This is a genomic window from Ruegeria sp. BJ5, from assembly GCF_056537865.1.
Genome location: NZ_JBQFSH010000005.1, coordinates 110,437 through 165,800 on the forward strand (window position 1 = coordinate 110,437; position 55,364 = coordinate 165,800).

56 protein-coding genes, 1 tRNA gene and 1 riboswitch (2 of these 58 only partly in view) are annotated in these 55,364 nt (G+C 61.5%); of the genes, 31 read left to right on the forward strand and 26 right to left on the reverse strand.

The features are described from left to right. The 6 genes from ACR0NY_RS16005 to ACR0NY_RS16030 form a co-directional block, all read right to left on the reverse strand. Positions 1 to 111 carry the 5' portion of an alpha/beta hydrolase gene (locus ACR0NY_RS16005; RefSeq protein ID WP_170369908.1) on the reverse strand. The gene continues 717 nt to the left of window position 1, outside the view, so the window shows 111 of its 828 coding nt (coding positions 1-111); the start codon lies at positions 109 to 111; the stop codon falls past the left edge of the window. Positions 112 to 114: 3 nt separating this feature from the next. Then, positions 115 to 1,002 (reverse strand): tryptophan 2,3-dioxygenase, encoded by an 888-nt coding sequence (locus ACR0NY_RS16010; protein ID WP_170369906.1) that lies wholly within the window; start codon positions 1,000 to 1,002, stop codon positions 115 to 117. A 64-nt stretch (positions 1,003 to 1,066) separates the two neighbouring features. Next, a complete protein-coding gene (gene tdh / locus ACR0NY_RS16015) occupies positions 1,067 to 2,095 on the reverse strand; it encodes an L-threonine 3-dehydrogenase (RefSeq protein ID WP_170370018.1) in 1,029 nt (342 codons plus the stop codon). A gap of 20 nt (positions 2,096 to 2,115) precedes the next feature. Further along, entirely contained in the window at positions 2,116 to 3,066 is a 951-nt protein-coding gene (locus ACR0NY_RS16020; protein WP_170342413.1) for a PLP-dependent cysteine synthase family protein, read from the reverse strand. Then, positions 3,066 to 4,250, reverse strand: coding sequence for a glycine C-acetyltransferase (locus ACR0NY_RS16025; protein ID WP_170342411.1), 1,185 nt, complete (start codon positions 4,248 to 4,250; stop codon positions 3,066 to 3,068). The genes ACR0NY_RS16020 and ACR0NY_RS16025 overlap by 1 nt, the downstream gene beginning before the upstream one ends. Positions 4,251 to 4,367: 117 nt before the next feature. Then, the gene (locus ACR0NY_RS16030; protein ID WP_170342409.1) at positions 4,368 to 4,934 is read right to left on the reverse strand and encodes a helix-turn-helix domain-containing protein; all 567 of its coding nucleotides are present in this window, start codon (positions 4,932 to 4,934) and stop codon (positions 4,368 to 4,370) included. Between the two features lie 117 nt (positions 4,935 to 5,051). On the opposite strand from ACR0NY_RS16030, the gene ACR0NY_RS16035 reads away from it, so the two are divergent. Then, positions 5,052 to 6,227: an acetyl-CoA C-acyltransferase family protein gene (locus ACR0NY_RS16035; protein ID WP_170342407.1), complete on the forward strand. Its 1,176-nt coding sequence runs from the start codon at positions 5,052 to 5,054 to the stop codon at positions 6,225 to 6,227. Between the two features lie 96 nt (positions 6,228 to 6,323). Here ACR0NY_RS16035 and ubiB read toward each other — a convergent pair whose 3' ends face one another. Together ubiB and ubiE are read right to left on the reverse strand one after the other, a co-directional pair. Next, on the reverse strand, positions 6,324 to 7,853 hold the full coding sequence (ubiB, locus tag ACR0NY_RS16040) for a 2-polyprenylphenol 6-hydroxylase (RefSeq protein WP_170342406.1): 1,530 nt from the start codon (positions 7,851 to 7,853) through the stop codon (positions 6,324 to 6,326). A gap of 3 nt (positions 7,854 to 7,856) precedes the next feature. Beyond that, positions 7,857 to 8,609, reverse strand: coding sequence for a bifunctional demethylmenaquinone methyltransferase/2-methoxy-6-polyprenyl-1,4-benzoquinol methylase UbiE (ubiE, locus tag ACR0NY_RS16045; protein WP_093963615.1), 753 nt, complete (start codon positions 8,607 to 8,609; stop codon positions 7,857 to 7,859). 86 nt (positions 8,610 to 8,695) lie between these two features. On the opposite strand from ubiE, the gene mutM reads away from it, so the two are divergent. The 7 genes from mutM to recF all read left to right on the forward strand — a co-directional run bounded on the left by mutM (position 8,696) and on the right by recF (position 15,321). Further along, a complete protein-coding gene (gene mutM, locus ACR0NY_RS16050) occupies positions 8,696 to 9,547 on the forward strand; it encodes a bifunctional DNA-formamidopyrimidine glycosylase/DNA-(apurinic or apyrimidinic site) lyase (RefSeq protein WP_170369904.1) in 852 nt (283 codons plus the stop codon). A 66-nt stretch (positions 9,548 to 9,613) separates the two neighbouring features. Further along, positions 9,614 to 10,390, forward strand: coding sequence for an enoyl-CoA hydratase (locus ACR0NY_RS16055; protein ID WP_093963613.1), 777 nt, complete (start codon positions 9,614 to 9,616; stop codon positions 10,388 to 10,390). A 230-nt stretch (positions 10,391 to 10,620) separates the two neighbouring features. Further along, positions 10,621 to 10,884, forward strand: coding sequence for a 30S ribosomal protein S20 (gene rpsT / locus ACR0NY_RS16060; RefSeq protein WP_093963612.1), 264 nt, complete (start codon positions 10,621 to 10,623; stop codon positions 10,882 to 10,884). 238 nt (positions 10,885 to 11,122) lie between these two features. Continuing rightward, positions 11,123 to 11,332 carry a hypothetical protein gene (locus ACR0NY_RS16065; protein WP_170369902.1) on the forward strand — a complete coding sequence of 70 codons (210 nt, stop codon included), beginning with the start codon at positions 11,123 to 11,125 and terminating at the stop codon, positions 11,330 to 11,332. A 94-nt stretch (positions 11,333 to 11,426) separates the two neighbouring features. After that, positions 11,427 to 12,818: a chromosomal replication initiator protein DnaA gene (dnaA, locus tag ACR0NY_RS16070; RefSeq protein WP_170342394.1), complete on the forward strand. Its 1,392-nt coding sequence runs from the start codon at positions 11,427 to 11,429 to the stop codon at positions 12,816 to 12,818. Positions 12,819 to 13,039: 221 nt separating this feature from the next. Beyond that, the gene (gene dnaN / locus ACR0NY_RS16075; protein ID WP_170342392.1) at positions 13,040 to 14,161 is read left to right on the forward strand and encodes a DNA polymerase III subunit beta; all 1,122 of its coding nucleotides are present in this window, start codon (positions 13,040 to 13,042) and stop codon (positions 14,159 to 14,161) included. Positions 14,162 to 14,220: 59 nt separating this feature from the next. Beyond that, entirely contained in the window at positions 14,221 to 15,321 is a 1,101-nt protein-coding gene (recF, locus tag ACR0NY_RS16080) for a DNA replication/repair protein RecF (RefSeq protein WP_170369900.1), read from the forward strand. 5 nt (positions 15,322 to 15,326) lie between these two features. Here the strand turns inward: recF and ACR0NY_RS16085 are convergent, their stop codons facing one another. Next, positions 15,327 to 15,893 (reverse strand): carboxymuconolactone decarboxylase family protein, encoded by a 567-nt coding sequence (locus ACR0NY_RS16085; protein ID WP_170369898.1) that lies wholly within the window; start codon positions 15,891 to 15,893, stop codon positions 15,327 to 15,329. Between the two features lie 97 nt (positions 15,894 to 15,990). Here ACR0NY_RS16085 and ACR0NY_RS16090 point away from each other — a divergent pair, with 97 nt between their 5' ends. Then, positions 15,991 to 16,563, forward strand: coding sequence for a TetR/AcrR family transcriptional regulator (locus ACR0NY_RS16090; protein ID WP_170369896.1), 573 nt, complete (start codon positions 15,991 to 15,993; stop codon positions 16,561 to 16,563). A gap of 125 nt (positions 16,564 to 16,688) precedes the next feature. Beyond that, entirely contained in the window at positions 16,689 to 19,106 is a 2,418-nt protein-coding gene (gene gyrB, locus ACR0NY_RS16095; protein WP_170369894.1) for a DNA topoisomerase (ATP-hydrolyzing) subunit B, read from the forward strand. A gap of 176 nt (positions 19,107 to 19,282) precedes the next feature. Here gyrB and ACR0NY_RS16100 read toward each other — a convergent pair whose 3' ends face one another. Further along, the gene (locus ACR0NY_RS16100; protein WP_170369892.1) at positions 19,283 to 20,197 is read right to left on the reverse strand and encodes an SdiA-regulated domain-containing protein; all 915 of its coding nucleotides are present in this window, start codon (positions 20,195 to 20,197) and stop codon (positions 19,283 to 19,285) included. 195 nt (positions 20,198 to 20,392) lie between these two features. Between ACR0NY_RS16100 and ACR0NY_RS16105 the strand changes: the two genes are divergently transcribed. Then, complete coding sequence (locus ACR0NY_RS16105) at positions 20,393 to 21,151, forward strand: DUF4956 domain-containing protein (protein WP_170369890.1); 759 nt, start codon at positions 20,393 to 20,395, stop codon at positions 21,149 to 21,151. Here the strand turns inward: ACR0NY_RS16105 and ACR0NY_RS16110 are convergent, their stop codons facing one another. The 10 genes from ACR0NY_RS16110 to ACR0NY_RS16155 all read right to left on the reverse strand — a co-directional run bounded on the left by ACR0NY_RS16110 (position 21,152) and on the right by ACR0NY_RS16155 (position 27,863). Then, a complete protein-coding gene (locus tag ACR0NY_RS16110) occupies positions 21,152 to 22,015 on the reverse strand; it encodes a metallophosphoesterase family protein (RefSeq protein WP_367646372.1) in 864 nt (287 codons plus the stop codon). 67 nt (positions 22,016 to 22,082) lie between these two features. After that, positions 22,083 to 23,516, reverse strand: a complete 1,434-nt coding sequence (locus ACR0NY_RS16115; protein ID WP_170369886.1) for a hypothetical protein — start codon at positions 23,514 to 23,516, stop codon at positions 22,083 to 22,085. 19 nt (positions 23,517 to 23,535) lie between these two features. Then, on the reverse strand, positions 23,536 to 24,180 hold the full coding sequence (locus ACR0NY_RS16120) for a protein-tyrosine phosphatase family protein (RefSeq protein WP_170342375.1): 645 nt from the start codon (positions 24,178 to 24,180) through the stop codon (positions 23,536 to 23,538). 118 nt (positions 24,181 to 24,298) lie between these two features. After that, positions 24,299 to 24,472, reverse strand: a complete 174-nt coding sequence (locus ACR0NY_RS16125; protein ID WP_170342373.1) for a hypothetical protein — start codon at positions 24,470 to 24,472, stop codon at positions 24,299 to 24,301. Positions 24,473 to 24,514: 42 nt separating this feature from the next. After that, positions 24,515 to 24,820, reverse strand: coding sequence for a hypothetical protein (locus ACR0NY_RS16130; RefSeq protein ID WP_170342371.1), 306 nt, complete (start codon positions 24,818 to 24,820; stop codon positions 24,515 to 24,517). A 52-nt stretch (positions 24,821 to 24,872) separates the two neighbouring features. Beyond that, positions 24,873 to 25,487, reverse strand: coding sequence for a hypothetical protein (locus ACR0NY_RS16135; RefSeq protein WP_170369884.1), 615 nt, complete (start codon positions 25,485 to 25,487; stop codon positions 24,873 to 24,875). A gap of 55 nt (positions 25,488 to 25,542) precedes the next feature. Beyond that, positions 25,543 to 25,881 carry a hypothetical protein gene (locus ACR0NY_RS16140; RefSeq protein WP_170369882.1) on the reverse strand — a complete coding sequence of 113 codons (339 nt, stop codon included), beginning with the start codon at positions 25,879 to 25,881 and terminating at the stop codon, positions 25,543 to 25,545. Beyond that, positions 25,878 to 26,144, reverse strand: coding sequence for a hypothetical protein (locus tag ACR0NY_RS16145; RefSeq protein ID WP_170342366.1), 267 nt, complete (start codon positions 26,142 to 26,144; stop codon positions 25,878 to 25,880). Before ACR0NY_RS16145 ends, ACR0NY_RS16140 begins: the two co-directional genes overlap by 4 nt. Positions 26,145 to 26,205: 61 nt before the next feature. Further along, positions 26,206 to 26,505: a hypothetical protein gene (locus tag ACR0NY_RS16150; protein ID WP_170342363.1), complete on the reverse strand. Its 300-nt coding sequence runs from the start codon at positions 26,503 to 26,505 to the stop codon at positions 26,206 to 26,208. Between the two features lie 683 nt (positions 26,506 to 27,188). After that, a riboswitch (cobalamin riboswitch) is annotated at positions 27,189 to 27,396 on the forward strand. Between the two features lie 377 nt (positions 27,397 to 27,773). Beyond that, positions 27,774 to 27,863: transfer RNA gene (locus ACR0NY_RS16155), tRNA-Ser, on the reverse strand. 708 nt (positions 27,864 to 28,571) lie between these two features. Between ACR0NY_RS16155 and ACR0NY_RS16160 the strand changes: the two genes are divergently transcribed. Then, the gene (locus ACR0NY_RS16160) at positions 28,572 to 29,357 is read left to right on the forward strand and encodes a FecR family protein (protein WP_367646319.1); all 786 of its coding nucleotides are present in this window, start codon (positions 28,572 to 28,574) and stop codon (positions 29,355 to 29,357) included. A gap of 38 nt (positions 29,358 to 29,395) precedes the next feature. Then, positions 29,396 to 31,630: a CHASE2 domain-containing protein gene (locus ACR0NY_RS16165; protein ID WP_367646369.1), complete on the forward strand. Its 2,235-nt coding sequence runs from the start codon at positions 29,396 to 29,398 to the stop codon at positions 31,628 to 31,630. 233 nt (positions 31,631 to 31,863) lie between these two features. Here the strand turns inward: ACR0NY_RS16165 and hemC are convergent, their stop codons facing one another. Continuing rightward, positions 31,864 to 32,826, reverse strand: coding sequence for a hydroxymethylbilane synthase (gene hemC, locus ACR0NY_RS16170; protein ID WP_170369880.1), 963 nt, complete (start codon positions 32,824 to 32,826; stop codon positions 31,864 to 31,866). A 106-nt stretch (positions 32,827 to 32,932) separates the two neighbouring features. Here hemC and hemE point away from each other — a divergent pair, with 106 nt between their 5' ends. Next, positions 32,933 to 33,967, forward strand: coding sequence for a uroporphyrinogen decarboxylase (gene hemE / locus ACR0NY_RS16175; protein WP_170369878.1), 1,035 nt, complete (start codon positions 32,933 to 32,935; stop codon positions 33,965 to 33,967). 54 nt (positions 33,968 to 34,021) lie between these two features. Here hemE and ACR0NY_RS16180 read toward each other — a convergent pair whose 3' ends face one another. After that, positions 34,022 to 35,116 carry a CaiB/BaiF CoA transferase family protein gene (locus ACR0NY_RS16180; protein ID WP_170370014.1) on the reverse strand — a complete coding sequence of 365 codons (1,095 nt, stop codon included), beginning with the start codon at positions 35,114 to 35,116 and terminating at the stop codon, positions 34,022 to 34,024. Positions 35,117 to 35,301: 185 nt separating this feature from the next. Between ACR0NY_RS16180 and ACR0NY_RS16185 the strand changes: the two genes are divergently transcribed. The 8 genes from ACR0NY_RS16185 to uvrC all read left to right on the forward strand — a co-directional run bounded on the left by ACR0NY_RS16185 (position 35,302) and on the right by uvrC (position 43,952). Beyond that, positions 35,302 to 36,576 carry a TAXI family TRAP transporter solute-binding subunit gene (locus ACR0NY_RS16185; RefSeq protein ID WP_170369876.1) on the forward strand — a complete coding sequence of 425 codons (1,275 nt, stop codon included), beginning with the start codon at positions 35,302 to 35,304 and terminating at the stop codon, positions 36,574 to 36,576. A gap of 84 nt (positions 36,577 to 36,660) precedes the next feature. After that, positions 36,661 to 37,185, forward strand: coding sequence for an SRPBCC family protein (locus tag ACR0NY_RS16190; protein WP_170369874.1), 525 nt, complete (start codon positions 36,661 to 36,663; stop codon positions 37,183 to 37,185). Between the two features lie 91 nt (positions 37,186 to 37,276). After that, complete coding sequence (locus tag ACR0NY_RS16195; protein ID WP_170343068.1) at positions 37,277 to 38,206, forward strand: ABC transporter ATP-binding protein; 930 nt, start codon at positions 37,277 to 37,279, stop codon at positions 38,204 to 38,206. Continuing rightward, the gene (locus ACR0NY_RS16200; protein ID WP_093963579.1) at positions 38,203 to 38,964 is read left to right on the forward strand and encodes an ABC transporter permease; all 762 of its coding nucleotides are present in this window, start codon (positions 38,203 to 38,205) and stop codon (positions 38,962 to 38,964) included. Before ACR0NY_RS16195 ends, ACR0NY_RS16200 begins: the two co-directional genes overlap by 4 nt. Positions 38,965 to 39,068: 104 nt before the next feature. Beyond that, positions 39,069 to 39,866 (forward strand): S49 family peptidase, encoded by a 798-nt coding sequence (locus ACR0NY_RS16205; RefSeq protein WP_170369872.1) that lies wholly within the window; start codon positions 39,069 to 39,071, stop codon positions 39,864 to 39,866. A gap of 168 nt (positions 39,867 to 40,034) precedes the next feature. Continuing rightward, positions 40,035 to 40,985, forward strand: a complete 951-nt coding sequence (locus ACR0NY_RS16210; protein ID WP_170342350.1) for a calcium/sodium antiporter — start codon at positions 40,035 to 40,037, stop codon at positions 40,983 to 40,985. A 22-nt stretch (positions 40,986 to 41,007) separates the two neighbouring features. Then, positions 41,008 to 41,787, forward strand: a complete 780-nt coding sequence (locus tag ACR0NY_RS16215) for an SDR family oxidoreductase (RefSeq protein WP_170342348.1) — start codon at positions 41,008 to 41,010, stop codon at positions 41,785 to 41,787. A 290-nt stretch (positions 41,788 to 42,077) separates the two neighbouring features. Continuing rightward, positions 42,078 to 43,952 carry an excinuclease ABC subunit UvrC gene (gene uvrC, locus ACR0NY_RS16220; protein WP_170342346.1) on the forward strand — a complete coding sequence of 625 codons (1,875 nt, stop codon included), beginning with the start codon at positions 42,078 to 42,080 and terminating at the stop codon, positions 43,950 to 43,952. Here the strand turns inward: uvrC and ACR0NY_RS16225 are convergent. Next, positions 43,937 to 44,836, reverse strand: coding sequence for a DMT family transporter (locus tag ACR0NY_RS16225; RefSeq protein WP_170369870.1), 900 nt, complete (start codon positions 44,834 to 44,836; stop codon positions 43,937 to 43,939). The two genes, uvrC and ACR0NY_RS16225, sit on opposite strands and share 16 nt — an antisense overlap. Before the next feature lie 191 nt (positions 44,837 to 45,027). On the opposite strand from ACR0NY_RS16225, the gene pgsA reads away from it, so the two are divergent. The 3 genes from pgsA to ACR0NY_RS16240 are packed head-to-tail and all read left to right on the forward strand — an operon-like array spanning position 45,028 to position 46,393. Further along, a complete protein-coding gene (gene pgsA, locus ACR0NY_RS16230; RefSeq protein WP_170342342.1) occupies positions 45,028 to 45,696 on the forward strand; it encodes a CDP-diacylglycerol--glycerol-3-phosphate 3-phosphatidyltransferase in 669 nt (222 codons plus the stop codon). Between the two features lie 3 nt (positions 45,697 to 45,699). Next, on the forward strand, positions 45,700 to 45,945 hold the full coding sequence (moaD, locus tag ACR0NY_RS16235) for a molybdopterin converting factor subunit 1 (RefSeq protein WP_170359984.1): 246 nt from the start codon (positions 45,700 to 45,702) through the stop codon (positions 45,943 to 45,945). 4 nt (positions 45,946 to 45,949) lie between these two features. Beyond that, positions 45,950 to 46,393 (forward strand): molybdenum cofactor biosynthesis protein MoaE, encoded by a 444-nt coding sequence (locus tag ACR0NY_RS16240; protein WP_170359986.1) that lies wholly within the window; start codon positions 45,950 to 45,952, stop codon positions 46,391 to 46,393. A 4-nt stretch (positions 46,394 to 46,397) separates the two neighbouring features. On the opposite strand, the gene ACR0NY_RS16245 is transcribed toward ACR0NY_RS16240, so the two are convergent. The 3 genes from ACR0NY_RS16245 to ubiA form a co-directional block, all read right to left on the reverse strand. Next, positions 46,398 to 46,718, reverse strand: a complete 321-nt coding sequence (locus tag ACR0NY_RS16245) for a hypothetical protein (RefSeq protein ID WP_170369868.1) — start codon at positions 46,716 to 46,718, stop codon at positions 46,398 to 46,400. A gap of 1 nt (position 46,719) precedes the next feature. Beyond that, on the reverse strand, positions 46,720 to 48,639 hold the full coding sequence (locus ACR0NY_RS16250; protein WP_170369866.1) for an OmpA family protein: 1,920 nt from the start codon (positions 48,637 to 48,639) through the stop codon (positions 46,720 to 46,722). A gap of 65 nt (positions 48,640 to 48,704) precedes the next feature. After that, positions 48,705 to 49,667, reverse strand: coding sequence for a 4-hydroxybenzoate octaprenyltransferase (gene ubiA / locus ACR0NY_RS16255; protein WP_093963569.1), 963 nt, complete (start codon positions 49,665 to 49,667; stop codon positions 48,705 to 48,707). Between the two features lie 12 nt (positions 49,668 to 49,679). On the opposite strand from ubiA, the gene ACR0NY_RS16260 reads away from it, so the two are divergent. The 6 genes from ACR0NY_RS16260 to pheS all read left to right on the forward strand — a co-directional run. Continuing rightward, the gene (locus tag ACR0NY_RS16260; protein WP_170369865.1) at positions 49,680 to 50,405 is read left to right on the forward strand and encodes a 16S rRNA (uracil(1498)-N(3))-methyltransferase; all 726 of its coding nucleotides are present in this window, start codon (positions 49,680 to 49,682) and stop codon (positions 50,403 to 50,405) included. Next, positions 50,405 to 51,253 carry a GNAT family N-acetyltransferase gene (locus ACR0NY_RS16265; protein WP_170369863.1) on the forward strand — a complete coding sequence of 283 codons (849 nt, stop codon included), beginning with the start codon at positions 50,405 to 50,407 and terminating at the stop codon, positions 51,251 to 51,253. Before ACR0NY_RS16260 ends, ACR0NY_RS16265 begins: the two co-directional genes overlap by 1 nt. Next, the gene (locus ACR0NY_RS16270) at positions 51,250 to 51,777 is read left to right on the forward strand and encodes a hypothetical protein (protein ID WP_170369860.1); all 528 of its coding nucleotides are present in this window, start codon (positions 51,250 to 51,252) and stop codon (positions 51,775 to 51,777) included. The genes ACR0NY_RS16265 and ACR0NY_RS16270 overlap by 4 nt, the downstream gene beginning before the upstream one ends. A gap of 77 nt (positions 51,778 to 51,854) precedes the next feature. Further along, the gene (locus ACR0NY_RS16275) at positions 51,855 to 53,225 is read left to right on the forward strand and encodes a glutamate--cysteine ligase (protein ID WP_170369858.1); all 1,371 of its coding nucleotides are present in this window, start codon (positions 51,855 to 51,857) and stop codon (positions 53,223 to 53,225) included. A 112-nt stretch (positions 53,226 to 53,337) separates the two neighbouring features. Continuing rightward, positions 53,338 to 54,405: a Hint domain-containing protein gene (locus ACR0NY_RS16280; RefSeq protein ID WP_170369857.1), complete on the forward strand. Its 1,068-nt coding sequence runs from the start codon at positions 53,338 to 53,340 to the stop codon at positions 54,403 to 54,405. Positions 54,406 to 54,478: 73 nt separating this feature from the next. Next, positions 54,479 to 55,364, forward strand: the 5' portion of a protein-coding gene (gene pheS / locus ACR0NY_RS16285; protein ID WP_170369855.1) for a phenylalanine--tRNA ligase subunit alpha. 188 nt of this gene lie beyond the right edge of the window; only the first 886 of its 1,074 coding nucleotides appear in the window; its start codon is at positions 54,479 to 54,481; its stop codon lies beyond the right edge, outside the window.

The following is a 55,364-nucleotide window of genomic DNA, read 5'->3' on the forward strand; positions in this document are numbered from 1 at the left end:
CGCGCTGAGCGCCGAATAGGCCGCCAGATAGGGCGCAAGGTCACCGCCAATCATCGAACTGGGCGCGTATTCGCGTTCCAGCTGTTCTTGGGAAAATCCGCGATACAGCATGGCTCAGCCCTGTCCGCCATACATCAGGTCGGTGCGCACGTCATAGAGATCGTGGAAGAATCGCAGCTCCAGCGCTTTGCGCAGGAAGGCCACGCCGCTGGAGCCGCCGGTGCCGGGCTGCATACCGATCACACGTTCGACGGCAGTCGCATGGTCGAACCGCCACCGCTGGAACAGCGATTCCACATCCATCAGCTTTTCGCCCAGCGCATACAGGTCCCAGTACCGGCCCGTGTTCCGGTAGATCTCGGCCCAGATCTCGACGATGCGCGGATCACCGGAATAGGTCTTTGAATAGTCCCGGTCCAGCAGGTCTTGCGGCACGTTAAAACCCTGCCGCGCCAGCATGTGCAATACCTCGTCATACAGCGACGGCTTGACGAGGGCGGCGGTCAGCATCTCCATCACTTCGGAGTCATGCGCGTGCACCTTCAGCGTTGCCGTGTCCTTGTTGCCCAGAATGAACTCGATCTGACGATAGCCGTAGCTTTGGAAGCCGGATGAATTGCCCAGCGCCTTGCGGAAGGTCATGTAGTCGGCGGGCGTCATGGTCAGCAGGGTTTCCCACGCGGCGATCAGCTGCCTCTGGATCGCCTTGATGCGGTCCAGGTTCTTCATCGCAGGCCCGAACTCATCCTGCTGCAGGAACCGGCGCACTTCGACCAGCTGATGGTGCATCAGTTTCAGCCACAGCTCGCTGACCTGATGGATGATGATGAACAGCATCTCATCGGGCTGGGCCGGGTCCTGAAAGGTTTTCTGCAGGTTCAGCAGGGTCTTGAGCTGCAGGAAGTCGCCATAGCTTTTGCGGTGCGTGTCCGCGAAATCGGTCACCAGCGTGTCTTCGACTCCGCGTTCCAGCGGGCGGTCGCCCTTGGCATTGTCGGCCATTTCATGTCCTCCCCGGCATGTGTGCGCACCTGTCTAGAAGGTGCGTTTGCAACTATCCAGAGGGTCAGGCCCAGTCCAGCACCACCTTGCCCGATTTTCCCGACTTCATGGCGGCAAAGCCCTGCGCAAAATCATCGGTGGCAAAGCGATGGGTGATGACTCGGCTGACATCCAGCCCGTTCTGCAGCATCGCGATCATCTTGTACCATGTCTCGAACATCTCGCGGCCGTAGACGCCTTTGATGGTGATCGCCTTGAACACGATGCGGCTCCAGTCGACGGGCGATTTGCCGGGCGGAATGCCCAGCAGGGCGATCTTGCCGCCCATCACCAGCGCTTCAACCATCTGGTCCAGCGCCGCCTGCGAGCCTGACATTTCAAGCCCCACGTCAAAGCCTTGGCTCATGCCCAGGTCGGAAATCACCGATTGCAGCTCTTCCTCAGCCACATTCACCGCCCGGACCGACGGCACGACATGCTGCGCCAGCGCCAGCCGGTCGGGGTTGATGTCGGTGATCACCACATGCCGGGCGCCTGCGTGGCGGGCCACCGCGGTGGCCATGATCCCGATCGGGCCGGCGCCGGTGATCAACACGTCCTCGCCCAGCAGATCGAAGCTCAGCGCGGTGTGCACAGCATTGCCCAGCGGGTCGAGTATCGCGCCGATCTCATCGGGGATGTCGTCGGGCAGGGGTACCACGTTGAAGGCCGGCAGCTTGAGATATTGGGCAAAGGCGCCCTGTTCGTTCACCCCGATCCCGCGCGTGCCCGGGTCCAGGTGGAACTTGCCCGCGCGGCTCTGGCGGCTGTCGGTGCCGATCAGGTGGCCCTCGCCCGAGCAGCGCTGGCCGATCTTCAACCCGGTCACATTGCGGCCCAGTTCGACGATCTCGCCGGCGAATTCGTGACCGGTGATCATGGGGACGGGCACCGTGTGCGACGCCCATTCATCCCAGTTCCAGATATGGATGTCGGTTCCGCAGATCCCGGTCTTCTTCACGCGGATCAAAACCTCGTCGGGGCCGATTTCGGGGACCGGGGCCTGTACCATCCAAAGCCCTTCCTCGGGCCTGGACTTTTCCAGCGCTTTCATGGTGTTGGGTCGCATCCGGATCACTCCCACAAATCGGTCGACAGGTATTTCAAGCCGCTGTCACACATCACGATCGCGATGCAGCCACCCCGTTCGGGGCCACGCAGCAGGTCGATGGCGGCAGCCAGGTTCGCCCCGGCGGAAAAGCCCGCAAAGATGCCTTCGGTGCGGGCCAATAGGCGGGCGGCGTCGCGCGCTGATGCGCCGGTGACGGACAGATGACCGGCCAATTGCACTCCGTTCAGATGCGTCAGATCCGACATAGCATAACCGCCGCCCTGGATGGGATGATCGGTCGCACGGACGGGTTCACCGGCCAAGGCACGAGCGCCGTCGGGTTCGACCGCATAGCACCGCACCCCAAGGGGTGACAGGTAGTCAGAGACCCCGGAAAGTGTGCCGCCAGAGCCGGCAAAATCACAAAAGGCCGTCACGGCACCTGCTGATTGGGCCCAGATTTCCGGGCCTGTCCCAGCGGCATGAGCCTTGGGGTTGCCCGCGTGGCCGAACTGATCGGCGCGGAAAGCGTTGCGCTCGGCGGTGATGCGGCGGGCGGCGTCATCCACCAACGCCAGGTCGGCGCCCGAGACTTCGCCCGGTTTGCCCCCTTCGGCCTGGGGGACGATCACCACCTCGGCGCCTAAGGCGCGCATCATGCGGGCGCGTTCGACCGAGTTCCCTGCGCTCATGACCGCCACAAACGGGTGCCCCAGAATGCCGCAGACAATCGCCAGGCCGGTGCCCATGTTGCCTGAGGTCAGCTCGACCACGGTCTGCCCCGGGATCAGGCTGCCATCGGCGCGGGCCTGTTCGATGATGGAACGGGCGGCCCGATCCTTTTTCGAGAAGCCCGGCAGCAAATAGTCCAGCTTTGCCAGAATACGGCCGTCCAGATCCAGTGTTTGGCAAACCCGGGACAGCTCGACCAGGGGCGTATCGCCGATCGCGTCGATGACCGAGTTCAGAACCATCAGATGACCCCCAACGCCTTGCCGACCTTGCCGAAGGCGGCCAGCGCGCGGTCCAGCTCGTCGCGGGTCAGCGCCGCGTTCATCTGGGTGCGGATGCGGGCCTGGCCCCGCGGGACCACCGGGAAGAAGAAGCCCGAGACATAGACGCCTTCGTCGAACAGGCGGGCGGCCATGTCCTGCGCCAGCTGCGCCTCGCCCAGCATCACGGGAATGATCGGATGTTCACCTGGAAGCAGGTCGAACCCCAGCTTTTCCAGCCCGGCGCGCCAGTATTTGGCATTGCCGAACAATTGCTTGCGCAGCATGTCGCCGTCTTCGACCAGGCGGATCGCCTCGAGCCCGGCTGCGACGATGGAGGGCGGCAGCGAATTCGAGAACAGATAGGGCCGCGCCCGCTGCCGCAGCAGGTCGATCACTGGCTGCGGCCCGGCGATGTAACCGCCGATTGCCCCTCCAAGTGCCTTGCCCAATGTCCCGGTCAGAATGTCCACGTCCACGCCGAAATGATCCGGCGTGCCCGCGCCGCGCGGCCCCATGAAGCCGGTGGCGTGGCAGTCATCGACCATCACGACCGCGTGGTATTTGTCGGCCAGTTCGCGGATCCTGGGCAGGTTGGCCAGGTAGCCATCCATCGAGAACACGCCGTCGGTCGCGATCATGATGTGCCGTGCCCCGTCCTCGCGCGCCTGTTTCAGCCAGGCTTCGAGGTCGTTCATGTCATTGTTCATGTAGCGATAGCGTTTGGCCTTGCACAGCCGCACCCCGTCGATGATCGAGGCATGGTTCAGACTGTCCGAGATGATGGCATCCTCGGGGCCCAGCAGGGGTTCGAACAGCCCGCCATTGGCGTCGAAACAGGCCGCGAACAGAATCGAATCGTCCTTGCCCAGAAACTTGGCCAGCCGCTGCTCCAGCTCGCGGTGGATGTCCTGCGTGCCGCAGATGAACCGGACCGAGGCCATGCCGAACCCCTTGGGCTCCATCGCGTTCTTCGCGGCCTCGATCAGCGCCGGGTGGTCGGCCAGACCCAGGTAATTGTTGGCGCACAGGTTGATGACCTGACGTCCGCCCACCGTGATCTCGCCGCCCTGGGGCGAGGTGATCATTCGTTCCGTCTTGTACAGGCCTTCCGCCTTGATCAGCGAGAGGGTGTCCGAAACGTGGGACAGGAATGCATCAGCCATGGCGATCTCCTTCTTCTGAGTCGCGTATCTAACATAACGGACGCGCGTCCCAAATAGGAGATTTTCAGTATGGCGGAAAAAAATCCGTGAAGGCGGAAATCGGCCGATGTGCGCGGATCAGGCGTTCTTGACGATCAGGAACACGCGGGCGGGTCCGTCCGGCGCCGCGATGGCGTGGGCCACGTCGGCCGCATACCGGGCCGTGTCGCCCTGGCACAGTTCCATCGTCGCGGCGCCCGAGGTGACGCGGACGGTCCCTTCCAGCACGGTCAGCTGTTCGAGCGCGCCGCGGGCGTGGGGCTGGCTGTTCAGCGCGCCACCCGCGTCGAACCGGATATCATAGACCTCGTGCCCGCCGGCCTCCTCGGGTGGCGAGAGGATGCGGATCCGGCAGGACTGGCCCATATTGTCGATGCTGGGCACTTCGGCGCTGCGCAGCACTTCGATCTGGTCGGTGGTCTCCGACTCTTCCAGAAGACCGGCGAAATCGACCTGCAGCGCACGGGTCAGGTTCCACAGGGTCGAGATCGTGGGGCTGCTTTCGCCGCGTTCGATCTGGCTGACCATCGACCGGGAGACGCCGCTGAGATTGGCCACCGCTTCCAGTGACAGGCCCTTGGCGCGCCGGGCCTCTTTCAGGCGGGCGGGCAGGCGTGTCAGGATATCGTCTGAATTTTCCGTCATGGCGGAATTTCTTGCGCGTCCGGGCGCGAATTGTCAATTCCGCCGATGACGGAACGTCCCGCGCGACAGGCCCATGCTGCGAGTGCATACTGCGCGCAAATCCAAGAGGAGAGAGACATGACCGACATCGTGATTTTGGATGGTGCCCGCACCGCAATCGGTACGTTCGGAGGGTCGCTGGCCGCGACCGCGCCGATCGATCTGGCCACCGTCGTGACCAAGGCCGCGCTTGAGAGATCCGGCGTCGAAGGCGACCAGATCGGGCATGTGGTGTTCGGACATGTCATCAACACCGAGCCGCGCGACATGTACCTGTCGCGCGTCGCGGCGATGCAGGCGGGCATTCCGAATGGCACTCCGGCGATGAACGTGAACCGGCTGTGCGGGTCGGGCGCGCAGGCCATCGTATCGGCAGTTCAATCGCTGATGCTTGGGGATGCCGAATTTGCCGTGGCCGGAGGCGCCGAGAGCATGTCGCGCAGCCCTTACATCGTTCCGCAGGCGCGTTGGGGCGCCAAGATGGGCGACATCAAGTCGCTGGACATGATGCTGGGCGCGCTGAACTGCCCCTTTGGCACCGGGCATATGGGCGTCACCGCCGAGAACGTGGCCGATGAACACCAGATCACGCGCGAGGAGATGGACGCGTTCGCGCTGACCAGCCAGCAGCGGGCGGCGGCCGCGATTGAGGCGGGCTATTTCGACAGCCAGATCGCGCCGGTGCAGGTCAAGGTCAAGCGCGACATGGTCGATTTCAAGGTCGATGAGCATCCCAAGGCCACCACGGCCGAGGTCTTGGCCGGGTTGCGTCCGGTGTTCCAGAAGGACGGGCGTGTGACTGCGGGCAACGCCTCGGGCATCAATGACGGCGCGGCGGCGATGGTTCTGGCCACGGCCGATGCCGCCGAGAAAGCCGGCCTGACGCCCAAGGCGCGCATCCTGGGCTATGCCCATGCTGGTGTTCGCCCCGAGGTGATGGGAATCGGCCCCGTTCCGGCCGTGCGCAACCTGTTGGAGCGGACGGGCCTGTCGGCGGGCGATTTCGACGTGATCGAAAGCAACGAGGCCTTTGCCGCCCAAGCGCTGGCGGTGAACAAGGAACTGGGGCTGGATCCGGCAAAGGTGAACCCGAATGGCGGGGCTATCGCCCTGGGTCATCCGGTGGGGGCCACCGGGGCGATCATCACCCTGAAGACTCTGTACGAGTTGGAGCGCATCGGCGGGTCGAAAGGGCTGATCACCATGTGCATCGGTGGTGGGCAGGGGATTGCCATCGCCATCGAGCGGCTCTGACCCCGGGCTGGGCAGGGGGGGGCTGTCCGCCCCCCATCGCGCCAAAGCGCGATTCCCCCCGAGGATATTTTCTGCCAGATGAAGCGTGGGCGCCTTTCAGCCCAGGCCCGAAAGGATCAGGACGGCCACTGCCCCGGCGGCGGCCCCGATTGCGGCGGGAATGGCCTTGGGCCAGAAATCTGAGCCGGATGGATCATCCTTGCGGGTCTGGGCGATCAGGGCATTTTCGACCAGATCAGGCAGGCGGGGCCCGAACCGCGCAAGAACCAGCGCTGTTTTTCCAAAATCACGCAGGGCGGCGCGGGGGCCGATGGACTGCTTGATATAGTCTTCGACCACGGGGCGGGCGACCTCCCAGATGTTCATATGCGGGTCGAGCGAGCGGGCGACGCCTTCGACCACCACCATCGTGCGTTGCAGCAGGATCAGTTCGGTGCGGGTCTCCATGCCGAAGCGTTCGGTCACCTCGAACAGGTAGTTCAGCAGGCGGCCCATCGAGATATGGGTGGCATCCATGCCGAAGATCGGCTCGCCCACCGCGCGCAGGGCGCGGGCGAATTCATCGACGTCCTGGTCAGCCGGGACGTAGCCAGCCTCGAAATGCACCTCGGCCACGCGCTTGTAGTCACGGCGGATGAAGCCGAAGAGAATCTCGGCATAGACGCGGCGGGTGTATTCGTCGATATGGCCCATGATGCCGAAGTCATAGGCGATGATGTCGCCGTTCGCGGCGACCTTGAGGTTGCCCTGGTGCATGTCGGCGTGGAAGAAGCCGTCGCGCAGGGCGTGCAGCAGGAACAGGCGCAGCACCCGCTCGGCCAGATCGCGGCGGTCGTGATTGGCCGCGTCCAGCGCGGCGTTGTCGCCCAAGGGGATGCCGTCTGCCCAGCTGAGCGTCATGACCCGGCGCGCGGACAGGGACCAGACCACGGGCGGCAGCCAGAAGCCTTCGTCATTCTGCGTGTTGGCGGCAAATTCCGAGGCTGCCGAACTTTCGAGCCTGAGATCCAGTTCGCCGCGGACGACGCCGTCGAAATGCTCGATCACTTCCATCGGGCGCAGTCGGCGCGCACCGGGGGCGAAAAGCTGGACGATCCGGGCGGCGAAATAGAACGCATCCACATCCTTGCGGAACGCGCGTTCGATGCCGGGGCGCAGGACCTTGACGGCCACATCCTCGCCGGTGCTGGCCAATTTCGCCTTGTGGACCTGCGCGATCGAGGCGGCCGCGATCGGTTCGCTGAATTCCGAGAACATCTCATCCAGAGGTTGGCCCAGCTCCTTTTCCACCTCGGCCATGGCCACGTCGCGTGGGAAGGGGGGCAGCTTGTCCTGCAAGACCCGGAGCTGTTCTGCCAGCTCTTCGCCCACGACATCGGGGCGCGTGGACAGGACCTGACCGAACTTGATGTAGGCCGGGCCCAGGGCGGTCAGCGCCCGGGTCGCCGGCGGCATGGACGGGTCGCCCTTGTAGCCCAGCCATTGGAACGGTTTGCCTAAGGTGTGGGCAAGGATCCGCAACGCGCGCGGGGCCTCGAACGCGTCCAGCACCACGTTCATGGCGCCGGTGCGCTCCAGCGTGGCGCCCGTGCGGATCAGGCGGATGATGTTGTGGGGGCCGCGCATGCGTCAGATCTTCCAGCCGGAATGCAGGGCGGCGATGCCCATGCTGAGGTTGCGGTATTTCGCGTTCTCGAACCCGGCGGCGCGCACCATGCCCAGAAAGGTATCCTGATCGGGGAAATTGCGGATCGATTCGACCAGGTATTGATAGCTGTCATAGTCGTTTGCGATCAGCTTGCCCATTCGTGGTATCACGTTGAAGCTGTAGAGGTCATAGAGCTTTTGCAGCCCGTCATTGGGCAGTTGGCTGAACTCCAGCACCATCAGCCGCCCGCCGGGTTTGAGCACACGGTAGGCCTCGTTCAGGGCCTCTTGCGGGCGGGTCACGTTCCGGATGCCGAAGGAGATGGTGTAGACGTCGAACGTGTTGTCCTCGAACGGCAGGGCCATCGCGTCGCCCACCACCCAGTCCAGGCTGTCGGCCATCTGCGCGGCCTCGGCGCGCTTGCGGCCCTCGATCAGCATCGGCTCGGTCAGATCCAGAACGGTGGCATGGCCGTGGCCCGCCCGCTTGAGGAAGCGGAACGAGATGTCGCCCGTACCGCCCGCCACGTCCAGCAGGCGCTGGCCGGGGCGTGGCGCCAGCCAGTCCATCATCGCGTCTTTCCAGACCCGGTGGATGCCCATCGACATCACGTCGTTCATCACGTCGTATTTCGACGCGACCGAGTTGAATACGCCCTGCACACGCCCGGCCTTTTCGGCCTCGGGGACGGTTTCGAAACCGAAATGAGTGGTCTTGTCGCTGTTGTCGGACATAAGCCTTGCCGTTCGTCGAATTTCGTCTCTGTTATAGGGCCTGGAAACCGGGGCACAATGCGGCCCTTTGGAATAGGAGCCGTCTAATGCCCGAATTGCCCGAGGTCGAGACAGTAAGACGCGGCCTTGCCCCGGCGATGGAAGGCGTGGTGGTCGAAAGGGCGGACGTGAACCGCCCCGATCTGCGCTGGCCCTTTCCCGAGCGGATGGCCGAACGGTTGACCGGTCAGCGGGTCGAACGTCTGCGGCGACGGTCGAAATACATCCTTGCCGATCTGAGCGGCGGCGAGACCCTGTTGATTCATCTGGGCATGTCGGGCCGCATGACTGTGTCGGGCGATCCGCTGGGCCAGTTCGTGCATTGTCCCCCGATGCCGCAGAAGCATGACCACGTGGTGTTCCACATGGCCAACGGCGCGCGCATCACTTTCAATGACCCGCGCCGGTTCGGGGCGATGGACCTGCTGCCCACGGCAACCGCCGAGCAGCACAAGCTGCTGGCCGTTCTGGGGCCGGAGCCGTTGGGTAACGATTTCAACGAGACCTATCTGATCGACGCCTTCCGCGGCCGGGCCACACCGGTCAAGACGGCGCTGCTGGATCAGAGAATCGTTGCCGGGCTGGGCAACATCTATGTCTGCGAGGCGCTCTACCGCGCCAGAGTGTCGCCACGTCGCAAGGCGGGTCAGATCTCGGCCGGGCGTGTCGGAGCCCTGGTTCCGGTGATCCGGACGGTGCTGACCGAGGCCATCGAGGCCGGTGGATCCTCGCTGCGTGATTTCCGGCAAGCTGATGGAGAGCTTGGATATTTTCAGCACAGTTTCGACGTCTACGGGCGCGAGGGCCAGCCCTGCCGGACCGAGGGCTGCGGGGCCGAGATCCGCAGAATCACCCAGTCGGGACGCTCAACCTTCTATTGCGCGCAATGCCAAAGATAGCTTGATCCGAGTTTTCCGCGTGGTAAGGAATTGGACCTGAACGGAACAACCGAAAGCTCAGACCTCATGGCTTTTGAGACGATCATCGTCGAAATCGAAGACCACGTCGCCCTAATCAAGCTCGACAGACCCGATGCGTTGAACGCGCTGAACACTCAGCTTCTGGGTGAGTTGTGCGAGGCGCTCGAGGACGCGGACACCAATGACAAGGTGCGCTGCATCGTCATCACCGGATCGGAAAAGGCATTCGCCGCGGGCGCGGACATCAAGGAGATGTCCGAGATGAGCTTTGTCGATGTTTACACCACCAATCTGTTTGCCGACGCCAACGACCGGATCACCGCGATCCGCAAGCCGATCATCGCGGCGGTGGCGGGCTATGCGCTGGGCGGCGGGTGCGAGTTGGCCATGATGTGCGATTTCATCATCGCCGCCGACACCGCCAAGTTCGGCCAGCCTGAAATCAATCTGGGCGTCATCGCCGGGATGGGCGGCAGCCAGCGCCTGACGCGGTTCGTGGGCAAGTCCAAGGCGATGGACATGAACCTGACCGGCCGGTTCATGGATGCTGAAGAGGCAGAGCGCTCGGGCCTTGTGTCGCGCGTGGTGCCGGCCAAGAAGCTGATCGAAGAGGCGACCGGCGCAGCCCAGAAGATTGCCGAGAAATCGCTGCTGACCGCGATGGCCGCGAAAGAGGCGGTCAACCGCAGCTACGAGGTGCCGCTGAGCGAGGGCATGCTGTTCGAGCGGCGCGTGTTCCATTCGATGTTCGCGACCGAAGACCAGAAAGAGGGCATGGCCGCATTCCTTGAAAAGCGCGCGGCCCAGTTCCGCGACAAATAGGCGGTGCCGACAAGACGGTTGGATCAGGCGGGCGCTGCCCGCCTTTTTTCATGGCGGGCAACAAGGCCAAGAATCGGCTTGGCAAACACTGAAAACTTGGCTATTGACCGCCACCATACATGCGCGTGCGGCCCGCTTGGCCCGATTCACACTCGTGATTTCTGATCTGGTGCGGGTAATTCCGTGACGTGCAACCCTAGACAAACGTACCGAACAAAGGTCAGAGACACATGGCAAACTCGCCCCAGGCAAAGAAGCGCGCTCGTCAGAACGAGAAGCGTTATGCAATCAACAAAGCCCGTCGCTCGCGCATCCGCACCTTCCTGCGCAAAGTCGAAGAAGCAATCGCATCCGGCGACAAGGACGCGGCAACCGCCGCTCTGCGCGCGGCCCAGCCCGAGCTGATGCGCGGCGTCACCAAAGGCGTGTTCCACAAGAACACCGCAGCCCGCAAGATGTCGCGCCTGTCGGCGCGCGTCAAGGCGCTGGGTTGACCTAGCGTCAACACTTGCTGGTTCATTCCAGTTTCGAAGGCGTCGCCCTGTGCGGCGCCTTTTGCGTTGTTGCCAGAATGCCGCGCCTTCACGAAACCGAGAGATTCTTTCGCCCAAAGACCCGAGTCAATATCAGAGTTTCGTTGCCCGGCCCCACTGCCTCTTGCTACGACAGTTTCAGCGATTCACTCGCTTGGGGGGACAGGCTGTTCCTGCGATCGGACTGACGGGCATCAGAATGATCCAGGGGCGAATGTCGGCAACCGGTGCCAACCGGTTTGACGATCTGCTGCGGATCTCGGCTACTCCGATGATCTTGGCCCTGTCGAAAACTGGAACTGCGTGGCGCAAACCGCGGTTTGGGCGGCTGTACTTTTTGGTCGTCGTCAAACAGGCAAGCGTCGTGACCACTGATATTCCCGCCGATTCTTGGGGTTTCGGCGACTGAATATCTGCGCGCGAGTGAACGCATAAGAACCGGGATACCGGTCACAATCATAAGGCCGATTAGGTCAAAAATATTGGGATGCGTGAGGCGCTGGATGACACAAGAAAAATGGGGACAACTGCGTAACAAATTGCTGAAGGCCGTGGGCCGGAACAATTTTACGACTTGGATTGAACCACTGGAATTTCAGGAATTGAAGGGAGGCGTGGCCGTATTTTCGGTTCCGACCAACTTCATGGGGAACTACGTCAGTCAAAATTTTGCAGACCTCATTCTGTACGAGCTGAACACGGCCGGAGAGTCGGTCCAGCGCCTGGCCTTCCGGGTGGCCGCCAACTCACCGGCGCGTCCCGCCGCCGCGGTCCAGCCGGTCGAAGACCAGCCCGAGCCGGTCAATATCGAGCTGGCACCGGAAAGCAACGGAACCAATGAAGCGCTCGAGTCGCTGCAGGCCGCACCGTTGGACGCGCGCTTTACCTTCGACACCTTCGTCGTCGGCAAGCCGAACGAACTGGCCCATGCCGCCGCGCGCCGTGTTTCCGAAGGCGGCCCCGTAACCTTCAATCCGCTGGTTCTGTACGGTGGGGTTGGCCTAGGCAAAACGCACCTGATGCATGCCATTGCCTGGGAGCTGAAGACCAAACGCCCCGAGCTCAACGTGCTATACCTGTCGGCCGAACAGTTCATGTACCGCTTCGTGCAGGCCCTGCGCGAACGCCGCATGATGGATTTCAAACACCTGTTCCGCTCGGTCGACGTGCTGATGGTCGATGACGTGCAGTTCATCGCCGGCAAGGATTCAACGCAGGAGGAATTCTTCCACACCTTCAACGCGCTGGTGGATCAGAACAAACAGATCATCATCTCGGCCGACCGCGCGCCGGGTGAAATCAAGGATCTGGAGGAACGGGTCAAGTCACGTCTGCAATGCGGACTGGTGGTTGACCTGCACCCGACCGATTACGAGCTGCGCCTGGGCATTCTGCAGAACAAGGTGCAGCAATACGCCAAGACCTATCCCGACCTGAAGATCGCCGATGGCGTGCTGGAATTCCTGGCCCATCGCATCTCGACCAACGTGCGCGTTCTGGAAGGGGCGCTGACCCGGCTGTTCGCCTTTGCCTCGCTGGTCGGCCGCGAGATCGACATGGAGCTGACGCAGGACTGTCTGGCCGACGTGCTGCGCGCCTCGGAACGCAAGATCACCGTCGAAGAGATCCAGCGCAAGGTTTCCGACTACTACAACATCCGCCTGTCCGACATCATCGGGCCGAAACGCCTGCGGTCCTATGCCCGCCCGCGTCAGGTGGCGATGTATTTGTGCAAGCAGCTGACCAGCCGGTCGCTGCCCGAAATCGGCCGCCGCTTTGGTGGGCGCGACCACACCACCGTCATGCATGGCGTCAAACGCATCGAAGAGCTGAAGCTGACCGACGGTCAGATCGCCGAAGATGTGGAAATGCTGCGCCGGGCGCTCGAAGCCTGAGCTCCTGCAATTCGGAAAACCGCCCTGGCCCTGCGCGGGGGCGGTTTTTCTGTGCGCATTTTTCCACGATTTCCGCGGAACTGGGGCACAGGGCCGCTCGGGACCTTGACGGTTTGCGCGTTCCAACCCAGAAATCGGTAAAAAATCCTTGTGCCTCAGGGCTGAACCGCTAACTTGCCAGTCCCGCCCATGTAAGCACTCAAATCAGAGGAATTGAGGGTATGAAGATCAGCATCGAACGCGGCACGCTGCTCAAGGCCGTTTCGCAGGCCCAATCCGTTGTGGAACGCCGCAACACGATTCCAATCCTGGCCAATGTGCTGATCGAGGCCGAGGGCGATCAGGTTCTGTTCCGCGCGACCGATCTGGATATCGAGGTGGTCGACAAGGCCCCCGCGCAGGTCGAAAAGGCGGGCGCAACCACGGTTGCGGCAACGACCCTGCACGAGATCGTGCGCAAGCTGCCCGATGGCGCGCTGGTCACGCTGACCGCCGACAGCGCGGCTGGCCGGCTGACGGTCGAGGCGGGGCGGTCGAACTTCTCGCTGGCGACCCTGCCGAAAGAGGATTTCCCGGTGATGGCGTCCTCGGAATACCAGTCGAACTTCACCGCTTCGGCGGCTCTGCTGCGGCGGCTGTTCGACAAGTCGAAATTCGCCATCTCGACGGAAGAGACCCGGTATTACCTGAACGGCGTCTACATGCACGTGACGGATGGCCCCGAGGGCGGCAAGGTGTTGCGCTGCGTGGCCACGGACGGGCATCGCCTGGCGCGGATCGACGCGGATTGCCCCGACGGCGCCGCCGATATGCCTGGCGTGATCGTTCCGCGCAAAACGGTGGGCGAGTTGCGCAAGCTGCTGGAAGATGACGACATGGACATCGCGGTATCGGTCAGCGAAACCAAGGTGCGCTTTGCCACACCCGACATCACGCTGACCTCGAAGGTGATCGATGGGACTTTCCCCGACTACACCCGCGTGATTCCACAGAACAACACCCGTAAGATGGAAGTGGACGCGGCCGAGTTCGCCCAGGCTGTCGACCGGGTGGCAACCGTGTCGTCCGAGCGGTCCCGTGCGGTAAAGCTGCAGTTGGACGGCGACAAGCTGGTCCTGTCGGTGAATGCGCCCGACAGCGGCGCGGCCGAGGAGGAGCTGGCCGTGGCCTATGGCGACGAACGGTTGGAAATCGGGTTCAACGCCAAGTACCTGCTGGAAATCGCAAGCCAGGTGGACCGCGAGAACGCGGTGTTCCTGTTCAACTCGGCGGGCGATCCGACCCTGATGCGCGAAGGCAATGACCAGAGCGCGGTCTATGTCGTGATGCCGATGCGCGTCTGATCGCGCGGGCGCGGGATGCGTCCGGCGCGCGTGTTTGTGCAAGGATGAAGGGAGGGGTCATGGCTTTGGCCCTGACCGAATTGACGGTCTCGCATTTTCGGTCGCACAAGCTGGCGCGCATGGCGCTGGACGGGCGGCCGGTGGCCTTGTACGGGCCGAATGGGGCCGGCAAGACCAATATTCTCGAGGCGGTATCCCTGTTTTCACCCGGCCGCGGCATGCGCCGGGCCAGTGCCGCCGAGATGACGCGTCGGCCCGAGGCGCTGGGATGGAAGCTGAGCGGGTTGCTGGACGTTCAGGGCCGCCGATCCGAGATCGAAACCTGGTCGGAAGCCGGTGCAGCGCGGCAGGTTCGGATCGACGGAAAGGCAGCCAGCCAGATCGATCTGGGCAAGCTGGCGCGGGTCGTCTGGCTGATGCCCGCGATGGACCGGCTTTGGATCGAAGGCGCCGAAGGCCGGCGGCGGTTTCTGGACCGGGTGACGCTGAGTTTCGACCCAAGCCATGCCGAGGCCGCCTTGACCTACGAAAAGGCCATGCGCGAACGGAACCGCCTGTTGAAAGAGCAGGTGCGCGATGCGCCTTGGTACGCCGCGCTCGAGGCCCAGATGGCCGAAACCGGGCATCGCATTCATACTGCGCGGCTGGGTGCTCTGGCGCAGTTGCGTGCGGCGCAGGAGCAAGCCGAGACCGCATTTCCCTCGGCGGAACTGGAACTTGTTCAGTCCGAAGGGGACATGCCCGAAAGCGCGCAGGATCTGTTCGAGGCGCTGGCCGAAAGCCGGTTCCGCGACCTGTCGGCGGGGCGCACATTGGTGGGGCCGCACCGGTCGGATCTGTACGGGGTTTTTGCGGCCAAAGGCGTTGCGGCCAGTGAGTGTTCGACCGGAGAGCAGAAGGCGCTGCTGGTTTCGTTGATTCTGTCCAACGCGCGGGCACTGGCCGCGCAGGTCGGGGCGCCGCCGATCCTGTTGCTGGACGAGGTGGCGGCCCATCTGGACGCGGACCGCCGGGCGGCGCTGTATTATGAAATCTGCGCGCTGGGGGCGCAGGCATGGATGACCGGAACAGGCCCCGAGCTGTTCGCCGAACTGGGCGACCGGGCGCAGTCATTCGTGGTCAATGACGCGGGTGACGGCTCAACCGTCACCCCCGCCTGAGCGGATCAGGCTGGCTCGCTGGCTTTACGTTCCCACAGGAAGGGACGCATCACCTCGTCAACCGGCGTCTGGGCCATGTGGTTGACGTAGTTCGACATGGTTTTCTGCGCCAGGCCTAGGATTACGTCCAGAACGGCGCGGTGCGAATAGCCCGCATCAAAAAACGCCTGCAACTGTGCGTCGGTGACGTTGCCGCGCTGGTTCATCACCTGCAGCGTGAACGTCCGCAGCGCTTCGAGCTTGGGCGAGGGCAGCGAAGTTTCATTGCGCAGCGCTTCGGTGATCTCGTCCGACACCTTCATCATCTTGGCGATGCCGGTATGCGCCGGAACGCAATAGTGGCATTCATTTTCGACGTTGATGGTCTGCCAGACGACTGTTTTTTCGTCGTTGTCGAACTCGGTCTGCAGGAACAGGTGGTGCAGAACCTGGTAGGCCTCCAGGTGCTGAGGGCTTTCGGCCATGACCTTGTGCAGGCCCGGCAGGCGGCCAAACGCGGCCTGCGATTTCTCGAGCAGGGGTTTCGAGCCTTCAGGGGCGGTGTTCAGGTCATGCGAGGGAAAATCGGCCATTTTGGGTCTCCTTTTCTGGCGGCTGAGTCCGAAATAGGCTTTATTGAGCGATCACTCAAGTATATATTTGAGTAATCGTTCAAGAATTGGTGATCACATGCCCCGCAAACCTGCCTATGACCGTGACGCGCTGATCGCGCAGGCCCGAGACCTGTTCTGGCGTCAGGGCTGGGCGGGCACGTCCCTGAAGGATCTCGAGCGTGCGCTGAAGTTGAAGCCAGGCAGCTTTTACGCCGCCTTCGGGTCCAAGAACGCCTTGTATGCCCTGACGCTGGAACGCTATGCGGATGAAGGTGTTGCCCGGCTTGAAGCCTTGGCCGAGGAGCTTGGGCCGCTGGGTGCGCTCAAGACCCAGCCGCAGTTGGTGGTCGAGGCCGCGAACGCGCCTGCAAAGGCCTGCATGCTGGCCAAGACCTATGCCGAGTTGAGCGCAAAGGACCATGATCTGGCGCAACTGGCCGCGACCCATCTGTCGCGGATGAAGGCCTGTTTCGCCGATCTGTTCCGGCAGGCGCAGGCGCAGGGGCAGATCGGTCTCGACCATGATCCCGAGCGGCTGGCGACGCGCTATCAGTCCGACCTTTTGGGCCTGCGCCTGTCGGCCGAGCGCGGCGATGTCGATGCCCGCCAAATCGCTGCTGATATCGCCGCCGATCTGGATAGATTGTGACCGTCTGAGGTCGGCCGATCAGCTCGGCTCGCGGCTGAAAGAACCGGCACAAAATCTGGGGGGATGACGTGACATTCCCCACCAGAGAACGTATAACTTACCAAAATAATATAGGTACTGACGGCATGTCCGAAGACGCACAGGCAAATCAGGAATACGGCGCAGATTCCATCAAGGTTCTCAAGGGGTTGGAGGCTGTCCGCAAACGCCCCGGTATGTATATCGGTGACACCGACGACGGGTCCGGTCTGCACCACATGGTGTACGAGGTCGTGGACAACGGCATTGACGAGGCTCTGGCCGGTCACGCCGACCATGTGACCGTCAAGATTCACGCCGATTCCAGCGTCTCGGTCAGCGACAATGGTCGCGGGATTCCGGTGGACATCCACCCCGAAGAAGGCGTCTCGGCGGCCGAGGTCATCATGACCCAGCTGCACGCCGGCGGGAAATTCGACTCGAACTCGTACAAGGTGTCGGGCGGTCTGCACGGCGTGGGCGTTTCGGTGGTGAACGCTCTGTCCGATTGGCTGGAGCTGCGCATCTGGCGCAACGGCAAAGAGCATTTCGCCCGGTTTGAGGGCGGCGAAACCTCGGAGCATCTGAAAGTGGTCGGCGAATGCGGCGACCGGACCGGGACCGAGGTGCGGTTTCTGGCTTCGACCAATACGTTTTCGAACCTAGAGTATTCGTTCGAGACGCTGGAGAAGCGGTTGCGCGAACTGGCCTTCCTGAACTCGGGCGTTCGGATCATCCTGATTGACGAGCGGCCGGCCGAGCGGCTTGAGACCGAACTGTTCTACGAGGGCGGCGTCAAGGAATTCGTGAAATACCTCGACCGGTCGAAAACTCCGGCCATGCCCGAGCCCATCTATATCAAGGGCGAGCGCGACGATATCGGGGTCGAGATCGCGATGTGGTGGAACGACAGCTATCACGAAACCGTCCTGCCATTTACCAACAACATCCCCCAGCGGGATGGGGGCACGCATGTCGCTGGCTTCCGTGGGGCGCTGACCCGCACGATCAACAACTACGCACAGTCCAGCGGGATCGCGAAAAAGGAAAAGGTCAGCTTCACCGGCGATGATGCGCGCGAAGGCCTGACCTGCGTGCTATCCGTCAAAGTACCTGACCCGAAGTTTTCCAGCCAGACCAAGGACAAGCTTGTCAGCTCGGAAGTGCGACCGGCTGTCGAAGGGTTGATGAACGAGAAACTGGCCGAGTGGTTCGAGGAGAACCCCAACGAGGCCAAGACCATCGTCGGCAAGATCATCGAGGCCGCCTTGGCGCGCGAAGCGGCGAGGAAAGCCCGCGAACTGACCCGACGCAAGACGGCGATGGACGTCAACTATCTGGCCGGCAAGCTCAAGGATTGCTCTGAGAAGGACCCGGCCAAGAGCGAAGTTTTCCTGGTCGAGGGGGACTCGGCCGGCGGATCAGCGCAGACCGGTCGCGATCGTCTGACGCAGGCGGTTCTGCCCCTGCGCGGCAAGATTCTGAACGTCGAGCGTGCGCGGTTCGACCGGATGCTTTCCAGCCAGGAAATCGGCAACCTTGTGATGGCGCTTGGCACCGGTATCGGCCGGGACGAGTTCGACATCTCGAAGCTGCGCTACCACAAGATCGTCATCATGACCGATGCTGACGTGGACGGTGCACATATCCGGACCCTGCTGCTGACGTTTTTCTACCGTCAGATGCCCGAGTTGATCGAAGGTGGATATCTCTACATCGCGCAGCCGCCGCTGTACAAGGTTTCACGTGGAAAGTCAGAGGTTTACCTGAAGGATCAGGCGGCGCTTGACGACTATCTGATCAACCAGGGTGTCGAGGGCGCCGTGCTCAAGTTGGGCTCGGGTGAAGAGATCGTGGGTCAGGATCTGACCCGTGTGGTGGACGAGGCGCGTCAGCTCAAGCGCGTATTGGATGCCTTCCCGACGCATTATCCGCGCCACATCCTTGAACAGGCCGCCGTTGCCGGGGCGTTTGTGCCCGGGGCGGTGGATGCCGACCTGCAGGGCGTGGCCGACAAGGTCGCGGCGCGGCTGGACCTGATAGCGCTGGAATACGAGCGGGGCTGGCAAGGCCGGATCACTCAGGATCACGGTATCCGACTGGCGCGCATCCTGCGCGGCGTCGAGGAAGTCCGCACGCTGGACGGTCCGATGCTGCGTTCCGGCGAGGCACGTAAGACAGGCAGCTTTACCCAGAGCCTGCAGGACGTCTACAACCTGCCGGCCACGTTGGTCCGCCGCGACCGGTCGCAGGCCATCCACGGCCCGCTGGATCTGCTGCGCGCCATATTGGAAGAGGGCGAAAAAGGCCTGTCGCTCCAGCGCTACAAGGGCCTGGGTGAGATGAACCCCGATCAGCTGTGGGAAACTACGCTGGATCCGGATGCGCGGACATTGCTGCAGGTGCGTGTCGATGACATGGTCGAGGCCGATGACTTGTTCACCAAGCTGATGGGCGACGTGGTCGAGCCGCGCCGTGAATTCATCCAGAAAAATGCGCTGAGCGTGGAAAACCTGGATTTCTAGTCACTTCGCAAGACGGCTGAACCGGCTCAACTGACGGCAGTTTTGCTCGGGACGCTCCTACGGCCAAAAAACGTGGCCTGGGAGCGGTTCTGAGTGGCGCGGATCAAGGAAGTTGGACCCAATGCGGGCTTTCTTGGCTAAGTCATCCGTACGGGGCGAGTTCCGTACAGTAGCGATCAAAACTCAGGGATATTGAAAACGTACAGGCGCGATTTCTCGGCATCGTCCGTGAGGATGTAGAGAAGCCCTTTGGCCTCATCCAAGGCGATCCCTTCGGGGTGCTTCACGACCTTTCGGTCTCCATTTTTCATATACGTCAGTTCGATCGTATCTGCTGTTCTCATCTCTGGATCGTACAAAAAGATCTGGCGTCCCTTGTCGCTGAGAATCCACAGCACACCCGACACGGACCAAGCCAAACCGCTTACATCCAGTTCATCGTCATTCACGCGATCCGAGACAAAACCAGATCCACGATCCAAAGGGATGACTTCCTGAATTTCAGTCAGGTCCGGTGAGACAACCAGCAACAGACGCGGTTGTCCTTCAATGACAACGAATACTCGCCCAGTGTCCGGGTCGACGGTGATGCCCTCAGGCCCCTTGTTCAGCGGGTTGCCGACAAGCAGTTCGGCAGCGGCCGGGTACCCCTTGAGGGACGCAAGTGGGACCCTTGTCAGTTGGATAGGGTCGGTTGGTTGAACGACCAATATCGATCGATCGGTTTCCTGAAGGAGCAAAACTGACCCGTCTTTTCGCGACGCGACGCCCTCCAAATCTGATCCGGCCAAAGGCGGCAAATGGAAGGAGTTTCCCAATACTCCGTCGACTCCAAGTAGGTGCAGTTTCGGCTCAGCGTCGCTTACAGACCACAAGAAGCCTTCAGCATTGGACAGCGACAAACCGGAAGGTTCGGAAAATCCCTTAGATTTATCCGCGACTTTGAATCTATCGACCAGAACCAGATCAGCACTTTTTGCAAAGGCAGAGCCACTCCAAGGCAAAAACGCTGTCACTAGGAAGCTGGCCGCAAGAGCGGATCCGCCAAATTTGCAGAAGCGCCGTGAAACTTCAGGTCTTGACGGAAACACGTGCTTTCTGCCCTTCGGTTTTCTCGTGTGTGGAACACACCCCATTATCGCATTCGTATCACAATTTGTCTGTGATGTCGGAAGAATGCGCTTTGAACTCTTTACCTGATCCTCCTTGTTGGGATTGACTTGTAAGGGGCGCGATTTGCGCGTGATGACGTGTACTGTCTGGGCACAAGCAGGAAGGACGATGAGTTGAATACGATTTTCCCGTTTGTGACTGTGTTGTTGATGCTGCTGTTGCCCGCTGCGGCGATGTCGCAAATCGACCCGGCAACGATGCTTGCCGGGGCATCGGAATCGGAAATTCTGATCGAACGCAGATGGATCCAGTTTCGCGGCAAACAGGAACTGTATTTCTTTTCTCTTGATGTGCTGGTCACGATCATTCTGGCCGGCTTGATCGTCTTTCATCCGGTGCGGCGCAAAGCCCGTAGAAGTGTCGGCGACATCGTCATGCCCAGGCTTTTCTTCCTATATGCGCTGATCGGCATGGCGGTGGGGTTCCTGGTCGTCCAGCACGGGTCAATGATCGGGTTCGTTATCTTCGGCATCGGAGCGTTGCTCAGGTTTCGCTCCAATTTGGATGATCCGATAGACACTGTCGAATTGATCGTCGTAACCGTTCTTGGGCTTGCGGTCGGGTTGGGCCTGCCGCTGATGGCCACATTGGTGGCGGTTGTCTGTTGGTGTTTCATTTGGCTCGGAGGGCGAAACAAGGGCGTTGAAATATCGCTTAAGGCTTCGGACGAGGAGCACTCATTGAACGTCAGCAGCGCCATTGAAGCCATGGCAGCCGACGCCGGCTGGAAGCTGATCAGAAAACACCACGTTCCCGGCAAATCCCGAATTTCATTGCTTTTCATTACCTCGGGTGGACTTTCCGAGGCCCGCATCGAAGAGATGATAAACGATTTGGTCCCCGAAAAAGTCGAGTTGAAACTCAGCTTCTAGTCATTTCACAAGGTCTAAACGTTTCAACACCGCATTCGGGGATCTGATCTCTTTCGGGAGCGACTTGAAGTCGACAGACCTTTCGAAATCCGGCCCTCGATATACTGCTATCCCAAACTCTCCGTTCGGCTGGAAGGTTACATGCGTGAAACTGTGAGGTGACCTGGCGCGATCACCGATTAGCCGCCGCGGGCCACCACCCAAGCAAGCTTGCGAAACATAGGCCACGCCGTCTTTCCAGCCAGGGTAAAAAGCATGATGGTGTCCAGACAGGTGCAGAACGACGCCGCTTTGCAGATAGATTCTTTCAAGCGTCGGGTCACCGATGATTTCGCGTTCGCGCTGGATCGCAAACGGCCACAGCGGGAGGTGGCTGAACGTGACAATCGGGTCTCCACCTGCCCCAAGTTGCACAAGTTGGTCCGGCTGATCGCCGGATAGTGGCCCAAGGGTCGTGGCATCCAAAGATGCAAAGGTTATCCCCTGCATTTCAAACGCGTAGAAGAACGGATAGTCATCCGACATCAGGAAGTTGACGTTTGGTTTTCTCGGGCCCCATTCCTCGGCGTATATTTTTCTCTCGCGCTCGAACCCGCGATAGGCCGACGCATCATGGTTTCCCGGCGTGACCGCAAATGGAATTCCGGCAGCCTCCAGCGGGTCGGATACCGCCATGTGAAACGCCTTCCACATCTCTCTGACCTGTTTGTCTGAAAGGTTGGGGATGCGCTGTCCGGCGACCATATCGCCCGTCGAAATCACCAGATCGGGATCAATCTCGATTATCCGCTTGATCGCCTTTTCGATGCGGGCATCGTATTTGACCGAGCCATAGCTGCCGTTCAGATCCGATATGACGATCACGTCCAAAGCGGCCGCTTTGCAGGCGAGCACGACCGTCCAAACGACCGCCGCGACAGTGATCGAACGCTTACGGATCATTGCAGTCCAGGCCCTCCGCCTCGGTATTTTTGTTCAAAAAGAATGTGACAGGGTCCAAGTCAAACACCAGATCGCCTTTGGCACAATTGCTCTTGAGGATGGATGTTGCCAGCGCAGTGTTTTTGACGACCTGCGCAATCTGACGGTCCGACAACCCAAAGCTTTGTGACAACCAGCCGTAAACCGGGCCTTGCGTTTGAAGGTCACTGTTCAACGCAACCAGCCGCCGGTATGTGTTTGGAGAGAAATGCCTCATTTTCTCCAGCATCTGAGTGGATTTTGCAAAGTTGGCATATTCGACGCGCCCACCGGCATCGTTGTCGTTCAGATTGCTGCGACGGATCAATATTGCGTCGGCGGGAACGTCTCCATCATTCGGCTGATGGTGCTTCGTTTTCTTGTGTTTGAGTTTTCCGTCCTCGACCCAATACCAGTAGGGCGTGAAATCAATGTTTCCCACACGGTCCTGCTGGCTGAAGATGAAGTCGAGCAGAACAATCTCGGTAAGCTCCTGCATCCAGAATGCCATCTGCTGGTCGCTGACATCGGGCCCAAGGTCCTTGTTGATCTGCCGATCCTTTCGGCCTTCCCTGACGCCCTCTGCAATGGCCTCGGGCAAGGGTTTTGACGACCGCAAGGCCAGGAAAGCGGGTGTTTCCTGAAAATCGCGATTTTGGCCTTTGCCCCAACCGGATTTACGGGTGCCGTTGATTTCCGAGCCGTAGCGATGACCCGGGCTATCAAGCAGGACACCGTAAATCTGCGTTCGATCTGCGGTGAACAGATCATCCGTCGGTTGGTATGAGTTCGGGTTGGCATCCGCTGCCACGAAGACCCGCCAGCCTTCATGGTTCATGCGCCCGCCATGAGATCCACCGGAAATCGCAAGGCCGGGCTCTGCAACCTCGGTAAGATGCGCCTGAGCGTCCATGCTGCGCCAGACCGCCACCGGAACTTTCACCGTCGCGTCGAAATACCTTGAGAAATGGTAGTAGAGCAGCGACGAGGTGGAAAACGTTCCGCTTGTACCCTTCTGGTTCATGGTGGATTTGAATTTGGCCACTCTGCCCTTGGCCAGTTCTTTTGCCGACTTGCCCTCTTTGCAAGCGTTTCTCTCGAACTCAGAGCGGTTCCGCACGTAGGGTCCTTCCGAAATATCGTAGACGGCCATTCCTGGGCTGGTGCTCCAGGTTTTTGGACAAATAGCGATTTCGGGTGCATAGAAATCGATCTCGCAATAGGCAGTTTCTTCCTCAAGATCGCTGTTCTTGTACTCGCCCATTGGGACTTTTTCGATCCGAATGCAGCGTTCCGTAACACCATTGGGGCTAAAAAATGTCGTGGCCTCTCCGCGAACATCGTCGCTCGCCCACGAGGCAGTGGGTGCAATTAAAGCCAGTAACCCCAGAAGATTGAACCTCATTTAGTTAGTCCTCCCGATATCATTTGGGGCAAATCGCGGCCTGTTGTTCGGCGGAGATCTTCAAACTGGGGTCGACACTGAAGTTGGAGAATTTGGAGTCAATCCACTGGTCACACCCGCCCGAACATGGGGCCCCGTTTCGGGCATCATTCCAATACTCCTTGGCCCTTTCTTCCGTCCAACCGCAAAACTGAACAAGTGCCATTGCCGACAACGCGCCTGAGGAATGAACGCCCCACATACAGTGCACCAGGACAGGACCCTTTCCAGGATTCTCAATCACCTCGTGTATGGTGGCCATGACAGTGCTAGGTCGGGACGATCTGGCGCTCTGATAGTCAAAGGCTCCGTTCCCACAGCTGGTGCGGCCGTATTCGGTGTTCTTGCCGAAATCCGCGTAAAACCCGGTTGAAAACCCTTCATCGCAAAGTGTTTCGCGCTGAGCGTCACTCAGACCCGTTCGACCCTTGTCGCCGCCCTTGAAGCCAGAGCGATACAAAACCCCGCTTAGGACTGGGCGAAAGAAAGCGATGCCATCGACGCCTCCGTCGCTGCCCTTAGAAAGCATCTGGCTGTTGCTTGGGCCACCGTTTCGACTGGTGACGTCAGAATTCGCCGCGGTTGCCAGAACACCGATGAATATGAGGGATGTCAAAAACCGCATGCGTATTCCTTTCTGTTTTCAGCCAGCGATGCTCACGCTTTTCCTGCCGGCAGTCCCGCCGAGAGGCGCGTTCACGGTAACCAGGTCAGATCGGCGGTTGGCTTGCCGCCCTGAAGCCTTAGATCGGCCACACCAGATTGATGATAAATATGACCACGAAGTAGGCCAGAAAAGCTTTCCAGTTCCATTGGTGTTTGTTTTCTTCGTTGATCACGCCGGCCGATTTCAACGCCAGGTTGGTGATGATCAAGGCGACAACGATAACTGCCGCATGTGCCAGATCGAAATGCAAGTTGAAGCTCCTTTTTGCAGATTTGGGATTGATGAATGCGTGTCAGCAGTCACCTGACGGCAGCATCGCTACGTCCGAGTATCTTCCCTCAGATGTCGTGATCCGAGCACAAGCACCGGTCTCCTTGTTGAACCAGTACGAGGTCAGCCCTTCGCTTCGGATGAGTTCAAACCCGAGACTTTGAATGCCCATTTCAGCCTGACCTGCTCTTGCCCCTTCAAATGACGAAAGATCGCTGGAGCTGCCCACAACCGGTGCACTTGCGTCCACTGATCCGCCACTTTCGTCGCATCCTGCAAGCACAGAGGCACTGACCGCGCCGATCACCAATAGGATCTTGGATTTCATCTGTTCTTCCTGATTGTTTTGGAAATGCGGTTCAGGGTTTCAGGTCGATCACCTACTCAATTCCAAAAATGACGTTGTAGTCGACGGCAGAGTTGCCGCGGTTGATGACCTCGACAACATGATCGCCGGATTGCCACAGCTGTCCGCGATACTCCTTGTCCGCAGACATCAATCCCAACAGTTCCGACCCATCGGGGTTGCGAATGACGTAGTCCAAAGAGCCATTTTGCGGAGCAACGCGGACGTAAAGAAACTGTTCGTTCTTCGCGCCAAGAACGTATTGCTGCGATTCCCCTGGCGCGAGTTGGCCGACGAGCTCGGCGCCGGTGGACCCGGCATCGAATTTTACGCGCTGGCTACTTGTCGACCCGGCAGCGCCGTCCATGGCTCCGCCACCATCGTCCATCGCCTCGACAACCGACATCTCGCCAATGCTTCCGTCCTTGTACGCAATGCAGCGCCAAAGTGTTCCGCCCGCGTCACGCAGCATGACGAGCGTGCCGGCTTCCGAGAACTGTGAGCTTTCGATCGTGCCGGACTGACCGTCCGGTCCACCGACCTGCCGCAGATGGTCGATACACGCGTCGTCGGCGTCTGACATGGCCAGGGCGGCTGTTCCGCTGATCGCAAGGGCGGGAGTTAGAAGGTTCAAAAAACTGCGTTTCATAAGCAGGTCCTCTGTCGGTTTATCGTAAATGTTATGTTTCCGGTGAGCAGAAACCTCACTGCGCTTCCCGCAACTCTGCCAGAAACTCGTCGCATGCCTGTGCGCTGCCGACGATCTCGTCAGTCGTTTCAATTCCTTGCAATGACGCCATTTCGGAATTCACGCGATTGAGGATCTGATCTGCTTGCTCGGCGGTGATCAGGTTCTCGGCCTGGGCTCCCTTCAATGTGGTGCACACACCGGCGGACAAGCCTGTCGCAACGCCGACACCCATCGCGGCCCCGCCGCCCAAGGTCATCGCTCCAACCACGCCGAGGATGAGCCCGATCACAAGCCCCAAGATCACTTTTCCCATGTTTTCCTCCAATTTTGCGGGAAAGAGTTCCGCCTTCATTCCTGGCGCAAACCGCGTGCCCATCTGCATATCAAAACCAGTGCCAACAGGTTGAGCACCGGTGCAGTTGCCGCGAGCCACGGTTTGGCCGACTCTGAGAAAAAGTCCACGGCAAGTACCCAGGGCAGTCCCAGCGGCAAAAGGAACACGCCGGACAACGGGTCTCGTTCCTGTCCGAACCAGCCAAAGGTACCGGTCAGGAACGCAAACAACGCCAACAGGTAAAGGGTCGCAAACGCGATGATGGTTATTCTGCAGACCATGCCGGACCTCAGAGTATCAAGCCAGCGCTGCGCAGCCGATTTCGGCTACGCATCAAACCGGTCACAACGCGCCTTCGTCGCCCAGGAACTCAATACCGGCTGTCGCGCCATCACTGTAGGCAATACAATTCCACGGAGCCCGATCCTCTCCAACCCCAACGGTGACTTGTGTTCCAGCCTCGCTGAACGCGGATGAGAGCACGACCACTTGCGAATTGTTTGTTGTTTTGGCCACGTCTCGCAGACACGCCTGTTGAGCGGGCGTCAGTTCGGCGGATGCACTTGACGTGCTCGTATCGTCACAGGCCGATAGTAGTGCGAAACACGTCGCGCCTGAAATCATCATGACTTTGTTAATCACTTTCTTCTCCTCTTGGGTTTGTCGATACATGTGGAATAGGTGGCCTCTTTTTCGCGCTCTCACGTCTATGCAGTCATTCGAGCATACCCCGGTCTGGTAATTCCCGTTCCAAAAAAGTCTGTCGCCAATGACGTGGCTGGCAGACAGGATTTCTGCTGATCCCCGGGACCGTGAACAAAGCGTGCTGACGCAATTACGTCATGGGCAAAAGCCGGAGCGAACTTTCGAGGGAGGGATCTTACGTTAAGTCCGGGCACCGCGTCCTCCCAACGCTTATCTTCGTGAAATGCCTTCCGACCGCCAGCACTCACTCCAGCAGTCGGAAGGGCCCGACGAAACGGGCGACAGCGACAACAACGGAGGTAAAGCTAAAGTTGTGTCGAATTCGTATTTTTGAATCAATCACAGGATAAATCAATGATTTTTCCGCGCGTAAATTTTCGTATGTTTGCCGACGATAGGATTCTGCATTCAAAGGGAAAAGGCGAGGCCGCTCACGGAGGTTTTGCAATCTACCCGCTTGCGCCGCTGCGTCTCCGGGCCTTCCGGGCTATCCGAATCCACTTGGTTGAAACACCGTAGTTCGCCGCACGGCCTATCGCTCAGCTGGTGCTGAACGGGCGCTTGGATTCCTCGATCACGCGCCCACCCAGAACGTCGTTGACAGTGCAACCCGATTCATGGATGAGATTGGCGCTGATGGTTCCCGATCGTTTTGGCGGTCGGGTAAAAGGGAATACGGTGCGGCGCCGTTCTGACGCCAATTCCGTGACTGCCCCCGCAACTGTAGGCGGTGTGCGACCCCCGGATGCCACTGGGCCGATAGGTCTGGGAAGGCGGGGCAAGCCATACACCGCGAGTCAGGAGACCTGCCATCATCAAACGCAACTCAACCCGGGCGGGGTGTCTCGGAAGGAGGCCAAGATGGCATTTTCGGCTTACGCCGCTGACATGACTGGTTCCCTGTCCGGCCCGCGATTTCGCGGAGGCCGAAATGAACCGACAATCAACACATCACATCTCGGTTTGCCTATCTTGCCGATCCAAGGGTGCAGCCGTGCGCCCCGGGCCTGACCTGATCGGACGATTGCGCGCCGCGCTGGCCGAAGACGACGGTTTGACAGGTTTTGACGTTTCCGGTGCCGCCTGCATGGCCGGATCATCTGCCAAACGGTGCTTGAAGCTGGCGGAGCACCGGCGAAGGCGCGCAGCAAAAGTGTAGAACTTGGAAGCGAGCGCTTCACTATTTTAGCCATATCAATGGGTAATGGCGGAGACGAAGGGATTCGAACCCTCGAGACGGTTTCCCGCCTACTCCCTTAGCAGGGGAGCGCCTTCGACCACTCGGCCACGTCTCCGCCGACGGGTATAGCCGTGCAAGCGACGGAAATACAAGGCCAATTCCTGTACCACCGGAATTTTTTGCCGGATTGGGCGAAACCCTTGAAAACGCTTGGAATCGCTTAGGTCTGCACCCGTTTCGGCCAAGGCGTGGCGACCAATTCGTGCCGCGGGATTTCCAAGAAACATGCGTGGATTCGCGTTCTGCTTCGATTTGGTTTCGCCATCCCAACGTCACTTGGCCTGAGAATGTACGCGCGGCCAGAGTACGTAATCGGACACAATAAGAAAGGCGAACCAGGTGCGGCGGGGAACTGCATTACCGAGAGGATGGGTGTCGTGAACGGCTGAATAAACTGGAGAGGCCACCTGCCTTTGGCGTTGAGAAGGGCCCTGCTGGAGTGCCAGTGTCAGGTGGTTTGAGTTGCAGAAACGGCCGTTTCTTTCGCGTAAACTCGGCGGCTCAACTTGTCCGCTGAAAAGGCATAAGAACAGAAAACTTGCCAATTACATGCCAATGGATGCATATTTGCTAAGATTTTAGTCATTTTGATTGATCCAAAAAACAGTTTCAGAGGCTGGCCGGGCAGTGAGCGCATCCGCGCTCGACAGTAACCTTTGGGGGAAGGGCTGGCATTTTGGCTTGGTTGAAGATTGTTCTGGTTGGTTTTTTCGTTCTTTGCGTTCCTGCCCTCAGCTGGGCAAACATAGGAACCGTAATCAGCGTGAAACAGGGGGCGGACGTGACCCGTGGCGGCAAAACGCTGCCCCTGCGTAATGGGATGGAGGTGTTGTCCGGCGACTCGATCGTCACGGATGCGAATGGCGTGGTTCAGCTTGTCTTTGTGGATGACACGAAGATCGCGGTTGGTCCCAATGCGCGGATGGTTCTGGACGTGAAGATGTTGCGCGGCAACCGCAAGGCTAAAAGCTTTGCTGTCGAGGCGCTGGGTGGAAGCTTCCGGTTCATCTCGGGCAAAAGCAGGAAAGGCGCCTACTCCATCAAGACGCCGACGGCCACCATGGCGGTGCGGGGCACGGTATTTGACATGTGGATCGCGCCGGGAAACCAAAGCGCGATGCTCGTGCTGCACGGCACGGTTCAGATGTGTGGCCTCGGCGGCTCTTGCCGATCAACGGGTCGGATTTGCAGCTTGTATGCAACCAGCCAGCGTGGTGCGGTCGGGCGCCCGGTCGATCAGGCGATGTATGACAAGGCCGTGGTCAGCGGTTTTCCTTTCATTCAGTCGCAGAAAGACCTCAAGCCGCCTTTGCAGGTGGATGTCGAAGGGTGCTCGGGTGAATCCCAACCTGCGCCGCGCGCAAAATCGGACGCGCCCGAACCGCGCCGGTCCGCTCCGCCGCAGAGGCAGGTCAAGGCAGCGGTTGCCGCGCCGCCCGAACAACCGGATCCGGTCGGGCAGTTCGACAGGCCGGGCGACCGGCCCGAAACTGTCGATGATCGGCGGGATACTGGCGGCGGTGTCTTTGGGTCCGGCGGCGATGGCTAGAGCGTTGTCCATGTCGTTGCCGGCGAGCAGAGGTTGACGTGAGTGTCAGGCAGCACGAGAAAGCCGGACGGCGCCGTGCTTTTCGGCTGGTGGGCCTGGGTCTGATCCTGTTTGGTTGTCTGCTGCGGGTACTGGACCCTTATCCGGTCCGCATGTCCCGGCTGATCTTTTTCGACGTGTTGCAGCGGTTGTCCCCGCGCGCCTTCGATCCCGATTTGCCGGTCCGGGTCGTCGATATCGACGAAACGTCGCTCGAGAATTGGGGCCAATGGCCCTGGCCCCGGACCCTGTTGACGCAGATGGTCGAGCGTTTGGGCGAGTATGGCGCCGCTTCAATCGCCTTTGACATGTTGTTCGCCGAGCCCGATCGGTACTCACCGTCGCGGCTGCTGAGTGATCCGGCCCTGGCTGACATTCTCAGCGCCAAAGAGGAGGCCGCCCAGCTGGACAATGACATCTTGTTCGGGGCCGAGGTTTCGAACTGGCCCGTCGTGATGGGTGTAGCAGCACGGTTGACCGGAGGGGATCAGGACATTGCCCCGAAGGCCGGAATCGTGGAGATCGGCGAAAACCCGGCCGCCGGGCTGGTGTCCGTGCCCCACTGGACTCCGCTGGCGCCACCGCTGGACCGGGATGCAACTGGGATCGGCGGTGTGAATGTTTCACCTTTGGGCGGCACGGGCGTGGTGCGTCGGGTTCCGGTCTTGTGGCAGGGGCCAAGCGGTGTTCTGCCCGGCCTTGGACTGGAGGCTCTGAGGGTCGCGACGGGCGAGCCGGTGATCTTCATCGAAGGGGCACAGGGCGAGTCCGGCATCGTCCTGTCGGTCGAATTGGCGGGTCTGGTCCTGCCCACAACGGAAAACGGAGAGGTCTGGGTCAGGTACAGACCGGATGATCCCGGACTCTACCTGTCGGCCAATGACATACTGCAATCCGCAGACGATTCGGTTCTGCGCAGCCAGATCGAAGGCCGGATCGTATTGATCGGAACGTCGGCGGCAGGTCTGTTCGACATGCATCAGACTGCGTTGGGAGAGTCCGTTCCCGGCGTCTCCATCCACGCCCAAGTCATCGAGCAGGCGCTGCTGGGCGACATGCTGACCCGGTCGGATGTCACCGCCGCCCTCGAGCTTCTGGCTTTCATCATCCTGGGAGTCGTCGTCACGGTCGTCATGTCCAGTTTTGGTGCGGTTGCCTCGTTCATGGCCGGCGGCATCGCGGCGGCCGTGGTTGTCGGGGTCAGTTGGTTGGCGTTTCAGAACCAGTCCGTGCTGTTCGATGCAACCTTCCCGCTTGCCGGCGGGATGGCCAATTTCGGGCTGTTGTCCGGTTATCTGTTCATATCGACCGAGCGGGAAAAGCGGGTGATCCGGCGGATCTTCTCGCACTATGTCGCGCCCGAGATCCTGGACGAGATGGATGCAACCGGACACGAACTGCAACTGGGTGGTGAAACGCAGGAAATCACGGTCATGTTCTCGGACATTCGCGGGTTTACACCATTGTCCGAGCGGGTGTCGGCCACGGACCTGGTCGCGCTGCTCAATGAACTGTTCTCGGTCATCGGAGACCGGATCCTGCACGAAAAAGGCACCATCGACAAATTCATCGGGGATGCGGTCATGGCGTTCTGGAACGCGCCGGTTCCGGTGGAACGGCACCCGCTTCTGGCGGCGCAGGCTGCGTTGCAGATGCGGCGAGCTCTGGCCGAGTTCAACGCATCGGACACGATGCGCGGGCATCCTCCGATCGCATTGGCGACAGGATGCGCCACGGGAATGGCCTGTGTCGGCAACATCGGCTCGCGGCGGCGATTCAACTACACGGTGATCGGAGATGTGGTCAACGTCGCCGCTCGAATCGAGCAAAGTTGCCGCCAGGTCGAATATGACATCCTGATCTCAAGCTCAGTCTCACAGGCCGCTGGCGCCGATCTCGCGATGCTCGAAGCAGGGCTTGTTCATCTGAAAGGCAAGACCGAACTGGAGCCGATTTTTGCTTTGGTCGGTGACAGCGCGTTGGCCCATAGCGCGGATTTCCAGAAGCTGCAGGAGATGCATCAGGATCTGATCACTGCGATACGTGCACGGCGGTCTCACGACGAAATACAGCGCTTGAGCGAAGCCTGCAGCGCCCAAGCAGGCTTGGTCGAACCGGGCCTGCGCGCGTTCTATGCGGCCTTGCCGGGAAGGTCGGCTGATTTCCGGTTCGACATCCGCTCGGGCCAGGCGATGTTCAGTCATCATGGCAACGTGCACCGGTTTCCGGGATGACAGGGACCCATTGCGAGCCGCAGAGTCAAAACGGGCCGCGCCTTTTTTCAAAGGCACGACCCGTTTCGATCGGACAGGGTTCTCAGTCTCGCCCCCTCGAATACTATCTACAAAATCACGAACTAAAACTTCGATACACTCGAGACTGATCCACATTCCCAATCGGGATGACACATTGATGCCCGATTTCAACCGGGGCGACAGTGAAGCAGTTCACATTCGCAGAAACTTTTTTACAAATTTCTCCACTCGAAGAATCCGGGCCCGGCACGGTGCAGCAGTTTTGCCGCCATGGCCCGGCCCATTTCCGCTGCGTCCTCCGTCGAACCGGTCTCGCTCTCACTGATGGCATCCGATCCATCCGGGCGTAGGACCTCGCCGCGTAGGCGCAACTGCCCATCGGCAAGTTCGGCCAGACCGGCAATCGGAGTTTCGCAGGACCCGTCCAGCGCGGCCAGCAACGTGCGCTCGGCCGCCAAACGACAGGCCGTTTCAGAGTGATGAATGGCCTCCAGCATCTCGGCGGCCCGATGGTCGTCCGCGCGACGTTCGATGCCGATCGTACCTTGCGCGATGGCCGGCAGCATGTCGTCGGGCGAGATCGCAGTGGCAGGGACGTCCTGCATGTTCAGGCGGCGGATGCCGGCCATGGCCAGAAACGTGCATTCGGCCACACCATCGGCCAGCTTCTTCAGGCGGGTCTGTACGTTGCCCCGGAACTCGACCACGTTCAGATCAGGTCGGCGGTGCAGCAACTGGGCCCGCCGCCGCAGCGACGAGGTGCCGACGACCGCGCCTTCGGGCAGGTCATGGATCGAGTTGAGGCGGGGCGAGATGAAGGCATCGCGCACGTCCTCGCGCGGCAGGAACGTGTCCAGCACCAGCCCCTGCGGCTGTTCGACGGGCATGTCCTTGGTCGAGTGCACGGCGATGTCGATATCGCCAGCCAGCATCGCCTCTTCGATTTCCTTGGTGAACAGACCCTTGTTGCCGATCTCTTTCAACGGGCGGTCCGCGTCGATCATGGCGCGGTTGTCGCCGGTGGTCTTGATCACCACGATCTCGAACGCCTGTTCCGGCAGATCGAAGGCATCGCACAGCCGCTGACGGGTTTCATGGGCCTGGGCCAGCGCCAGCGGCGAACCACGGGTGCCGATCTTCAGCGGCGATGCGGGGGTGGGCAGGGTCAAAGTCATGGGCACAGCTTTAGTCGCGTCACATTGCCCTGACAATGGGGGCCACGCTTGACATTTTGCCGCTGAAGGCGGACCCGTTGCGCAAACCGGAATAGTGGGGGCTGACATGGCCGAGAACAAGAAACTGCTGCGGGCGCTGGCGGGCGAGGTACTGGACACGCCGCCGATCTGGATGATGCGACAGGCCGGACGCTATCTGCCGGAATACCGCGCGACGCGGGAACAGGCGGGCGATTTCCTGTCGCTGTGCTACACCCCCGATCTGGCGGCGGAGGTGACACTGCAGCCGATCCGCCGCTATGGGTTCGATGCCGCGATCCTGTTTGCCGACATCCTGCTGGTGCCGCAGGCGTTGGGCGCCGATCTTTGGTTCGTCACCGGCGAAGGGCCGCGCCTGTCGACGATCACGCAGCAACCGGATTTCGATGCGTTGAAGCCGGTTGATGCGATTCACGAGACCTTGTCGCCCGTCTATGAAACCGTGCGCATCCTGTCGCGCGAGCTGCCGTCCGAAACGACCCTGATCGGCTTTGCCGGCGCTCCGTGGACCGTTGCGACCTATATGATCGCCGGGCGTGGCACCCCTGATCAGGGTCCTGCACACGCCCTGCGCGAGGAAAACACCGCGCTGTTCGAGGCGTTGCTGGACCGGATCACTGCGGCCACGATCGAATATCTGTCGGCTCAGATCGAAGCGGGGGCTGAGGTGGTCAAGATTTTCGACAGCTGGGCCGGGTCGCTGAAAGGCGAGGCTTTCACCAAATACGCGGTCGAGCCGTGCCGGATCATTACCCAGGCGCTCAAGGAACGCCACCCGGGCATTCCGGTCATCGGTTTCCCGCGTGAAGCGGGCGAGGGTTATGTCGGTTTCGCGAAGGCCACTGGGGTCGATTGCGTGGCGCTGGACAACTCGGTTGCTCCGGAATGGGCGGCCGAACATGTGCAGGTGGATGGCTGCGTGCAAGGCAACTTGGCCTCGTCGCACATGGTCACCGGCGGGCAGGCGCTGGTGGATGAGACCCGCCGCATCCTGCGCGCCTTTTCCAAGGGGCCGCATATTTTCAATCTGGGTCACGGGATCACGCCGGATGCCGACCCGGAGAATGTGCAGTTGATGATTGACACGGTCCGCGGCGGGTAGGCGGCGCGGGAGGGGGCCAGCGCCCTCTTGGCCGTTGGCCAGATGAAGGGTGTGTCAGGTCTTCTTGAGAGCCTGAAGTTCCGTAAGGATTTCGGTCGTGTGTTGGCCGCGGGCCGGGCTGGGTTTCGGCTGCCATTGGTGGGTGGAGAAGCGCGGGGCGGCGGCGGCCTGCAGGGTGCCGTCGGCCGCGCGCCAGGTTTGGCGGGCGGTGTTCATCGGATGGGTTGCGGCCTCGTCGGGGCTGAGCACCGGGGCGACGCAGGCGTCTGAGCCTTCGAACAGTTTGGCCCAATGGTCGCGCGGTTCGGTTGCGAAGAGTTCCGCCAGGCGTCGGGTCAGGTCGGGCCAGCGCGTGCTGTCGTATTGTTGCTGGAACGCCGGGTCTTGGGATAGGTCCAGGATTTCCAGGAATTGGGCATAGAATTTCGGTTCGAGGCATTGGACTGAAACAAAGCCGCCATCCGCGCAGGTGTAGGTGCGGCTCCAATGCGGGCCGTCCAGCAAGCTCTGGCCGCGCGTGTCGGACAGGTTGCCTGTCTGGCGCAGGCTCATCAGCAGGTTCATCATGTGGGCCGAGCCGTCGTAGATGGCGGCGTCGACCACCGTGCCAGTGCCGGTTGCGCGCGCGTTCAGCAGCCCGGCCAGTATCCCGGTGACCAGATACATCGCGCCGCCGCCGATATCGCCGACCAGCGTGGCGGGGGTCATCGGCTCGATGCCGGGTGGTGAGCCGTACCAAAGCGCTCCGGACAGGGCGATGTAGTTCAGATCATGTCCTGCGGTATCGGCAAGCGGGCTGTCCTGGCCCCAGCCGGTCATCCGGCCATAGACCAGCGCCGGGTTCAGGGCGTGGCAGGCTTCGGGCCCCAGACCCAGCTTCTCCATCACGCCGGGGCGGAAGCCCTCGATCAAAGCATCGGCGGTTGCGATCAGGCGCCGAGCGGTTTCGAGGTCGTCGGGGTCCTTGAGGTCGAGCGCGATCGAGCGCTTGCCCCGGTCCAGCACGGATCGGTCCGGCATGCCGGGTGTGACGGCGCCCCCCTTGCGGTGGATGGTCACGACGTCGGCCCCCAGATCCGCCAGCAGCATGGCGGCGAACGGGCCGGGGCCGAGACCCTCGATTTCGACAACACGGATTCCGTTCAGCATGAGCAGCACTCCCTCGCGGCGATGCTGGCCGGGGCCCAGCCGGAATGCAAGACCGACCGGCAGCGACGCGGCGTCTGGCATCGGTTTGATCCGGAACGGGAAAAACCAACAAACACATCGGAATACTTGCCAGCTTGGGGCCAGCGGCGTAGCGTGCTGTCCGGGGTGGATCAGCGAGGGGTAGGATGCGTCTTTGGATCACGATCAGTGCCGCCATGGTCTTGGCGGTTCTGGTGGCAATCATCCTTCTGCTGCACCCGCCCGGCGACCTGCGCATGGCAGCCGGACCGGCGGGTGGCGCCTATATCGAAGTGGCGCAGGACTATTCCGATGTCCTTGCCGAGGATGACATTCGGCTCGAGATCGTCGAAACCGCAGGGTCGGTCGAAAATGCGCGTCTCCTGGAAGACGGGGCTGTGGATGTGGCCTTCTTGCAGGGCGGCATCGAAGTTGACCCGGATCGGGCGCAGGCCATCGGGACCGTGTTTTTCGAGCCGATGATTTTCATGGCGCGCGAGGATGCGTGGATTCCGCCCAATCCCGCGTTATGGCGTGGGTTGAGCATCAACAGCGGTGCGCCCGGGTCCGGCACCGCGGACGCATTCCGCGACTTCGAGCGCGCGGTCGGGCTGGCCCAAGAGGATAACGTGCATGTTGCACTGCCCTATGACCAGGCGGCCGACGCCTTGTTGGACGGAACGTTGGACATCGCCGTCTTTGTCGCCCCGATCGAAGCTCCCTACCTGCTGGCCGCCTACGAGGTGCCGGGATTGAAGGTTCTGAACCTTGAACATGTCGAGGCGATTTCACGTCGTTTGTCCTATGCCACTGTGGTGACCGTACCGACCGGAGGCATGTCGCTGAACCCGGTTCTACCGCCGCGCCCGGTAGATCTGATCGCTCTCGAGGCGCGACTGGTCGTGCGGCCGGGACTGCATCCGGCGTTGGTCAACCGGCTGACGATGGCGGCGATCGCCCTGCACGAGGCTCAGGGCATCATCAATGACCCCGGGGCCTTTCCGGGGATCGAAGGGACCGCATTGCCCCTCAACAACACCGCACGGCAGCTGATACTTGAAGGGCCATCCACCTGGCATGATTGGTTGCCTTATTGGGTGGCGGCGCAGGTCAATCGGGTTTTCCTTTTGTTCCTGCCGTTCTTTTTCATCGTCCTTCCGCTGGTCCGGTTGTTGCCGCGCATCTACGCCTATTTCCAACGATGGCGTGTCTGGCAGCACTACCCGGAAATTCGTCTGATCGAACAGGACCTGGCCGACAACCCTTCCGCGGAAGACCTCGTGCGGATGCAAGGCCAATTGCAGGTGCTGGACGAAAAGCTGGCGGACCTACGGCTGCCAGCGGCCTACAGGCAAGGGCAGTATGATGCCCGTCTGCATCTGGAACTGGTGCAGAAACGGATTTCCGACATGCGGGCTCAGGATTCCGGGGGCGGCGGGTAATGTGTGGAACACGGTTGCCGCAACGGCAGTTCGTGGATAGGTCTTTGGTCGAATATCAGACATTTAAGAAAGGGGGGTGGTCCCATGCAAATGAGTGACACGCGTGAAATTCAGGCGGCGCCGTCCGATGTCTATGCGGCCCTGCTGGACCCCGAGGTGCTGAAAGCCTGCGTGCCCGGTGCGCAAGAGGTTTCGGGCAATCCGACGGACGGTTACGAGGCGACCGTGGTGCAGAAGGTCGGGCCGGTAAAGGCCACGTTCAAAGGCACCGTCACGATGTCCGACATGGTTGAGGGTCAAAACCTGACCATCGCCGGTGAGGGCAAAGGCGGGGCTGCGGGTTTTGCAAAGGGCAGCGCCAGTGTCACGTTCAGCGCCAGTGACAGCGGTGGAACGGTTCTGGCCTATGACGTGGATGCCAAGGTTGGCGGCAAGCTGGCGCAGCTAGGCAGCCGTTTGATCGACGGCTTTGCCAAGAAGATGGCTGACCAGTTCTTCTCGAACCTTCAGCAGCATTTTGAAGGCCCTGCAGCGCCGGAAGAGGGCGGCGAAGACACCCCCGAGGGGGAAAGGAAAGGCTGGCTGGGTCGCCTGACCGGGCGCGAGTGAAACCTGCGTTTGCGCGCAGAGGACTGTGCGGATTTGGTCTGTTCGGCAATCCTCTGGCGCGATACTGTCCCGGCCAGAACTGGGAAAACGCATGACGACAATTCTTTCGATCAAGGATCTGCGCAAAACCTATGCCGGTGGGTTCGAAGCGCTGAAAGGCGTATCGCTGGATATCGAAGAGGGCGAGATCCTGGCCCTGCTCGGCCCGAACGGGGCGGGAAAGACAACCCTGATCTCGACGGTTTGCGGGATTACCACGCCCACGTCTGGGACTGTCACCGTAGGGGGGCACGACATCCTCACGGACTTTCGTGCCGCCCGGCGCATGATCGGCCTCGTGCCGCAAGAAATTGCGCTGGAGCCGTTCGAAAAGGTCTGGAACACCGTACGGTTTTCGCGCGGTCTGTTCGGCTATGGGCAGGACAGTGCCCGGATCGAAGAGATCCTGCGCAAGCTGTCGCTGTGGGACAAGCGCAAGAACGCGATCAAGGAATTGTCGGGCGGCATGAAGCGGCGCGTGCTTATCGCCAAGGCTCTGGCGCACGAGCCGCGGGTGCTGTTTCTGGATGAACCCACCGCCGGCGTGGATGTCGAACTGCGCAAGGACATGTGGGCCATCGTCGACGAGTTGAAGGCTGCCGGTGTCACCATCATCCTGACTACCCACTACATCGAAGAAGCCGAAGCCATCGCCGACCGGATCGGTGTGATCGACAAGGGCGAACTGATGCTGGTGCAGGACAAAAACACCTTGATGGCGCAGATGGGCAAGAAGCAGATCGAGGTCATGCTGACCCGCACGATCTCGGACATTCCCGGCAGTCTGGCCCACCACAATCTGGTGCTGAACGGGCAGGGCGATGCGCTGATCTATACCTACGACACCAATGCCGATCGCACTGGCATCACCACTTTGCTGAATGACGTGGCCGAGGCGGGGCTGGTGCTGCGCGACGTGCAGACCCGGCAATCGAGCCTGGAAGAGATTTTCGTCAACCTCGTGTCCGGAGATGCCGCATGAACTGGTCCGCCATCGCCGCCATCTACCGGTTCGAAATGGCCCGGTTCTTCCGTACCCTCGCGCAGAGCTTTCTGTCACCGGTTCTGTCGACTTCGCTGTATTTCGTGGTGTTCGGCACTGCCATTGGCAGTCGCATCCAGGAGGTCGAGGGCGTCTCCTACGGCGCCTTCATCGTGCCGGGGCTGATCATGCTGTCGGTGGTGATGCTGTCGATCTCGAACGCGTCCTTTGGAATCTATTTCCCCAAGTTCCTGGGTACGATCTACGAACTGCTCTCGGCTCCGGTGAATTTCATCGAGATCGTGATCGGCTATGTGGGCGCCGCCGCGACCAAGGCGTTGTTCGTGGGATTGGTGATCCTGACCACCGCCACGTTCTTCGTGGACATCCGCATCGAGCATCCCTTCGCGATGGCCGCCTTTCTGATCCTGTCCTGCCTCAGCTTTTCCCTGCTGGGCTTCATCATCGGGATCTGGGCGAGCAATTTCGAACAGATGTCGTTGGTACCGCAGCTGGTGGTGACGCCGCTGATCTTTCTGGGCGGCACGTTCTACTCGATTTCGATGCTGCCGCCGGTGTGGCAGACGATCTCGTTGTTCAACCCGGTGGTCTATTTGATCTCGGGCTTTCGCTGGTCGTTTTACGGGCTTTCGGACGTGCCCATTCTGCTTAGCCTTCTGGCGATCCTGGCCTTTACCGGCTTTTGCCTGGCGGTCATCGGTTGGATCTTCAAAACCGGGTGGCGCATCCGGAGCTAGGGCGTTGCATTTTTGCCGTGGCTGAACAGGATTTTGGTTCACGTCACGTTCATGGCAGGTGGGGTCCCTTGTTTAAGGGGCGGACGCACTCTACATCGGCACCCATGAAACTCAGCCTGCCGTTTCTCAACAATCAGCCAACCGTGGCTGTCGTTCGCCTGTCCGGAGCCATTGGAATGGCTGGCCGAGCCTCGCTGAACGATGCCTCTTTGGCACCGGTTCTGGAAAAAGCCTTCCGCAAGGGAAAACCTGCCGCCGTCGCGCTCGAGATCAATTCGCCGGGCGGATCGCCGGTGCAAAGCTCGCTGATCGGTGCGCGGATCCGACGGTTGGCCGACGAGTTCAAGGTGCCAGTCCATGCCTTTGTCGAGGACGTGGCGGCCTCGGGTGGTTATTGGCTTGCGGCTTCGGCGGACGAGATCTGGGCGGATGACAGCTCGGTTCTGGGGTCGATCGGGGTCATCTCCTCGGGGTTCGGAGCCCATGTTTTTCTGGCCCGTCAGGGGATCGAGCGGCGCGTGCACACCGCCGGGAAATCCAAATCGATGCTGGACCCGTTCTCTCCGGAGAAAGAAGAGGATGTCGCGCGTCTCAAGGGGCTTTTGGAGGACATCCACCAGAATTTCATTGCCTATGTGAAAGCTCGGCGCGGCAGTCGCTTGGACGAGGCCGCCGATCTGTTTACCGGTGAAATCTGGCTGGCGCGGCGTGCGCATGAACTTGGGCTGATCGACGGCATCGCGCATCTGAAGCCAAGGATGCAGGAAGTGTTTGGCGACAAGGTCAAATTCCGGCGCTACGGGTTGCGCCGACCGATCTGGTCTCGTTTCGGAACGGACATGGCGCAGGACGCCATTTCCCTGCTCGAGGAGCGCGCGGCCTACGCGCGCTTTGGTATGTGACGTGATCGTCAAGGTCGTCATTCTGTTTCTGGTTGCCATGGGGGTCCTGGCGATGTTCGGAAAGCTGCGCTTTCCCGGCCAACAGCGATTGAACTCCGCGAAATGTCCGCGCTGCGGTCGATTCCGGATCGGCAAGGGCCCCTGCAAATGTGAGCAAGGAGGGCGTCGATGACGGCCTGGCTGCTTTCCGGTCTTGGCTTGTTGATCCTGCTGTTGGCCGGTGACGCGCTGGTGCGGGGTGCGGTGAATCTCAGCCTGCGTCTGGGTGTTCCCGCCCTAATCGTCAGCCTGACGATCGTGGCCTTCGGCACCTCGGCACCCGAGCTTCTGATTGCCATCAAGGCCATCGAGGAAAATGCGCCCGGTATCGCGTTGGGCAATGTCGTCGGTTCGAACACGGCCAACATCCTGCTGGTCTTGGGTTTGCCGGCCTTGCTGGCCACGATCCACAGCAGCGAATGCAACACGCGCAGAAACTACATCTTCATGTTGCTGGCCTCGGTTCTGTTCATCGGTTTGGCCTTTTGCGGGGAATTCAACCTGTTCAGCGGGGCAATCCTGCTGGCGGGATTGGCTCTGATCCTGCTCAACGCCTTCCGAGAAGCGCACGCGCATCGCAACTCCTGCTCGGAAGAGCAGGACCTGGAAACGCTGGAAGAGGCCGACCCGGACATGCCGTACTGGAAGGTGTCGCTGTATCTGGTGCTGGGGCTGATTGGCCTGCCGATGGGCGCGCACCTTCTGGTCGACAACGCGACCATCATTGCGCGGACCTACGGGGTCAGTGAAACGGTGATCGGGCTGACGCTGGTCGCGGTCGGAACCTCGCTTCCCGAACTTGCGACCACCGTCATGGCCGCGTTGCGCCGGCAGGCCGATGTTGCTCTGGGCAACGTCATCGGTTCGAACATGTTCAACCTTCTAGGCATTGTCGGTATCGCCACGCTGTTCGGGCGCATCCCCGTGGACCCCGAATTCCTGCAATTCGATCTTTGGGTCATGCTGGGCTCGTCCCTGCTGCTGATCCCGTTCGTCTTCTTCAAGCAAGACATCACCCGGGTCTGGGGGTTCATCTTGACGCTGCTTTACGTCACATACGTCGTGATCCTGTTGGCCTGATCTGACTGAAAGGAGCCCCTACATGACCCGAGCACTGGTGACCGGCGCCGGCATTCGACTGGGGCGGGCCATGGCGTTGTACCTGGCGAAACGTGGCATGGACGTTGCCGTGCATCACGCAACCTCGGGCGCTGCCGCTGCCGAGACCGTGTCCGAGATCCAGTCGATGGGCCGCAATGCCGTGGCGCTGCAGGCCGATCTGCTGGACGAGGATCAGGTGCAGACCCTTTTGCCGCGCGCGGCCGAGGCGCTGGGCGGTCCGATCACCTGTCTGGTCAACAATGCGTCGATCTTCGAATACGACAACATCCGCACTGCCACCCGGCAAAGCTGGGATCGCCACATGGACAGCAACCTGCGCGCGCCCTTCGTGCTGACGCAGGCCATGGCAAGCCAGGGTCTGGAACCCGAGATGGATGAGAATGACGAACCCGTCGCGACCGGCTTGATCGTGAATATGGTCGACATGCGGGTGCGCAAACTGACGCCTGAGTTCATGTCCTACACCATCGCCAAGATGGGGCTATGGGCATTGACCCGGACGGCGGCCCAGGCACTGACGCCGGCCATTCGCGTCAATGCCATTGGGCCGGGTCCAACCCTGCAGGGACATCGGCAAAGCCCCCAGCACTTCAAGACGCAACGCGAAAACACGGTCCTGGAACGCGGTGCAAACCCGTCGGATATCAACGCGGCCCTTGGGTATTTTCTGGACGCACATGCGGTCACGGGCCAGCTTTTGTGCGTTGATGGCGGCCAGCATCTGGGCTGGCAAACGCCTGATGTAGTGGGCCTTGAATAGGTATTGCCCCTGCAAGTTTTGCACCGCTCTCGATCCTGTTACAGGTTCGTTACAAAAATGTCTTTTTTTTCATACACTTGTAAAACGAGAATAAAAATATCTTTTATAATCAATGTGTTGAAATTGTGCCTATTTATTGTGCAACGCAGTGAAAACACAAGGATTCAAGGAAAAATCACAGTGCAGGGAAAGTTGTCCGCACAGTTATCCACAAGAATCGTGGATTTGTTTTCTCTTGATCTGAGGCGCGCAAGATTGCAGCCACGGTCAGAGAATCGTATCTCTCTCTCATGACCGCCGACAGCGCCCCTCAATCCCAGCCTCAGCCGACCGGCTATGCCTGCATCCAGAAATACGTGAAGACGCTGGACAGTTCGCCTGGCGTGTACCGGATGCTGGATGCGGACAGCCGGGTTCTGTATGTCGGTAAGGCGCGCAACCTGCGGGCGCGGGTGTCGAACTACACCCGCCCGGGACATTCCGGCCGGATCGAGCGCATGATCGCCTCGACCGCGTCGATGATGTTCCTGACCACCCGGACCGAGACCGAGGCGCTGCTGCTTGAGCAGAACCTGATCAAGCAGCTCAAGCCCAAGTACAACGTCCTGCTGCGCGACGACAAAAGCTTTCCCAACATTCTGGTGGCCAAGGATCACCCGTTTCCGCAGATCAAGAAGCATCGCGGGGCCAAGAAGGAAAAGGGCGCCTATTTCGGCCCCTTCGCCAGCGCGGGCGCGGTGAACCGCACGCTGAACCAATTGCAGAAGGCCTTTCTGCTCCGGAACTGCTCGGATTCGATGTTCGACAGTCGCACCCGGCCCTGCCTGCTCTACCAGATCAAGCGCTGCTCGGGGCCGTGCGTGGGCATGATTTCGCAGGCCGACTATGCCGAAAGCGTGCGTGACGCCGAGCGGTTCCTGTCCGGACGCTCGACCCGGATCCAGGAGGAACTGGCCGCGCAGATGCAAGAGGCCTCGGACGCGATGGAGTTCGAGCGCGCCGCCGCCCTACGCGACCGGATTCGCGCGTTGACGCAGGTGCAGACGGCGCAGGGCATCAACCCGCGCGGTGTGGCCGAGGCGGATGTGATCGGCCTTTATATGGACAGCGGTCAGGCCTGTGTTCAGGTGTTCTTCATCCGCGCCAATCAGAACTGGGGCAACCGCGATTTCTATCCGCGGGTCGGCCCCGACGTCTCCCCGGCCGAGGTGATGGAGGCCTTTCTGGGCCAGTTCTACGACAACAAGGAACCGCCGCGGCAGCTGATCCTGTCGGACGGAATCGAAAACGCGGATCTGATGCAGCAGGCCCTGTCGGAAAAGGCCGGCCGCAAGGTCGAGATCCTAGTGCCGCAGCGGGGCGAAAAGCTGGAACTGGTCTCGGGCGCGCTGCGCAACGCGCGCGAGGCGCTGGCCCGCCGCATGTCGGAAAGCGCGACGCAGGCCAAGCTGCTGCGCGGTCTGGCCGAGGCCTTCGATCTGGACGCGCCACCCAAGCGGATCGAGGTCTACGACAACTCGCATATCCAGGGCACTAACGCGGTGGGCGCGATGATCGTGGCCAGTCCCGAGGGGTTCATGAAGAACGCCTATCGCAAATTCAACATTCGCGGCGACGACCTGACGCCGGGCGACGATTTCGGCATGATGAAAGAGGTGCTGACCCGCCGCTTCAGCCGCTTGTTGAAAGAGGACCCCGACCGCGACAAGGGCCTGTGGCCCGATCTGTTGCTGATCGATGGGGGTGCAGGGCAGGTGAGTGCCGTGCACGAGATCATGCAGGCGCACGGGGTCGAGGACATCCCCATGGTCGGTGTCGCCAAGGGCGTCGATCGCGACCACGGCAAGGAAGAGTTCCACCGCATCGGCCAGCGCCCCTTTGCCCTGAAACGCAACGACCCGGTTCTGTATTTCATTCAGCGGCTACGGGACGAGGCGCACCGCTTTGCCATCGGCACCCACCGCGCCAAACGGGCCAAGGCGATGGGCGCGACGCCGCTCGATGAAATCCCCGGCGTGGGCGCGGCCCGCAAACGTGCCCTGCTGGCGCATTTCGGCAGCGCCAAGGCGGTCAGCCGCGCCAATCTGGCTGACCTGAAGGCGGTGGACGGGATCTCGGCCGGTCTGGCGCAGAAGGTCTATGATTTCTTTCACGAAAAGGGCTGAGGCCGCTGGCGCCCGCGCCACAGGATGTAAAGCCCCGAGGCCACGATCAGCGCGCTGCCCAGCCACATGATCTGGTCCAGATGCTCGTCGAATATCAGCACGCCCAGCCCGATGCCGAACAGAAGGCGGGTATAGCGAAACGGAGTTACGGCCGACACTTCACCCGTCCGCATGGCCAGCATCAGCGAAGAATAGGCCACCGCGCCCATCACCACGGCTCCAGTCAGGTGCAGGGCGGCTCGGGCGTCCACCGGCACCGCGGCGGCGCCTTCGAAAGCCCGGTACAGTCCACCGGCGACGACAATTGACAGAAAGCCATAAAACCCAAGAACGGTGGTGCCCAACGTGGCGGGGGCGGCGCGGCTGGCCAGATCGCGGCCGGCAAAGCCCAGCATTCCCAGTACCGCAAGAATGGACAGGGCCGAGAAACTGTCTCCGGTCGGCTGGATGATGATCACCACTCCGATCAGTCCGACCAGAATGGCACTCCAGCGCCGCCAGCCGACGGTTTCCCCGAAAAACAGCGCGGCACCCGCCACCACGACCAGCGGCGTGGCCTGCAGGATCACTGTGGCCGAGGACAGCGGCGTCAGGGCGATGGCCAGCACATAGAACAGGCGGCCGAAGACTTCGAACAGCACTCGGATCTTCATCGGCTTGGATAGGACATCGGGGTGCAGCAACCGCCGCCCCTGAATCAACGCGACCCCGGCGAAAATCAACGCCCCGCCCAGTCCGAACAGAACCAGAACCTGCCAGATGGGCAGCACCTTGGCGGCACTTTTCAACAGCGCGTCCTCCAGGGCGAACCCGGCCATGGCCGCGATCATCCAGGCGCCGCCGATCAGATTGGCGCGCGCATCGGTTCTGATATGTGAGGTCACGGGGCGGATCTTTCCTGATGTGCCGATACCCGCGCAACCTGACCCGTTCTTCGCGCCGCGCCAAGGGGGAAACGGTCGTCGATCCTCCGCCTGCGACGGTCTGACCTGTCGTGGTCCAAACACCTGTGTTCTTGGCAGTTTTTTGTCGTGCCGTCTTTTCTGTTCCCGGCCATGGTTGTAGGGTCCAGCGCATGAAGTGGAACCTGCCGAATATTCTGACTTTGCTGCGCCTACTGGCCGCGCCCGGCCTGGCGGTGATGTTTCTGTATTTCACACGGCCCTACGCGGATTGGTTCGCGCTGATCCTGTTCCTGTCGGCGGCCATAACCGATTGGTTCGACGGCTATCTGGCGCGCGCGTGGAAGCAGGAAACCAAGATGGGTGCAATGCTGGACCCGATCGCCGACAAGGCGATGGTGGTGATCGCGCTGATGATCCTGGTCGGCTATTCGACCGAGCACTGGACGCCCTGGCTGGTGCTGCCCGCCACCGTGATCCTGTTCCGCGAGGTTTTCGTCTCGGGCCTGCGCGAGTATCTGGGCGACGTGGCCGGAACGCTCAAGGTTACCAAGTTGGCCAAATGGAAGACGACCGCGCAGATGGTGGCGATCGCCGTGCTGTTTTCGCAGGGCATATTCGAGCACTATTTCGTCATGTCCACCTTCGGCATGGATGCCGCGCTGATCGACCAGATCCTGTCGGGCCAGGTCGAGGACATCTCGGGCCTGCAATGGAAGCTGGATGGCATGTTCTGGTCGGGCCGCATCGGCTTGTGGCTGCTGTGGATTGCGGCGACGCTGACATTGATCACCGGCTACGACTACCTACGTAAAGCCATGCCCCATCTGAAGGAGGGCTGACGCATGGATGTCCTGTATTTCGCCTGGGTCCGCGAGCGGATCGGCGTGCCGAAGGAAAAGGTCGAAACCACTGCGGCCACGGTCTCCGATCTGGTGGCGGAACTCAGCGCCCGCGAAGACCGCTATGCCGCGGCCTTTGCCGACATCTCCGCCCTGCGGGTCGCGCTGGATCAGGAGCTGTCGGATTTCGACGCGCCGCTGGCCGGCGTCCGCGAAGTGGCCTTTTTCCCGCCCATGACCGGCGGATAGGGCGATGCGGATCTCCGTCCAGCAAGAGCCGTTCGATCTGGGGATCGAGGCCAATGCCTTTGCCGCAGGTGACACGGCCAATGGCGCCATCGTCACCTTTACCGGTGTCGTGCGAGATCTGGCGCAGACCGATCTGGCCTGCATGGAGATCGAGCATTATCCCGGCATGACCGAACGCGCCATCGCCAAGATCGCCGAGGAAGCCAAAAACCGTTGGTCTCTGGGCGATGTTCTGGTGATCCATCGCCACGGGAGGCTGGCCCCGGGTGACCGGATCATGATGGTCGCAACGGCGGCCCCGCACCGCAAGAATGCGTTCGAGGCTGCCGAATACCTGATGGACTACTTAAAATCCCGCGCCCCGTTCTGGAAAAAGGAAATCACAGGTTCGGGCGCGGAGTGGGTTGCCGCCAAGGACGAGGATGAGGACGCGCTGTCGCGCTGGTAGGCGCTCAGTCGGCGTTGTTGATCCGGCCGCGCAATTCCTCGGCTTCCTGGCGGGCGGCGCGCAGCCCGTCCATGGCCGCGGCCAGCTCGGCCTCGGTTTGGGTCAGCTGGTTGGTCAGCTCGGCCTCGCGCTGCTGCAGATAGGTGATCGCCTGATCACGGGTTTCCTCGGCCTCGTGCAGCTCCTGGCTCATGCGGTCCAGATCGGCCACGTCGGATTGGCGCACGCGCGACAGGCGGTGCACAAGCCAGTTGGCGAACCAGCCCATGCAGAAGGCGGCGAACAGGATGACGGCGGTGGCGATGATGAATTCGGCTCTGTTCAACTTACTGGTCCCCTGCATCCGTTTCGGATGCTTCTTCTTCTGTTGGCGCAGGTTCGGTTGCGCTTGTCTGGGTCTCCAATGCTTCCAGACCGGTTTCCTGATTGGTGACCGGCTCGGGCCGGATCAGGCGAAATTCGATGCGCCGGTTTTTCTCGCGCCCGTCTTCAGTGTCATTGTCTGCAATGGGCTGCGTTTCACCGTAGCCTGCGGCCGAGTAGCTTTTGGTCGGCACCCGACGGGCGCGCAATTCGTTCAGGATGGACTGGGCGCGTGACTGGCTCAGCTGCTGGTTCATCTCTTCACGGCCCTGGCTGTCGGTATGACCCTGGATTTCAATCCGGATCGGTCCGCATTCGCGCAGGATCTCGGCAATCTGGTTCAGACTGTCGCGGGACTCTGATGAAACCGTAGCCGAACCGGGCTCGAACGTGATCTTGCGGGTTTCCTGAACCTCGGCGATGCGACTTTCGCACTGCTCGGGGTCTGGCAGCGCGTCTTCGGGTTCGGGCGGAGGCTGATAGGTGATCGACAGGTCAAAGTCCTGCGCATCGCCCAGCTTGTCGGACAGCAGGCCCGCGATCTGTGCCTTGGCGTCTTCATCATGGCTGACGCCTGTCAACTCGACCTTGTCAGGCGTTACGGTCAGCACGCCGTTGTTCAGCCAGGACAGGGATTCCAGCCCCGCCAGAACGCGTACGGGCCAGTCCTGCGGCATCTGGTCGACCACGCGGGCGGCACTGTGAACCTGATCGGATCCGAAGGCAGCCCGGGCGTAGCTGTCGATCATGTCGCGCTGCAAATCGTCGCCCAGACGGCCGCGCAGTTGTACCAGACCTTCCGGGCTGCGGGTGGCGGTGAATTCCACAGGTCCGGCTTGTTCGTTGTTTTCTGGTTCGGGCAGAACCGCGTGCAGGGCGAACACTTCGGGCAGGGCGTTCTCCAACTCGCCCACGACCTTGTCGAAGGTGGCTGGGCTGGTGTTCGGTTCAGCAATCAGCGTGATGTCGGCATCCGACATCGTGACCGATCCTTGACCGATCTCGGACAAAGCCCGGATACTCAGTTCAGCGGCCTGCGCCCATCGGGGCGATGGCACACCCAGGCCGATTGTGCAGGTATAGGGCCCTGACAGCCCGGCATCCTGCGCGGCGGCAACAATGGTGTCGCGCGCCTTTTCATCCTGTGCCGAACAGGCGTCGAACTGTCCGCCATCCTCCGAAATCAGGTAGCGCAGGGTGAACGGAGTGATCACCGGGCGCGGTGCCGAAATCGCCAGACCGATGCGCAAGCTGGGCGGCGCGGCGCGTGTCAGCTCTTGTTCCAGCCGTTCTTTTTCCTGCTGGCTGTCGGCGATGGCAGTGATCTTGACCAGATCGGGGCTGGCGGAAATCTTGGCTCGCGGCAGCTTGGACAGGGCAAGGATGGCATAGGAAATCGCGTCGTCCCAGCCTTTGGGTTTCTTGTAGTCTGCGGTCTCCAGCAGGTCCGACACCCGCGCCTGGGGGTCCAGCTTCTGCAGCCGGGCCATCAGTGCGTCGCGATCCACGCTGGCCGGAACCAACCCGATCACGGATATGCCGCTGTCGTTCCGGAGAATTTCAGCCGAGAATTTGGGCGGAGTCAGGTCAGCCGTCGGGGCAATGTCCATCTCGTCGATCACCCGAGAGGTGTCGACCTGTGTACCGGCCGCGGTCAGCGCATTGAATCGCGTGGCCTCGTCCGGGGCAGTACCGGTCAGCACAACGCGCAGCCCATCCGCCTGCACTTCGGCCCACTCATGGCCCTGCATGCTCAGTGCGTTTCGAACGGCAGTTTCCGAGGTTTCTTCGATCTTGGTCACCGCGAATCCGGCGGCCAACAGACAGACTCCCGCCGACACGACAAAGATCAGGGCTGATGTCAGGAAATACGGCAAGCGCATGAGCGGTTTCTTATCTCCTCGGGCCATTGGGCGGGACTCTTACAGGCACCGGTACCGAGGTGCAATCAGAGGAGCAATGCGACGCAAAGGAAGATGAGCGGAATAAGGCCGGTGTCCCGGTTGGCGCGAAACAGTTGCAGCAGTTTCGCGTTGTCTTCGATGTCCAGCCCGCGCAGTTGCCACGCCATGTGCCACCCCATTGCCCAAGGTCCACCAATGGCCACGACCAGCGCCAACACGCTGGAATTGGGCAGCGCGGCCTCGACGATGGCCAGACCCATTAGCGCCACGGTCGCCACAAGGAAATACTTCAGCCATTTCGCGGTGTCGGTCCCGAACAGGCGCGCGGTGGACTTGATGCCGATCAGCTCGTCATCCTCGGCGTCCTGGTGAGCATAGATCGTGTCGTAGAACAGCGTCCAGGCGATGCCGGACAGGTACAGCAGGATCGCGGGCCATTCGACCGTGCCGCGATGCGCCGCCCAGGCCAGCAGGGCGCCCCAGTTGAAGGCCAGCCCCAGAAACACCTGCGGCCACCAGGTGAAGCGCTTGGCATAGGGGTAGATCGTCACCGGCAGCAGCGACAGGACGCCCATCGCGATGGCCGCCTGGTTGAAGGTCAGCAGGATTGCCAGCGCCAGAAGGCACTGGATGCCCATCCAGATCACCGCCTGCCGCACGCTGACCTGACCCGAGGGGATGGGCCGCGAGCGTGTGCGTTCAACCTTCGCGTCGAACTTGCGGTCGGTGATGTCATTCCAGGTGCAACCCGCGCCACGCATCAGAAAGGCCCCGGCCGCGCACCCAACGGCAATCCACAGATCGCCCAAGCGCGGCTGACCGTCATGCAGGATCGCCAGCGCCAGGCCCCACCAGCACGGAATCAGCAGCAGCCACGTCCCGATCGGCCGGTCCGCGCGCGACAGCCGCAGATAGGGGCGGGCAAAGGCCGGGGCGCGGGTATCGACCCAGTTGCCGGTAACGGCGTCGGCGACCTGACCGTCTGGTGTTGGGGCATTGCCTTGCATATGTAGGGTCTCATGAGTGCGAAGATCAGGCTGTATGTAGATCACCCTTTGGGTGCGGGGCAATCGGTTCCTTTGACGCGCGAGCAGGCTCATTACCTGTTCGGTGTGATGCGTCTGGCCGTAGGTGGGCAGGTGGCCCTGTTCAACGGCCGCGGTGGCGAGTGGCTGGCGCAGGTGGTCGAGTCGGGCAAGCGGGGCGGTGTTCTGAGCTGTCTTGAACAGACCCGGCCACTGCAACTGCCGCCGGACCTTTGGCTGCTGTTTGCCCCGATCAAGAAGGCTCGGACCGATTTCATCGTCGAAAAGGCCGCCGAGATGGGGGCCGCGAAGATCATGCCGGTGCAAACTGCCTTCACCAATTCCGAACGCATCCGCCAGGACCGGCTGCAGGCCCATGCGGTCGAGGCGGCCGAGCAATGCGGCGGCACCTTCGTGCCCGAGGTCTGCGACCTGCAGCGGCTGGACAAGCTGTTGGACAATTGGCCCGACGGCCGCGAGCTGATGTTCTGCGACGAGGCCGAGGCCGGGTCGGCCCTGCGCCTCGCCGCACAGGACAAGGGCCTGCCGTGGGCCATCCTTATCGGCCCCGAGGGCGGGTTCTCCGATGCCGAGCGCCAACGGTTGAAGGATCTGCCGTTCACGCATGTGGTCAGCCTGGGGCCGCGCATCCTGCGAGCCGATACGGCGGCGGTGGCCGCGATGACCCTGTGGCAACAGGCGCTGGGGGATTGGTCCTGATGTGGCGGCTGGCGCAGCAACAGGACATTCCGGCGATCGAACGGTTTCTTCTGGATCATGTGCAAAGCTCGATGTTCGCGCTGGCCAACCTGCGAGAGTTCGGCCTGAACGCACCCGCGCCGCGCGCGATGAGCATGTGGATGCTGGGCGACCCGCTGCGCGGCGTGTTCGGCATCACCAACGAAGGCATGATCCTGCCGCAATGCCCTGATCTGCCCGAGGCCGACCTGACCGCGGCAGCGGACCTGATCCGGGGCCGCACGGTCATGGGGCTGGCGGGCGAGGCTTCGCAAGCCCGCCGGTTTCTGCGACAGGCCGGATGGCAGGACCGCGCCGCGCATCTGGACCGGGACGAACCGTCCTTTGCGCTGGATCTGCGCGACCTGATCGTTCCGCCAACGGAAAACGCACGGCTGGTGCCGCTGTCGGATGGCGACCGAAGCCTGTTGATCCGCTGGCGCGAGGCCTGTCATCTGGAATCTTTGGGCACCGACCCGGGCATGGCCCGCAAGGCTGCGCAGAAGGACATCGACGGATGTATTCAGCGCGACTCGCACCGGCTGCTGATGGTCGACGACCTGCCCGTCAGCATGACAGGCTTCAATGCCACGCTGCCCGAGATCGTCCAGATCGGCGGCGTGTTCACCCCGCCCGCGCTGCGCGGCTGGGGTTATGCCCGCACCGCCGTCGCCCTGCATCTGGCCGAGGCGCGGGCCGCCGGCGTTCGCAAGGCCGTTCTGTTTGCGGCTTCAAACGCTGCCGTGCGTGCTTATGTTGCTATTGGGTTTGCCCCTGCCGGGACCTTTTCACTGGTCCTGTTCAGCGATCAGATGGAGGCCGCGTCATGAGTTTCATCCGTCCCGAAGCCAAACTGGCCCTGTGGCGCTGGCGCGAGGTGCTGGCCGCCGGGTTCGTTCTGATCCTTGGCCTCAGCTGGATCGGCGGTCCGGGCGGGTTGCTGGGCTGGCTGGGCTGGGTACTTGTGGCGGTCTCGATCGCGCTGGTCGTGATCGGCATACAGCGGGCCCGCTTTCGGCTAGGCGCGGGCGGGCCGGGCGTGGTGTCTGTGGATGAAGGGCAGATCGCCTATCTGGGGCCGCTGGAAGGCGGCATCGTCGCCACCCGCGAAATCGAGAGCCTGACGCTGGACCCCACCGCCAGCCCCGCGCATTGGGTGCTGCAGCAGCCCGGCCAGCCGCCGCTTCACATTCCCGTGAATGCCGAAGGTGCCGAGGCACTGTTCGATGTGTTCTCGGCCCTGCCGGGGCTGCGGACCGAGCGGATGCTGTCGGAACTCAAGGGCGGGGCGTCGCATCCGGTGGTCATCTGGGAACGCCACCCCTCGCGTCCGGCACACATCCGGTTGAACTGACGGTGCATTGACACCGGGGGAGATTGCGACCACCACTGACCCCCACGACTCGACACATCAGGATCGGAGCACGGTTCATGTCCATTCCTCAGTCCGGCGGCGGGCCGATCGAACGCCACGAACAACTGGCCGAATACCTGGCCGATGGCTGCAAACCCAAAAGCGAATGGCGCATCGGGACCGAGCACGAGAAATTCGGCTACTGCAAGGACACGCTAAAGCCGCTGCCCTATGAAGGCGAACGCTCGATCCTGGCGGTACTGCAGGGGCTGCGCGACGGGCATGGCTGGACCCCTGTGGAAGAGGCGGGCAAGCTGATCGGGCTGGAAAAGGACGGGGCCAACGTCTCGCTGGAACCGGGCGGGCAGCTGGAGCTGTCAGGCGCGCCACTGGAGACCATCCACGAGACCTGCGACGAGGTGAACGCACATCTGCGCGACGTGAAGGACATCGCCGACAAGATCGGCGTAGGCTTCATCGGGCTGGGCGCCGCACCGATCTGGAAGCATGAGGACATGCCGCTGATGCCCAAGGGCCGGTATGTCCTGATGAACGACTACATGGAAAAGGTCGGCGACATGGGCCGCGCCATGATGCGCCGGACCTGCACGGTTCAGGTCAACATCGATTTCGGGTCCGAGGCGGACATGGTGCAGAAGCTGCGCGTGGCGCTTGCCCTGCAGCCGGTGGCGACCGCGCTGTTTGCCAACTCGCCCTTCTTCGAGGGCAAGCCCAATGGCCACAAAAGCTGGCGCAGCTACATCTGGCGGCATCTCGATGACGCGCGCACCGGCATGCTGCCCTTCGTGTTCGAGGACGGCTTTGGGTTCGAGCGCTACGTGGAATATGCCTTGGATGTGCCGATGTATTTCGTCTATCGCGACGGCAAGTATATCGACGCGCTGGGCATGTCGTTCCGCGATTTCCTGCAGGGCAAGCTGCCCGCGCTGCCGGGCGAGACGCCAACCCTTTCGGATTGGGCCGATCACCTGACCACCGCCTTCCCCGAGGCGCGGATCAAGAAATTCATGGAAATGCGCGGGGCCGACGGCGGCCCGTGGCGTCGCCTGTGCGCGCTGCCCGCCTTCTGGGTGGGGCTGACCTATGACCAGTCCGCGCTGGATGCCGCATGGGATCTGGTCAAGGGCTGGGACTCCGAAACCCGCGAGGGGCTGCGCGTCGCAGCGGCCCGGGGCGGGCTGCAGGCGCAGGTCGGCGGCATCAACATGCACGATCTGGCGCGCGAGGTGGTGGCCATCGCCGAGTCCGGCCTGAAGGCGCGGGCGCGGCCGGGTGCGGGTGGGCTTGTCCCGGACGAGACGCATTTCCTGAACGCGCTGAAGGAAAGCATCCAGTCCGGCAAGGTGCCGGCCGACGAACTGCTCGAGCATTACCACGGCGACTGGCAGGGCGATCTGACGCGGATCTACCCCGAATACAGCTACTGACCGCGACCTGTTGCAATTAGGGGCCTGTTAGCCACATTCCCGGATCGCGCCTTGTTCGGCGGCGGCGTTTGCGCGATACATTCGGGTCAGGTTGTCTGGTCGTGGTGCTTTCATGGCGCGTATCAGTGAGTTGCATTATTCCAATGCCTATGCCGCGAATTCGGGCGTGTCCGAATTCTTGGAGGTGTCCCTTCGCCCGGACGAAGACCCGGCGGATTTCACCGTGTCTTTCTATCAGGCGAACGGGCAGGTCGGGATCGAGATCCCGCTGAACGATCCTTCCGTTCAGGTCACCGTGGACCCCGACAATAACGAGATCGTCTATGTCATCTCGGCCGATGATTTCCCGATCTTCCTGACCGATCCGGATGGCGGCGGGTCCAACAACTACGAAGCCTATGCGCTGACCAACAACGCCACCAGCGAAGTGGTCGACTTCTACGACATCGGTGGCGGCACGCAGAACATCGTCGCGGTCGATGGGTTGGCGGCCGGGGAAACCTCGGTCAACCTGCCGGTGCTGGTCGGGCCGAACCAGACCACGACGACCCTGCAATTCAACCAGCCCGATCCTGACACGCTGACATATGGTCCCTTGTCGCCAGGGGATACCGGGGCCGCCTGTTTCACGGCAGGAACCTTGGTGGATACCCCCGAGGGGCCGCGCCGGATCGAGACGTTGCAGCCCGGCGACACTGTCCTGACCGTCGATGACGGCCCTTGCCGGGTGCGCTGGATCGGCGGCCGCACGGTGCGCGGCGTGGGCCGGTTTGCGCCGGTGCGCATCCGCGCGGGTGTTCTGGGCGCCACGGCAGACATTCTGGTCTCGCCCCAGCACCGCATTCTTGTCAACGGCTGGCAAGCCCAGCTTCTGTTCGGCGAGGATGAGGTTCTGGTTCCGGCCAAGTCGCTGGTAAACGGCGACACCGTCACCGTGCAGCCCTGCGACATCGTTCGTTATGTCCATCTGTTCTTCGACCGGCACCAGCTGGTCACCACTTCGGGTCTTGTGTCCGAGAGCTTCTTTCCGGGGCAGGAGGCGCTCTCGGGGCTGGAACAGGAGGCCGCGCGCGAGCTGTTTGCGCTGTTCCCCGACCTGCGGACCCATCCGCAGGGCTATGGCCCCACGATCCGCCCGGTCCGGTGTGATCGACAGGCAGCGGTTCTGCGCGCGACCTGATCGCGCGGCCCGGCCCTCTTGCTTTCGCGCGCTGCTGTGATAGCAGGACAGCAACAGAATTCAGGGGACCGTCATGGACGATCTTAAGGCAAAATACCTGGGTCAGATCGCTGACGCAGGCGACGAAAGCACGCTGGAAGCGATCCGCGTGGCCGCGGTGGGCAAAAAGGGCGAAGTGGCGCTGAAGATGCGCGAACTGGGCAAGATGACGCCCAAGGAACGCCAGGTCGCCGGCCCCGCGCTGAACGCGCTGAAGGACGAGATCAATTCGGCGCTGGCCGCCAAGAAGGCCGCATTGGCCGATGCCGCGCTGGATGAACGTCTGCGGACCGAGTGGCTGGACGTGACCCTGCCCGCGCGCCCGCGCCGCCAGGGCTCGATCCACCCGGTCAGCCAGGCGACCGAGGAACTGACCGCGATCTTTGCCGAGCTGGGCTTCTCCGTCGCCGAAGGCCCCCGGATCGAGACCGACTGGTACAATTTCGACGCGCTGAACATCCCCGGTCACCACCCCGCGCGGGCCGAGATGGACACGTTCTACATGCACCGCGCGCCGGGCGACAATCGCCCGCCGCATGTGCTGCGCACCCATACCTCGCCGGTGCAGATCCGCTCGATGGAGAAGCAGGGCGCGCCGATCCGCGTGATCTGCCCGGGCGGCGTCTATCGCGCCGACTATGACCAGACTCACACGCCGATGTTCCACCAGGTCGAGGGCCTTGCCATCGACAAGGATATCTCGATGGCGAACCTGAAATGGGTTCTGGAGGAATTCGTCAAAGCGTTCTTCGAAGTCGACGACGTCGAACTGCGCTTCCGCGCCTCGCATTTCCCGTTCACCGAACCCTCGGCCGAGGTCGATATCCGCTGTTCCTGGGAAGGCGGCCAGCTGAAGATCGGCGAGGGCGATGACTGGATGGAGATTCTGGGCTCGGGCATGGTCCACCCCAAGGTGATCG

Excerpts from the sequence above, each read along its gene's own strand:
- ACR0NY_RS16010 (WP_170369906.1), bottom strand. The coding sequence starts at position 1,002 with ATGGCCGACAATGCCAAGGGCGACCGCCCGCTGGAACGCGGAGTCGAA.
- tdh (WP_170370018.1), bottom strand. The coding sequence starts at position 2,095 with ATGAAAGCGCTGGAAAAGTCCAGGCCCGAGGAAGGGCTTTGGATGGTA.
- ACR0NY_RS16020 (WP_170342413.1), bottom strand. The coding sequence starts at position 3,066 with ATGGTTCTGAACTCGGTCATCGACGCGATCGGCGATACGCCCCTGGTC.
- ACR0NY_RS16025 (WP_170342411.1), bottom strand. The coding sequence starts at position 4,250 with ATGGCTGATGCATTCCTGTCCCACGTTTCGGACACCCTCTCGCTGATC.
- ACR0NY_RS16030 (WP_170342409.1), bottom strand. The coding sequence starts at position 4,934 with ATGACGGAAAATTCAGACGATATCCTGACACGCCTGCCCGCCCGCCTG.
- ACR0NY_RS16035 (WP_170342407.1), top strand. The coding sequence starts at position 5,052 with ATGACCGACATCGTGATTTTGGATGGTGCCCGCACCGCAATCGGTACG.
- ubiB (WP_170342406.1), bottom strand. The coding sequence starts at position 7,853 with ATGCGCGGCCCCCACAACATCATCCGCCTGATCCGCACGGGCGCCACG.
- ubiE (WP_093963615.1), bottom strand. The coding sequence starts at position 8,609 with ATGTCCGACAACAGCGACAAGACCACTCATTTCGGTTTCGAAACCGTC.
- mutM (WP_170369904.1), top strand. The coding sequence starts at position 8,696 with ATGCCCGAATTGCCCGAGGTCGAGACAGTAAGACGCGGCCTTGCCCCG.
- ACR0NY_RS16055 (WP_093963613.1), top strand. The coding sequence starts at position 9,614 with ATGGCTTTTGAGACGATCATCGTCGAAATCGAAGACCACGTCGCCCTA.
- rpsT (WP_093963612.1), top strand. The coding sequence starts at position 10,621 with ATGGCAAACTCGCCCCAGGCAAAGAAGCGCGCTCGTCAGAACGAGAAG.
- ACR0NY_RS16065 (WP_170369902.1), top strand. The coding sequence starts at position 11,123 with ATGATCCAGGGGCGAATGTCGGCAACCGGTGCCAACCGGTTTGACGAT.
- dnaA (WP_170342394.1), top strand. The coding sequence starts at position 11,427 with ATGACACAAGAAAAATGGGGACAACTGCGTAACAAATTGCTGAAGGCC.
- dnaN (WP_170342392.1), top strand. The coding sequence starts at position 13,040 with ATGAAGATCAGCATCGAACGCGGCACGCTGCTCAAGGCCGTTTCGCAG.
- recF (WP_170369900.1), top strand. The coding sequence starts at position 14,221 with ATGGCTTTGGCCCTGACCGAATTGACGGTCTCGCATTTTCGGTCGCAC.
- ACR0NY_RS16085 (WP_170369898.1), bottom strand. The coding sequence starts at position 15,893 with ATGGCCGATTTTCCCTCGCATGACCTGAACACCGCCCCTGAAGGCTCG.
- ACR0NY_RS16090 (WP_170369896.1), top strand. The coding sequence starts at position 15,991 with ATGCCCCGCAAACCTGCCTATGACCGTGACGCGCTGATCGCGCAGGCC.
- gyrB (WP_170369894.1), top strand. The coding sequence starts at position 16,689 with ATGTCCGAAGACGCACAGGCAAATCAGGAATACGGCGCAGATTCCATC.
- ACR0NY_RS16115 (WP_170369886.1), bottom strand. The coding sequence starts at position 23,516 with ATGAGGTTCAATCTTCTGGGGTTACTGGCTTTAATTGCACCCACTGCC.
- ACR0NY_RS16120 (WP_170342375.1), bottom strand. The coding sequence starts at position 24,180 with ATGCGGTTTTTGACATCCCTCATATTCATCGGTGTTCTGGCAACCGCG.
- ACR0NY_RS16130 (WP_170342371.1), bottom strand. The coding sequence starts at position 24,820 with ATGAAATCCAAGATCCTATTGGTGATCGGCGCGGTCAGTGCCTCTGTG.
- ACR0NY_RS16135 (WP_170369884.1), bottom strand. The coding sequence starts at position 25,487 with ATGAAACGCAGTTTTTTGAACCTTCTAACTCCCGCCCTTGCGATCAGC.
- ACR0NY_RS16140 (WP_170369882.1), bottom strand. The coding sequence starts at position 25,881 with ATGAAGGCGGAACTCTTTCCCGCAAAATTGGAGGAAAACATGGGAAAA.
- ACR0NY_RS16145 (WP_170342366.1), bottom strand. The coding sequence starts at position 26,144 with ATGGTCTGCAGAATAACCATCATCGCGTTTGCGACCCTTTACCTGTTG.
- hemC (WP_170369880.1), bottom strand. The coding sequence starts at position 32,826 with ATGACTTTGACCCTGCCCACCCCCGCATCGCCGCTGAAGATCGGCACC.
- hemE (WP_170369878.1), top strand. The coding sequence starts at position 32,933 with ATGGCCGAGAACAAGAAACTGCTGCGGGCGCTGGCGGGCGAGGTACTG.
- ACR0NY_RS16180 (WP_170370014.1), bottom strand. The coding sequence starts at position 35,116 with ATGCTGAACGGAATCCGTGTTGTCGAAATCGAGGGTCTCGGCCCCGGC.
- ACR0NY_RS16185 (WP_170369876.1), top strand. The coding sequence starts at position 35,302 with ATGCGTCTTTGGATCACGATCAGTGCCGCCATGGTCTTGGCGGTTCTG.
- ACR0NY_RS16190 (WP_170369874.1), top strand. The coding sequence starts at position 36,661 with ATGCAAATGAGTGACACGCGTGAAATTCAGGCGGCGCCGTCCGATGTC.
- ACR0NY_RS16195 (WP_170343068.1), top strand. The coding sequence starts at position 37,277 with ATGACGACAATTCTTTCGATCAAGGATCTGCGCAAAACCTATGCCGGT.
- ACR0NY_RS16200 (WP_093963579.1), top strand. The coding sequence starts at position 38,203 with ATGAACTGGTCCGCCATCGCCGCCATCTACCGGTTCGAAATGGCCCGG.
- ACR0NY_RS16205 (WP_170369872.1), top strand. The coding sequence starts at position 39,069 with ATGAAACTCAGCCTGCCGTTTCTCAACAATCAGCCAACCGTGGCTGTC.
- ACR0NY_RS16210 (WP_170342350.1), top strand. The coding sequence starts at position 40,035 with ATGACGGCCTGGCTGCTTTCCGGTCTTGGCTTGTTGATCCTGCTGTTG.
- ACR0NY_RS16215 (WP_170342348.1), top strand. The coding sequence starts at position 41,008 with ATGACCCGAGCACTGGTGACCGGCGCCGGCATTCGACTGGGGCGGGCC.
- uvrC (WP_170342346.1), top strand. The coding sequence starts at position 42,078 with ATGACCGCCGACAGCGCCCCTCAATCCCAGCCTCAGCCGACCGGCTAT.
- pgsA (WP_170342342.1), top strand. The coding sequence starts at position 45,028 with ATGAAGTGGAACCTGCCGAATATTCTGACTTTGCTGCGCCTACTGGCC.
- moaD (WP_170359984.1), top strand. The coding sequence starts at position 45,700 with ATGGATGTCCTGTATTTCGCCTGGGTCCGCGAGCGGATCGGCGTGCCG.
- ACR0NY_RS16240 (WP_170359986.1), top strand. The coding sequence starts at position 45,950 with ATGCGGATCTCCGTCCAGCAAGAGCCGTTCGATCTGGGGATCGAGGCC.
- ACR0NY_RS16250 (WP_170369866.1), bottom strand. The coding sequence starts at position 48,639 with ATGCGCTTGCCGTATTTCCTGACATCAGCCCTGATCTTTGTCGTGTCG.
- ubiA (WP_093963569.1), bottom strand. The coding sequence starts at position 49,667 with ATGCAAGGCAATGCCCCAACACCAGACGGTCAGGTCGCCGACGCCGTT.
- ACR0NY_RS16260 (WP_170369865.1), top strand. The coding sequence starts at position 49,680 with ATGAGTGCGAAGATCAGGCTGTATGTAGATCACCCTTTGGGTGCGGGG.
- ACR0NY_RS16265 (WP_170369863.1), top strand. The coding sequence starts at position 50,405 with ATGTGGCGGCTGGCGCAGCAACAGGACATTCCGGCGATCGAACGGTTT.
- ACR0NY_RS16270 (WP_170369860.1), top strand. The coding sequence starts at position 51,250 with ATGAGTTTCATCCGTCCCGAAGCCAAACTGGCCCTGTGGCGCTGGCGC.
- ACR0NY_RS16275 (WP_170369858.1), top strand. The coding sequence starts at position 51,855 with ATGTCCATTCCTCAGTCCGGCGGCGGGCCGATCGAACGCCACGAACAA.
- ACR0NY_RS16280 (WP_170369857.1), top strand. The coding sequence starts at position 53,338 with ATGGCGCGTATCAGTGAGTTGCATTATTCCAATGCCTATGCCGCGAAT.